The following is a 57,671-nucleotide window of genomic DNA, read 5'->3' on the forward strand; positions in this document are numbered from 1 at the left end:
TTGAAGCGCTTGAAGACCGTATCTCACGTCCATCCAGGGTCTGGAACCGTATTCCCGATGAGATCAGAGCGCAGATTATCGAGATGGCGCTAGACGAGCCAGATTTGTCACCACGAGAGCTCGCAGTCCGCTTCACAGACACAAAAGGCTATTTTGTTTCAGAGGCTTCCGTCTATCGGTTACTGAAAGCGCAGGACCTTATTACCTCACCGGCCTATGTGGTCATCAAGGCCGCTGATGAGTTCAGGGACAAAACCACCGCTCCAAATCAGCAATGGCAAACCGACTTCACCTATTTCAAGATCATAGGCTGGGGATGGTTTTATCTGTCCACCGTACTTGATGATTACTCCCGCTATATCATTGCCTGGAAGCTGTGTACCACAATGAAAGCCAAGGACGCCACCGACACTCTTCAGTTGGCGCTCGATGCCTCAGGCTGTGACCAACCAAAGGTGCAGCATCGTCCACGTCTACTTTCTGACAATGGCAGCTCATACGTCTCGTCGGACTTGGCCGAATGGCTGGAGGAAAAAGATATGAAGCATGTCAGGGGTGCTCCTTATCATCCGCAAACCCAAGGCAAGATCGAACGTTGGCATCAAACCATGAAGAACCGCATCCTGCTCGAGAACTACTACATGCCAGGGGATCTGGAAGCCCAGATTGAAAGGTTTGTCGATTACTATAATCACCACCGCTATCACGAGAGCCTGAGCAACGTGACACCAGCAGATGCATATTTCGGGAGGGATATGGCGATACTACAAAACCGACAGATGATTAAACGCAGAACTCTTCAAAATCGCCGCTTGCGTTACCACGCGCAAGCCGCTTAACATCAACATGCAAACCGGGCCAAACACGCCGCTATTCAGAAGCTAATTCTGTCTAACTTCATTCGACGACGGACACTTATCGATTACATAGGTGGTTATAAGCACACTGACACTCCTCAACTATACATAAGTACAGCAACAATTTTTATTTTTTTAAATCCAAATTGATCCCCAAAATCTGTTTCCACCCAAATATAGAGACGAAGGCCAAAACTACAGGATAATACTAAGTTCAATAAGGAAATCCTGAATTACTTAATTTCGATTATGTAATAATACATCTGCAATAACCAACTCGAATGAAACTGGTTACACATGATACAACACAATTTTCCTTAAAATAAATCTTGAACAAGAGAAAAACAACAGAACCAAATCAACCCTTCGATTATTGCTTGTCTTAGTACAGTGCTTTTTTCAGGCTCCTTTGACCTTGGCTCATCATGGAAACTCTATTATATCGTTTCAAGCAGAACTCGTCTAAGTCGGTGCAACTCTTATTCTGACGAAACAAAACTCCTAGCTTTACAGGCCAAGCGCAAGTGCGATCTATCTGCCACTCATAAACCGGCATTTTGGGCTGTTTTCAGCATAGTAAGAAATTTTTAATTTTCCTTTGTGTAGGTCGATAAAAGGTCAAATTGGGAGTTTTCTCCATCGCAGATTTCGGTACGAATACATGCAGCAAGCATTGCAAAATTTATCAGGGCAAGCTCCTCTCTTCTGCAAGCATCATTCGGCGAGAGTGATTTTCTAAGGTGCAATACTGAGCAATAAAGGACACATGACTATTCGTCATCATCTGCAACTCAAAACCAGTTGACTTTGAAGCCTAGAAAAAATGCAAATCTACTCTTAGTTTGGTTGTACCAACACTGCTCCAAGCTAAATTAAGTATCACTCTTCTTACCATCTTAGTTCATATCCTCCAACAACCGCCCATGTTTCTTCGTCTGCTCGATGACTTCTCCGAAGGTTTTGAAGCCGTGGGAGGATAGGAGGGGGAGGAGTTTGCAGAGGGCTTGGGCGGTGGCTTGGGCGTCGCCGAGGGCTGTGTGGCGCGAAGCTATGGGGATCTCTATGCCAAGGCGGGTGCAAAGGGCGTCGAGAGTGTGCACCTGATCTGCGCCGAAAACGACAGCAGACAAGAGGACTGTATCAAGGATCGGATGGTCCCAGGCATGGCCGGACAAGTGGCCGTATCGATGTAGGAATGCCATGTCGAACGGCGCATTGTGCGCAACAATGACGGAGTCTTTGGCGAAAGCATGAAACTCTGAAATTGCAGTCACCGGGTCTGGAGCATCTGCCACCATGTCATCTGTGATCCGGTGAACTCCGGTTGAGGCAGCCGGAATGGGTCTGCCCGGATTGACCAACTGATCAACTGTTTCACCGGGAATGATACGTCCGTTGACAACCCGCACGGCCCCGATCTGGACAATGTCGTCCTTATTCGGCATGAGGCCGGTTGTTTCTGTATCGAAAACGACGAAGCTGAGATCACGCAGAGAACGCTCCTCAATTTCCTTTTCACAATGGTGCTGAGCCGCCTCAAAGTCATAAATCAGAGGTCGCGGTGCCTCTGGTGCGATGCGCACGGTCGCATCGTCAATCAGGATCATGTAGCCCGACATCCCTCTGAGTTTTTTAAGGCGCAATTGAAAATTGAGGTTGCCACGGGCACCTTTCACATCAACAGCAATTTCTGTTTTTAATTCGATCAGCTGATCATAGGCAGCACGCACCTCTTCCTCAATAAAGTAATCAAAGATGGATGCACTCAAACGTGGAACATGAACCTGCCCAAGAATGTCTGCAGCTTGCCCGTCATAAAGCATGATTTTGTGTGCATGGCTGACGAGCACGATGGCGACGGGGATCTCAGTTAACAGCAAGGCGAGCTGTTCGCGCTCGCTCGCCAGCTGCGCCGTTGCATCAGAAACCAACTCATCTGTTTCTGCACTGTCATTGGTTAAACGCCAGGCAACTGCATGAGCCGCGGGGGCGAGATCTCCCAGATATTTGGCCTCTTCAAGATCAATTGAGGCATCAACGTTGGCATGAGCTGTCGTGCGGATGGCAGCGGAAAGACGCTGCACTGGTTTGGCAACATTTTCGTCAAACAGAAGCCAGATGCTGACCGAGATCGCGAGAAGACCGAAGGTGGATAGTATACCAGCCAACAAGAAACCCGAGGCCGGTGTTGTGTCCGTAATACGGGTGTATCCGAAGTAAAGCGCAGCTCCGACGACAGCACAGCTTGCTGCGGCGACACCCGCGAACAAGAGGAAAATCCGAAATCGCAAGCTGAGGCCTGTCAACATTACCCCTCTCCGCATATTGTTGAGGTGATCCTGTCATTTTCCGGCACCGAAACCCACTGAGCGCCCGAGACGCTTCCGCCCTTCTCAAAAACGATTCCGTCAGCCAGCGCTGCTCGTCGGCTGGTGGTGCAATCGGTGAGTACAGGAAGTTTGTTTATTGGTGACCAGCGGCCAAAGAAATATGCCTGCGCCAGCTTCATGCCCGGCTGCTCCGGGTGGGTCTGGATCGTGGCAGTGTCAATGGCGACAAATCTTTCCGTGAATGGATACAGATAGGTCCATGGACGATAAAAGGCTTTGCTTTCTACTGTTTCAGCAACAACCATGCCTTCAGGCAGGGTTTGTTTGGTGCGTGAATACCAGCTGTATTCGCTTGAAATTGTTGCCAGCAGCATGGCTGCACCGGCAGCGATCGGCACGAGCCAGCGCGGCAAACGCCCGCCAAGAACATGATTGATCAACATCACAAGACCAGCTCCGGCGACGCCTGCAATAAAGGTCCCGATCAATTCAAGAAACATGTTATTCCTCCCAGGTGGCTGTGGTTGTTTTTTATCTACTCACAGCTCTGATTATTATTGGTCTCTAGCGGAGCGAATTCCTCGTTTGATTCTATCCGATCAAACGGAACGCGCTCTAGCTCAACATTCCCCGGCCATGCCCGATTGCTGACTGCATGGTTTTGACGACAACAAACGCATCCCGTACATGGGAGCGTTCAAAATCTGACAGGCTTGAAGGTTGCAGGAAATTGTCTGGCTGTGATCCCTGTTTGACCAGCTCTGCCTGATGCTGAATCCGCATCTCGGCAATCAGGTCATAAGCATCCAGAAGGTCCCCGGCGCCGGATTTGCTCAGCTGGCCGCTCTCGCGAGCCTCTTCCAGACGGGCGCGGGTGTTGACGGCTCCGATCTGCCCTTGCAGTGCATAAATGCGCGCCAGATCAACCACCGGCACCACGCCATTGTGTTTCATGTCCAGCGTGTTTTTGTGCTCACCCGAGCGTATGGTTGCCAACCCGCGCAGCAAGCTGAGCGGCGGCGTATGTTTCAGCGAATTGCTGACCATATGCGCCACGAAAATCGAGTTACGGCTTGAAGCTTCCAGCGTTTGCGCTTGCAGGTCTTCAAAGAGGGAGACCTCGCCGCCGATTGGTCTGAGATCGAACATAACAGAACTAAGCATCTGGGCTTCAGGGTCCGGTTTGTTGATCCAGCCTTCAAAATAGGATTTCCAGACAGATAACGGCTGGCTCCAGCGCGGGTTCGTTGCCATCATGTCGCCGGGGCAATAAATGTAGCCGCTGGTGTTGAGCCCATCACACACAAACTTTGCCAATTCAGCGAAGTAACCCAGCCGCTGCTCATCCGTTACGCCGTCATCCAGAAACAGGCAATTGTCCTGATCGCTGACCCCGGTTTGCTCGCGCCGCCCTTGCGAGCCGCAGGCAAGCCATAGATACGGGACGGGCGGAGGGCCAAACTTTTCTTCCGCCAGCTTCAGCAAGCGACGGGTTGCAGCATCAGCAATATCAGAGATCAACCGTGTGACAATTTCGTGCCGACTGCCACCAGCCACCAGCTGTACCAGCAGGTTGGGTATCCGTGCCGTCACCCGTGCTATGTCATAGGCATCTTTGGCCCTGGCAACTTCGCTGACCAACTCAGCAGAACTGATGGCCTGAAACCGTGTCAAATCCGTTTGCGTCACCATGCCGACGAGGCGCTCACCCTCCACGATTGGGACATGACCAATGCGCCGTTCCATCATCAAATGTAAAAGATCCGACCCGATGGCTGATGGTGCAAGCACAATGGGATTAGCCGTCATGACAGCTTCAACCGGTGTCTCAACTGATAAAGCAGGCGCCAAAACCTTAAAGGAGAGGTCCCGCACCGTAATGATCCCGATCAGCCCACCTTTTGCATCTGTTACACAAAGCGAAGAAACGCGGGCATCCCTCATCTGCTGGGCAGCATGTTGCACTGTGTCGTCAGGACGACAGGTAATCGGGTTGGGCGCCATAAACGATTCAATTGGAATGGCCGCCAGATCATTTTCGCGGGTCCGCGGCTTCTGAGTCCGGTCAAAGAAACGGGCGACGGGTTGATGCGCTGCAATCAATTCTGTCAATAACGCAGGCGGGAGCACCAAAAGGACAGTTGGCTCACCGGCTTTTGCGGATGTAACCGCGCGTCCGTCCAGAAACAGACCACGCTCCCCAAACGAATTGCGAATGCCAAGACGGCTTATGACGGCATCATTCTTATCCCGGATTTCAACGCCGCCCTCGTAGATGAGAAACAGCCCCGGCAGTTGATCTCCAAGCTCATAAATACCAGCACCGTGGACACGCTCCCACACTGTTATCTGGTTGGACAACGCCTCTTGATCTGTTTCTGGAAGAACATCATAGGGATGCACGGATTTCAGAAACTGCAGGACTTGCTCTGATGTAAGAGGCATGGCTCCGCCTTCAGCTGGAAGAAATAAAGTCCTGCCCAGCATAGGCCGGGCAGGACAGGATCGAAAGACAGCGGGGTACTGAGGTTCAGCAACCCGCATGAGTTATCAATGGTCCTGAGCTGCACCGGCTCCACGGGGGATACGTACGCTTTCCACGAGGTCCTTGATCACCTGAGGTGTTTCCTTCGTCATGCCTGCAACAAAGTAAGCAACAGCGAAGTTCACAGCCGCACCAATCGCACCAAACGATGTGGACTTGATCGTACCAAGCAGCGGATCAGCATCTGAGAAGCTGGCTGTGCCTGGAATGAAGAACCAGCCCTTGTGCAGGAAGATGTAAACAAGGGTCACAACCAGACCAGACAACATACCCGCAACAGCACCAGTGTTATTGATGCGGGTTGAGAAGATACCCATCATCAGCGCAGGGAAGATGGATGCCGCTGCAAGACCGAACGCCAGTGCCACCGTTTGTGCCGCAAAGCCCGGAGGATTAAGCCCCAGATAGGTTGCCACGACAATCGCAACCGCCATGGCCACTCGGGCAGACATCAACTCACTCTTTTCTGAGATTGATGGCTTAATTGCCCCCTTGATCAAGTCATGGCTAACCGCTGAGGAGATTGCGAGCAAGAGCCCTGCCGCTGTTGAAAGGGCCGCTGCCAAGCCGCCTGCAGCGACAAGACCAATCACCCAACCTGGCAGGTTTGCAATTTCCGGGTTCGCCAGCACGAGGATGTCACGGTTGAATTTTGTCAGCTCATTTCCAACCCAGCCTTTTTCGCCGGCAAGAGTTTGCATTTTTTCACTCTTGTCGTTGTAGTACTGGATTTTACCGTCGCCGTTCTTGTCTTCCCAAGCCAGAAGTCCTGTCTTTTCCCAGGTGTGCATCCAGTCATATTTTGGGTCGTTCTTAATCTGTGCAACTTCAACAGCACCACCATTAATGCCGCCGTTTGGCCACATCATATCTGTGATGTTGAGACGTGCCATCGCGCCAACTGCAGGAGCGGTGATGTAAAGCAATGCAATAAACACCAGCGCCCAACCTGCGGACCAGCGTGCATCAGCCACTTTAGGCACGGTGAAGAAGCGCATGATCACGTGAGGCAGACCCGCGGTACCGATCATCAGAGACAGCGTGAACAGCACCATATTGAAGGTGTCAGCATTGTTTGAGGTATATGAATTGAAGCCAAGCTCAGTCACCACCTGATCCAGTTTGGTCAGAAGCGGTTCACCACTTGCAACATCATTGCCGAACAGACCAAGACCTGGAATTGGATTTCCTGTCAGTTGCAGCGAGATGAAAACTGCTGGAATGGTGTAAGCGGTAATCAGCACGACATACTGAGCGACCTGCGTATAGGTGACGCCTTTCATGCCGCCAAATACAGCGTAAGCAAACACAACACAGGCACCGATCAACAGGCCTGTTGTGTTGTCAACTTCCAGAAAGCGGCCAAACGCGACGCCAACACCGGTCATCTGACCGATCACGTAGGTGGTTGACGCAACAATCAAGCAAACCACAGCAACAATACGAGCGGTCTGACTGTAGAAGCGATCACCGATAAACTCAGAGACGGTGAACTTGCCGAACTTGCGCAGATACGGAGCAAGAAGCAGTGCCAGCAGCACATAGCCACCGGTCCAGCCCATCAGGAAGGATGAGTTGTCATAGCCGGTAAACGCAATAAGGCCGGCCATGGAAATAAAAGATGCCGCAGACATCCAGTCAGCTGCAGTTGCCATACCGTTGGTGACTGGATGGACGCCGCGACCTGCAGCGTAAAATTCAGATGTGGAACCCGCACGGGCCCAGATCGCGATGCCGATGTAGAGCGCAAAGGAGCTGCCCACAAATAGCAAGTTGATAGTAAACTGATCCATGATCTGAAAAGCCCCTATTCTTCTTCAACGCCGTGTTCACGGTCGAGACGGTTCATACGCCAGGCGTAGAAAAAGATGATCGCCAGGAAGACCAGAATGGAACCCTGTTGTGCGAACCAAAACCCCAGATCAGTGCCGCCGACACGAATTCCGCTCAGCAGCGGGCGCAGCAAAATGCCAAACCCGAACGAGACCAGAGCCCATATAACGAGGCTTATTTTGATGATACGCATATTGGCAGCCCAATACGCGTTGTTGGATGAGTTATCTGACATGCTCTCCTCCCGTTTGGGCCGGATGAAATTCAACCGGACGGCATATGCCCCCAAATCTCAAACTGGATTTGCTGTTGATGACCAGTACCTCCCACTGGTCAGCTGGCTTGGAGAGTATCTGTGGATCTTGTTTGGTCTAACAAACTCCATCAAGGAAAGCCGCTCAGGTGACGTAGAATCCCATCAAAAACATCACCACTTTCGAAGAACTAAGCTTTCCATTTGCTTGGAGTTTCGAGCTCGCAGGCTTACACAGCTAGCCACTTGCTCTCTTAATCCCGCCCCACTTCATCAAGAGAGCGTTGCGTCAGCTCCCCAAAGCCAGAACTGAGCTATCACAAGATCCTATTACTACTCCCACACAGCCACCTTCAACGCCCAGTTTGTGCCCCCCCACCCAACTTGTACACGCCTACTTACGTAGAGAATACTTATGTATTACAACCAAAGACTTTGAAACTACTTGCAGGCTGACGGCCTTTGTAGGGCAAATTTGTATCTAAGGAATGTATTTAATTACTCTGCTGGGCTACAAATAACTATGAAATTATGGAACCATGACATCATCCGATGACCATTGAGTGTCCTACATGACCGTCAATCGCTCCCTCTCCTTGAGCAAAGCCCCAAAATATACAATTTTCTTTCGCCGAAAACTCGTCCTTCGAACATGTTTCGATTCCCACACCACCTATTTTCTGAAGCTGAAGCAGACAATTTCCAGAGCTGATATTCACCTAAAGCAGATACCTGAGCCTCCACATTGTCAGCATAATACGCATCCAGAATACGATATTGAGATAGCTGCTCTCGTAAATAGTAGACACCGCGGTTTGTTACCAACAAACTAAAAGATTGTGTGCTGAGATAATGTGTAGCTTGCGCAAGTGGTGCTATTGTAGGCGTTTGAGATAACAATTGTGACCATAAACCAAGCTGTAGGATTGAAATAGTTAGTAGGAAAAGGGGCATGGGCCTCAGGTTCAAACTTACCAACCAAATCACTAGTAAAATTGCTGGCAGAAGCACATGGCGGAGGTTTTCTGGGTTCTGGGCAAGGAGTGTCCAGAGTACGGCTGTTGTTGCTGCTATGAGCAATGGTGTGAGTTTGGGGCGGGTTGGGACAACAAGGGCAGTCATTAGGGTGAGTAAGATCAAGCTTGCAAATGCGACGGGTTCTTTTGCAAGGGCATCCAGCCAGCTATCTCTTTCAAAAGTTTGTTCAAAGGATGTGTTACCCCAGACGGAGAAATGGCCTTCGGTGAACCGTAGGGCTTCAATTAAATAGGCCTTGCCTTCCAGAAGGAATACGCCTCCGAAGAACACGAGTAGTGTTCCGCTACTTGCGATAAGGAGTTTTAGGCGGGCGTCTTTTTTTAAATACCACTCAAAGAGCAAAGCCAGAGCAACTGGAGCAATAAACGATGGCCTGCAAGCCAGAGCAAAACCCGCAAAGCACCCTGCTCTGGTGTGTTTGCCTCTACCCATAAAAGCTAGGGCTATAAGAAAGAATGCGATGCCAGTTGCATCGCTCATCATGCTCAGACCAACGAGTGGAAGGAACGGCTGTGTCAAAACTGCGAAGAAGGCGAGCAGCGTACTTGTATAAGATGCACCCCACGCTTTTGCCGTCCAAGCTGCAAGCGGTGGTAAGGATAGTGCCGAAAACAAACTTAGATAAAAGACCGCTTGCTTAGCGCTCAAACCCATCAAAACAAGTAGTTTGCTCAGTAAAATAAATCCCGGGTACCCCGGAAAGTGGGGCCTAAATTCAAGCACACTGAAGCGGAGTGTGCCATTAACAAAGAAGTATGCATCATCACTGGGGATGCTTGGGGGGTGGCGGAGCAACCAAATGGATAAAACCGCATAGCAAAAGAGAGAGGCGCCCCAACCAAGTCGCAACATCCTAATTTGCCAACGCCTTCAGAACATCCTCAACAGCTGCGCTATAAGCAGCGGAATCTGCTTCTCGTTTACCAACTCCAAAAACCCCCGGATTTCCGATGGCTTCAAGCGCTTTGCGGAAGCTTTCATCTGCAGCTTGACGTTGCTCGCCCGGCAGCTCCCCGGCTATGGCATCGCAGAAGCGTTTTGATTTAACGACAAGAACCTTAGCGGTCTGATAGTCGTTCAAATTATCAGAACCTGTTTGCAAACGACGGGTAATCTCCGCAATAAAAACTCGTTTGATAGCAGCTGCGATTGTCGCCGTATCTTGAGAGGCTAATGCCTTTTCAAAGGCTTCAGAGAGCCCGCTGTCATAATCTGTCGTTAGATAGGCAAGTTCCTCTGAGATCTCGTTGGCAGCTAACTTCGCAGCTTCAAAGTCTCCAGCGTTTACGGCTTTAAAGATGGCCTCCCGCGCATCAATCAGAGGTTCCTTGCCAGCTGCAGCATAAGAGTAGGCATGAGCCTGACCAGCAACAAGCAAAGACATAAGCAATGCATAAAATATTCTCACCACGACTAACCTCCTAAGCCACACTTTCCGTTTCAATAACGGTTCTTTCACTACGATGTTCATAGATGGTAGTACGCTGATCCTTTTCGCTAATCAGCGCATCAGCAGCCATTTGTCCCATCTCCATCGAGGTGTCTGTGAAGATGTAGCGGAAGGTACCTTGCCGCCCACATTGGATCAGGTTGTCAAACTGATTGAGATGAGCGATTGCGTTTGCGCGGCTCTTCTCATACCCCACTGTCATCAGTGGATAGGCTTGCCGCTGATAAGTTGAGAAATATTCGCCTGTCGCTGCTGAGCTGTCGACACCAAGCTTGTTCAAAACATCACAGACTTTGAGAAACATCTGCTGGTTGTCCATCTCCCACAGCTCGCTCCCCGGATCGCATGGGATCTCCAGCATAGCAGAGGTATGCCCCTTTGGAGCCATGAACGGTGAACGTCGTTTGGGCTCCTGCAAGCGTGTCGCCATGATGTCTGGATCAGATAGATATTGCCATGTGCGGTCCGAGAGATTGTTCATTTCAAGCGGCATATTGAAGAACCGCAGGCCCCTGAATGCTAACCTACTCTTGCCGCCTGTTAACTTTACCATGTAAGGCAAAGAGAGCGTGGAGAGAACAGCATCTGCAGGGTAGGAAGAGCCTCCTGCTTTCACTGTACTAACTCGAGTTGCCGTATAGTCAAAACCCTCAACAGGTGCGTCATAGATGATTGTACCACCAAGAGCTTCAACCTTATGAGCCATACGCTCAAAGATTACACCAAATCCATATTTGGGATAACGATAGCTTCTGGCATAGGTGCGCGGGGTATCTTTACCTATTGGTAGAAGGCGTTTGGCAACATCTTTCAAGTCCAACAGACTTATGCGCTGACCAGCCCAGTCTGCGGACAAGTCGACTGGATCAATGCCCCAAAGTTTGCCTGTGTATCCTTCAAAGAAATTTTTGTAGAGCGTTTTTCCAAATCGGCTAGTAATCCATGTTGCAAAGTTGTCGTCGCATGGTCGTGAAAACGGAAGAACCGCAAGATCTTTTAATACTCCAGCGAGCAGAGAGGCTGGTGCCGTTTTAAGAATGTTGCCCATCGCCAAAGGGTAACTATAAGTACGTCCTTGAAAGCGAATAACGCTCTTGCGTTGGCTGGTCAGCAGATCATCGCCAACCAGCTCTTCAACCAACTGTAACAACTGCGCATTGTGCGTGATGAAACGGTGCCCGCCATAGTCAAAACGATAGGTTCCGTGGCGCCCTTCAAAAGTTGTTGTGCCGCTTTGGCCACCCTCTTTTGAAGCCTTTTCAAGCACGGTGACCTGAATGCCGGCTTCTAGCAAACGGATAGCAGCCGTCAGGCCAGCTGGACCTGCCCCCAACACCAAAACATGATCAGGCTTTCTTAGCATAGCCACGGCTCCAGAAACTCAGGAATAGTCCAAGGTAAAGTGCCCAGCTTGTAAACTGGATCAGCGTTGGAGATGCGTTATAGCCGAACAGTGCCCGCATGAAAGTGCCGAAGGTGCCCTGATCATCCAGAACAAACGAGATGTTAAAAATCTGCTCCACCATGATCGGCACAACATCAATTGCTTGCAGCATGTTGATGGCAGAGGAAAACAATCCGGCGGCAATAATGATGATGAGCAGGCTGGTGTATTTGAAGAACGGAGCAATTGGGACTTCACGGGTGCCCCGCATCATGATCCAGACCAGTAAGATGGATGCAACAAGGCCGATCGTTGCGCCGATCAGGCCGTTTTCCAGTGTAACGCCCTGCCCTGAGTACATGAGCGCTGAGAAAAACAGTACAGTCTCAAACCCTTCACGCAGCACAGCAATGAACGCAAGGAACACCATGCCCCACAGGTTGCCCGAGGAGATGTGGAACTCCAGCTTTCTTTTGACATGGTCGACCTGCGCCTTAGCTTGCTTGTGCATCCAGATCGCCATGTAGCTCAACACCAACGTGGCAAAGAGCAGGATGAAGATCATCAGCAGGTGTTGATAGTGCTCGTTGGAAAACTGATCAATCACCACCTGGAAAATGAAGGCCAAAGCCAATGATACGATCAACCCAAGCACCACACCCAGATAGACGTATTTGTTGAAGTGCCTTACGCCAAGTTTGTGCATGTAAGACAGGATGATACCAACCAGCAGAAAGGCTTCCAGCCCTTCGCGGAATGTGATCAGAAAACTGGCAAACATTATGGCCGCTCCAGTGTTTGAGTAAGTTCAGCCATAACGACAGCTTCCGGGTTGGGTAGATCTGGGTAGGATTGGCGCACCGCATCGGTCACCCACTGCGGATAGATGCGGAACATCATCTTCACATCCACACTGAGCGGATATGCAGCAGTCTCTGGCATCGCAAAGGCTTCATCCCGATAACCATCTGCCGGGATCTTGGTGTCTTTCAGCATTTTCTCATAACGCCAGAACAGCAGACCGACTGGCTTGCCGTCTTTATCGCCAAAGACCTTTTGGAACATGCGTGCGTCAGTTGGCACAACACCCTTTGCGTCCATCTTGCCGTCTTCCAAAATAACTGTGCCATTTGCGTCTTTTACGGTTACATCCAGCCAAAGTTGGCGGAAGTCTGCAACGCCAGTTGGTAAGGCGTGCCCTGCCCCAACGTTTTTGACACGAACGACCAGCTTACCGTTTCCGTCGATGTAGCTTTCCAACTCAGCAGCAGTGCGCAAAAGCTCGATGCTCATTTCTGAAAGCTTTTTGTTGCGCAGGCCGACAAGATGGTGATTGGCGCCAGTGAACTGGTGTGTCACCACATTGTCTTTCACTTTGCCACCATCGGTGGAGATACCCGGAACATTCTCGCCGATTTTCTGCACGTCAGCCATCATGTGGCAACTAATACAAGTACGGTTCTTGGAAGGATCCGCTGGATTGTTATAGGAGGATTTCTCCCACTCACCATAGGTATTCACAATCACGCTGCCTGTGCCTGGAGCTACCTCATTGTGGCAAGTGCTACACAGAGCGGAATCTTTGTAAAATGGTTGAGAATACGACTTTGCATGCACATCAGGCTTAGCGTTGATCTGTCGGTTACCCACCCAGTGCAGCAGCGCATTGTCGTTGTCTTCAAAGATGTACTGTTCTCTGTCTTTCACGTTGACGGTAAAGCTGGCATTGGTACCTGCCGTCTTACCCATGGCCGCTTCAATGCGCGTGATGCGGTGGCAGAACAAACAGCCCGTGCCTTCATCTGAATCCGGCACACCTTTTTCAAGAGCATCAAAGAGACTTGCGCCGCCCTTCTCAAACATATGCGCATCTTGCGGAGCTGCCTTAGGCTCGGTGAACTGTTCTTGAGGCTCATGACAGCCGAGACACCATTTGCCAAACTCTTTGCCTTCGGTCTGTTCGGCAACGGACTTCACGACCATAAAGTATGGGTTGGATTCTCCCATCAGGCGATGGTTTGAATCTGCCCATTGCTCAAACATGTCAGAATGGCAGGACGCACATGCGGCTGAGTTCACCCAATCCTTCTCATGTAGGACCTTCCGATCATCATCAAGGCGTATCCAACTCGCATTCAGGGGTAAGTTTCCACGTGACGTAATGAAAGCTTGCAATGCCTCCATATCGCGCTTGACCGGCTCTGTCGGTTCATCTGGATTGATCTGCAAAGCCCCATCGCGGTCATCATGGCCCATACCACCTTGCGTCTTTTGCATGATGCGCAAGTAATCACCAATGAAGTTACCGGATATCATGTTGTTCAGATTGTCATGGCCGATCGTAGCACGGTCGAACTTCTTGGTTGGCGTAGAGCGATAAAGATAGCCGTTGGTGAAGTTGAAACCATCCACATGGCAACTCTGACAACTCATCCAGAAATCACCAGTGGTTGGCGTCAGCTTTGCATCATCAGTGTTGCCGCTGTTGAAGAGGATCTTGCCACGACGTAGCTTGGCTTCAACCGGATCATTCTGCACCAGTAGAACTGGAGCTTGTTCACTCAGAGTGACGCGGGCAAACGGGCCGTCCCCACCTCTCTTCAGCTTCACCAGATCAAGCGTCATCGCGTTTTGCACAAAGATATCGTGACCAGACACGACAAGCCCACGTGGGTTATCGCCCGGGATATGACGAAAGATCTGCATGGCCTTCGCACCGCCCTGATTCAGCTTGCCTTTCCGACGTGCTCTGCGCTTCTTTTTGCTGATCAGGGCCGTTCTACGGGTTAGATCGAAGACCATCAAATCTTCACTGCCAGCCAACGTCACATAAACTTTTTTACCATCCTCGGAGAATTCGGCATCATGGGGGTTTGAGACAATGCGCGTGCGGTTATTGGTGTCGATAATGTTGATTTGCTTGAAAAGATGCTTGCGGCGCTCTGTAACTTCTTCTTCTCGCCCCTTTTCGAGGCTCAGCAGCGAGACACTTGGGAACACGGTGGATTGAAACTGGAAAGGATGATCAAAGTTCCAAAGAACGTGCGGCAACCAGGCCTCGCTCTCATCCGGGCTCACCGCAATATCATCCAGGATGCGCGGAACGCCTTGAGAAACAGCTTCATCGCTATCTTGTGTTTCAGCCAAACTAATCGTTTTCAGAAGTTTAAGCTTAGCGCCTGCGGTATCCCAAATGGATACTTTGCCAACCATGGCATGTGTTACAATCAGACGACCATCACTAAGCAAAGCGAGACCACGCGGTGTTTCCTCGCTGTCGATGTCCTGAGTGACGCCTCGTTTCGGATCAATCGCAATGATCTTGTGCGCTTCAAACAACGAGACCCAGAACAGGTTATTGGTCTTGTCATAGATGATGCCAAACGGGCGATAGTCGGTCTTGAACTCGGACAGAACTTCATTTGTGTTCAGATCAATGAAAACCACACGGTCACCCGTGTAGTCCGTTACACCCAGGATATTCTGGTTTTCATCCAATGCGATGCGGCGTACCTCACCACCGATCTTGATCTCTTGCAGAACTTTGCTCGAGCCGCGGTCAACAATCGTGACACTACCTGCATCAAAGTTTGCTGAGATGAGTTTTGTGCCCTCATCATTGAGAACAAGGGAGCCACTTTCAACGGCAGCATAGGCTGGTACCATGAGTGCCACCAGTGCCAGAAGAAATGGGAAGATCCAGGCTGCAACTTTAACCATCGAATAGCGTTTGGCGTGGTGGAATACCAATACCGAAACCGGTAATGCTGGAACCAGATGAAGCCAGTATGCCAGCTGCCCCATTACATTGCCGCGATTGCCAAAAAACGCGAGATAAATGCCACTGAGAACCAGCAGTACCAGCGCAATCTCAATCATCTGACCCGTTCTGCGCAGGAACGGACGACCGTTCTTCTTGATCAGATCACGATGAGAAAGCCAGAATGGAAGAACGAACAAGGGAAAAAGAACTAGTGAGACGACGAAGTGTATGGCAAGCGAAGGTTGGATCAGTTGCCAGGGAAGCCCGACAACATCCCACAGCATCAATCCGCTGATCGTGAGGAAGTAAAGCACAAACTCAGCATGCTTGCTCTTGTAACCAAGACGCTTCCAGAACATTTCTATTGCGCTGGGTTGTGCTGGCTTAGGTCCATTGACTGGTACGCTATTCTTGCTTGCATCATCCATGAGTGTGGATCGATTCTTCGTCAGATTATTATGATTGTTGTCTCTATAGCTAAATGCGAATGCCTCGCATTTGACTTAGGTTAACAAGCAGAAGAAGCCGGGATGTTTTACACCCCGGCTGTTTCAAGTTGCGGCAAACTACTTATTTTGCAGCAAACACTTTGACCTTACCGGCCATCACCATAGCTGTGCCTGCTTGCGTGATCTGTGGCACGCCATCTGCATCTGTGTCGAAATCTTCACTGCCAGCAACAACATTCTCACCACTATCGCCCAGCCATTCAGCAAGCTGCATGCCTTCATTTACATTGCGGCCATTAATGACAGTGCGGAACCAGCTTTCATATCGTTGTGTCAGGCTTGCCAGATCCAACAAAGGTTCATTCTCACCTTCACTGTTGCGCAGAATAAGCATCGCACTGCGCAGTCCAGCACTGATTGCAGCAGCGGTATATGGTGTGTGCTCAGTTGGTTGACCTGGCACAGCGGCGTAGGTGCCAATAGCTTTGTCATACATCTTCGCTTCAATAGTCAGGAACAGCTTGCGCGCAGCTTCTTTGTAGCTCTCATCCTTTGTTGCAAGGAATGCCGAGGTCAATCCATGGACAACAGCGAACTGCGTACCAAGGCTTTGCTCCGCGTTTGCCCCCTTACCAATTTCAAACCCATCAACCGCAAGACCGTTCTCAGCAATCAAGTTCTTCAGAATAAAGTCTGCTTGCGCTTTAATCAGCTCAAGCGCCCGTTTGCCGCGTGCAGTTTCCAGACTTTCACCCGCATCAGCAGAGGCATAACCAACAGCCAGCGCATCCTGAGAGCGTTGGAAAATGTTTAGTGCCTGAAGAGCATAGGCTGCGTCATAAGTGGTAACTTTGGTGCCTTGCTTGCCATCATAACGATCAACCAGTGTGCCCGCATCTTTGTTGAAGTGCAGTGCATCAAGGTTCTTGAAAGTAGCGTTTGTCAGCACGCTTGCAGCAGAGAAGACATCATCTGAAACAATGTCATTCATAGGATCTCTGTCTTTGTTCAGATCAGCAGCTGCAGCAAATGGCGCGCCGTCAAACACGGCGGTGAAAGCCGGGTTCTGGTTTGAGTTCACGGTACGTTGGTCGCTATACGCGTAAATTTCAGAAAGTGGCCACAACATCAGCCATGTGTCACGCAGTGTGGATGCCCCATTGATGACTTTTAGAGACCCGATAGCTTTCACAGAGTTTTCTGTTTTTTCGGTCACCGATACTTTATGCGGAAACCAAATTGGACCTTGTGCCGGATCGTAAGACGCTGTCAATTTCGCACCAAGCATCTTTCCGTCATAACCGAACTGATCACGCAGTGTAATCAGACGATCATTGATCATCTCAGTCAGAATAACGCCGTTGAAACCATCCGCCGTAGACACTCCAAGGGCATGCACGCCATCTTGATCCATAACAGAGGTTTCGGCTTCGACTTCCAGATCCTCAGCAATCGTGTGCATACCACCGAGGAAATCCTGCGCCCACATAACATCCTTGAGCATGATGCCTGCTGCTGCACCCGGATTGAAGGACTTGTCCATGCCTTCTTCTTTCCAGGAGAGCGATGCGTAATCACGGAAGTAAGCCGGAATATCGATCTTCACAGTTTTGGAGCTTCCGAGGGCAGTCAGAATATCAGCCGCATCGCTGGAGACGACAGAACTGTCAATTGCCTGACCAATTTCAGGCAGTGCTGATATATATGGGAAGGTGATAGGATACATGTTGAGTGGAACTTCTTCCACTGGGAACGCAACAGACCCAGCCAACTCAATGACACGCTTACCAAGGCTTTCAAGCGAGCCACCACGCATTTTATTAAGCGGACCATTTACGATATGCGGCCCCATCTTGGACTGATAGTTGACCGCATACATGGCTTCTTCAGAGTACTCATAACTCTCGATGCCTGCTGCATAATCGAAGGCGGTTGGCTGGTTGACTAGGTTTGGGTCCAGAACATCCAGGTCCAATCCCAAACCTTCCGCTAAAGGCTCGCCAGAAAGCTCAAATTCAGTATAGGCCAGAAATCCACCTGCTGGATCAAAGATCTTGTCTAAAACCTCGACTTTAACTTCAGGGGAACCAGCAAGAGCTGCGGAGCTGATTGCCACTGCCGATGCGAATGATAAAAGTGCCGTTTTGTTCAACATGCTTAAACTCGGAATCTCTTTTTTTGGGGGATGGCCCAACATAAGCAAACCTCCCCTATCCCCCTCCAACACGCATAGATCACCAGGGCAAAACTGGTAGCTATTCGCAATTGAGAATGATTTGCAATCCGAGAAATAAGAAACTGAACATCTTTCGCAAATGATAAAAGTCAAATATGATTTAAATATTCATGTTTTATAATCATTCAAAAAATCAATATGTTATATGGGTTTATGACTACATTACATATCCCAGCCAACCGTGCATTTCACCATTCCCAATGACAAAACAGTTCGTTAAGCCCCAAAGAGCGCTGCCTATAAATGATGCAGGGCCACGAGTTGATTTTGGGACAAGAAGCCGATCTGTAAGAACTCTCAACCACTTTCGTCACTCATTAGTTCATTTAAGTGAATTAGTTTCACTTCGGCTCTTCAAACCCGGGAAAAGTGCATTAAGTTCGGTGTGCACAATTCAATTGTCCGGGCAATAAAATGAAATTCAATTATCAAAACCCAACTAAACTTCTGTTTGGTCAAGGAAAAATATCGGAAATTCGGGATCAGGTCCCAACTGGAAGTCGTATTCTACTGGCCTATGGTGGTGGATCGATCAAAGCCAACGGTGTTTACGAGCAAGTGTTAAGCGCGCTTGAAGGTTTCGCCGTGGTTGAATTTTCTGGAATCGAAGCCAACCCCCGCTTCGAAACACTCGAAAAAGCAGTCGAGCTTGTTAAAGAACAGAAACTAAACTTCATTCTCGCAGTTGGGGGTGGGTCTGTTGTTGACGGTTGTAAGTTTGTGGCAGCTGCTGCGCACTATGACGGCGACCACTGGGATATTCCAAGTGGCAAACACCGCATTCAAAAGGCAACACCACTTGCATCTGTACTGACTTTGCCAGCAACAGGGTCAGAATCCAACGGTAACTCAGTCATCACGCGTAAGTCCACAGGCGAAAAACTCGCTTTCGGATCTCCGCTTGTTTTCCCTGTGTTCTCGGTTCTCGATCCTGACACCATGAAAAGCTTGCCAGAGCGCCAACTCAAGAATGGTTTGGTCGATGCGTTCGTCCACGTCTGCGAGCAATACTTGACCTTCCCGACCGGTGCATTGGTACAGGATGGATATGCAGAAGCATTGCTAAGAACCCTCGTTCAACTGGGTAAGAGTTATCCGGAACGCGATACTGATGAATGGCGTGCCAATCTAATGTACGCAGCAAACCAAGGCTTGAATGGCCTTATCTCATGCGGTGTGCCGCAAGATTGGGCAACACACCAGATTGGACATGAGCTGACCGCATGTTTCGGTATTGACCACGCCCAAACACTCTCCATCATTCAGCCAAGCCTCTTGCGCAGCCAGATTGAACTGAAGCGCGCAAAACTGGAGCAAATGGGGACCACAGTGTTCGCTCTACCTCCATCTGAAGATCTGGCTGAAAAGACAGTTGATGCGATTGAAGAGTTTTACCAACAACTGGCCATGCCAATTCGTCTGTCCGATGCCAATATTACGGATCAAAACGACATCGACACGCTCATGCACATCATCGAAAGCCGCGACTTTTTGCAAGCAATCGGCGAGCATGGAAAAATCACACCAGGCGTGATCAAAGACATCGTGTACTCAGCTCGCTGAGCCACAAAGAACCAATCAGCCCGCCACTCAACCGGCGGGCTTTTTTGTGCATACAACTTGTTTCCTGTGAAATCTCAAGTGACAAACTCATCCACCTCCCGCTATCCCTGTGAGATATCAGAGCATCCTTTCGCAGATTATGAGGGAGAAACGGGTATGTTGCAGTTGTCCGACACCCAAACCAAAAACGCCCTGCCCTTCCGATCATTGGTCGAGGCCTTGAGAACAATGTTCAAAGAGGGCTGCGAGATGCCTGTTCGGCACCATCATACCATGGGTGTGCCGGATAAAGCAGACGCGACCTTGTTACTCATGCCTGCATGGCAGTCGGGCGCCTATTTTGGCGTAAAACTCGCCAGTGTCTTTCCGAGTAATGCAGATATTGGACTTCCTGCAGTCTCCGCCACTTATCTGCTTTCTGATGGTAAAACAGGCGCACCGCTTGCGTTGGTTGATGGCGGCGAACTTACGGCCCGCCGAACTGCAGCAGCCTCAGCTCTTGCTGCAGACTACCTTGCTCGCAAGAACGCAACGAGCCTGACAATGGTCGGCACGGGCCGTCTCTCAGCAAACCTCATTGAGGCACATTGTTCAATAAGACAGATTGAAACAGTAACCCTCTGGGGCCGCAACTACGAAAAGGCAAAGGATAATGCGCAGGACCTGAGCACAAAACTTGGCGTTAAGGTTGTCGCTGAGCAATCTCTTCCAAAAGCTGTTGAGCAAGCTGATATCGTTTCCGTTGCAACACTGTCCAATGCTCCCCTGATACAGGGTGAATGGCTGTCCGATGGATGTCATCTTGATCTTGTGGGCGGGTTCACCCCTAAAATGCGCGAAGCAGATGATGCTGTTATCTCCCGCTCGCGCATTTTTGTCGACACGCGTGCAGGCGCAATGAAGGAGGCTGGAGACCTGACCATCCCGCTAGCAAACGGTACGTTGAAACCTGAAGATGTTCAGGCTGATCTTTATGACCTCACCAGAGGCGACAACATCGGCAGAGCAAGTGAAAATGAAATCACCTTCTTCAAATCGGTCGGTGCTGCATTGGAGGACTTGGCAGGAGCAATCCTCGCCTATGAGAACTCAAAAGAATTGCTAAACGCGTAGACAAATCTATGCTCAGCACAGTTATCCATTTCTGTGCTGAGCCCAAAACCGTTGCCGCATCTCTGCCGTTCTGAAGTGTGTAAAGTGTAAATCCCGCTGCATAGACACCAATGGCTGATAATGAAGCAGATCGATTTCCTTGGTCGCAACTGGCCTCAAACTATCCAGCACATAACATGCACCTTGAAATTGAACCGTAGTCACAGCGTGTATGACCTTCCGCCTGCTATCCTTCACCACAACAAACCGCAGATCTGGTTCTTCATAGCCCAGCGCTAACAGACTGAAATATTTGGCAATCGCATAGTCCTCACAATCACCTTGAAAACCCAGAAACTGCAAAGGTGCACGCCAGACGTCCGCTTGCCCAGCGGCAATCGCCTGAGGATCATATCCAGCACTTTCATTGATATAAGAATTGAGCAGCGAAAGCTGTCGCAGTGACTTGCTGTGTCCAACACCGCGGATAATGCGTGACCAATAGTCCACGGAACCTGCACACCGCAGATTTCCAGCAAAGCATTCCTTTAAGGAGGCCAATTGTTGGTCACATTCAGGCAGGACGACCTGCCATTTCCTGAATGCCCTGCTATTGCCGCCATTAATTTCAACCGACCCAAATAACCCAAAGCTTTCCCGTTTCTTTGTGGCATTTGGAGCCGTAAACCTCACCAGAGAGAACAGACGACGGCGGCGCACTTTGCTTTGATAGCTAAACCGCAGATTATCGGCTTGCGCACTGGACATACTGGACACAATGCCAGTCAGAAATGCAGCTTTAACCACCATTCCTACAAAGCTTCGTCGCAACAAACCGCGTTTCCTGCGGTGTTTGCCCCGGTATTCCGGAAGAGCCATAACGCATTACCGTTCTCTTAGTGCCTCCTCACGTGCACGATTGACTGGCTTAAGAATGTAAGAAAGCACACTCTTTTCTCCAGTGAGTATATCGACGGAGGCGATCATCCCTGGAAGGATGGGAAGACTCTTGTTGCGACTTTCTAACTCTGTTTGTTTGGTTTTGATAATTACGGAGTAAAATTGCTCACGAGTACTTTCATCGTAAACAGTGTCTGCAGAAATTCCTTCAACTTGCCCGTCCAAGCCCCCATAAATGGAAAAATCGTAAGCGCTGAGCTTAACAAGCGCTTGTTGCCCTTGATGAATAAAAGCAATGTCCTGAGGTTTGACCTTGGCCTCAACGAGCAAAACATCCTCAACGGGCACAATGGTCATAAGCTGCTGAGAAGGCGAAGCCACGCCGCCAATTGTACTCACATCAATCGTGTTGACGATGCCGTCCATGGGTGCGCGAATGTCTGCGCGATCAACCTTGTCACCGGCCCCCTTGGAAGCTTCCGCAATAATGTCCAGTTGCGCTTGCACCTCGCTCAGCTCAGCACGTGCTGCCTGTCGGAACTTGGTGTAAACACCTTCAATCTCCTGTTCGGCCTCCTCAACAGCCGCCTGCAATCGCCCCTCCGTGACCTGAAGCGTGTTGACCTGCCCTTCAAGGTCGCCAATTTCACGCTGAAGCTTAAGCATATCTGTGCGGGGAATAATCTGCTTTTCGGCAAGCGGCGCTTTCAACTCTCGTTCTTCATTTGCAAGGAGCAGTAAATCAAGAACCTTCCGTCTCTGGTTTTCTGAGGCTTCAAGTTCCGCCATACGTTGTGCCACGCGCGAACGATTGATTGCGACTTGGCCCTTCAATCCTTCCAGGTTGGCTTGAAAAAGAGACAGCTCAGAGGCAACAATCTGCTCAGCATTCTCATGATAGTGATCACTATATGCCAGCTCCTCCCCACGCTCAGGCCAAACAGATTGGAACTCTAACCGTTCACGAGCAATTTCCAATGCCAGTTGCTTTGCTACCAGCTCACCCAGATTGGAAGAAAACCCCGTATCATCCAAACGGATCAGAATGTCGCCTTTACTGACAAGATCGCCCGTCTTTACGAGCACCTCTTTGACGATCCCTCCTTCAAGACTTTGAATGACCTGTATCTTTGCAGATGGAATGACACGCCCATCTCCACGTGTCACTTCTTCCAATTGCGCCCAACCGGCCCAGAAGACGAACGAAATCAAAAGCAACCCGATCATCAGGACCAACAAGCGTGCGCGCGCAAACACGGCATTTTCCAATCCAACGGACACCTGAGCAGTACCGCGCGGAAGTCGCTTGGTTTCAGCACCTAGCCTCATCCAATTTGTAACCGGTTCCATCAGATGTAATAGGCGCAAAGATAATCCCCCTAGAAACTCCCCAACAAGTTCCAGAGGCACGCGACCAACCGGAATCAAGCTATCCTTACCAAAGGTAACCCTCCTTGGTTTTTCTGAATACTACGGGGATCTATTGCGGAGAATTGCAGGTTGGAACTGACAAAAACGGCCAAGCCGAAAACAAGAAAAGAAAAGATACCGCCTTCCGTAAAAAAGGAAGACACAACGACGACTGAAGTCCCTTCCTCAAACAAAGGGAGTGATACAGTTGTCGAAGCCACGGTTTCGGTTGCAACGTCAGAAGAAAACCAAAAAGCAAAACAGAAACCTGAAAGCACAACACCTGTTAAGGACACCACATCAGATGTCCGCCCTGCGGACTTAATTGACATCGACCCGTTACGGGGATGTCTCGAAATTTTACTGGTTCAACATAACATGCCAGCAAACTCAGAGAACCTCATTGCAGGCCTACCGCTAGAAAATGGTAAGCTCACCGCAGATTTATTACAAAAAGCCCTCAAACGCGCAGGCTTTTCGACCAAGGCTTTTCACCAGAAAATAACTGGTCTTTCCTCTCTTTTGTTTCCTGCCGTTCTGCTCCTCAAATCCGGTGGAGCATTGGTCATTCTAGAGAAGTACGATGAGAAGTCCTATGCAGTCGCCCTCCCACACGCAGATGGCGGCGCTGTATTGGCTAAACTGGAAGAGCTTCAGGCGCTCTGCAGCGGAGAAATTATTGTTGCAAAGCCCTTCTACAAACCAGAAGGTTCACAGGAGCAAACAACTAAGGAAGATAACTCCCATTGGTTCTTCAGTGGCATTAGAGCTGTTGCACGAGACTACGCCTTCGTTGCACTTGCAGCAGCCTTCATCAACCTGCTCGCACTGGCATCACCGCTCTTCACCATGAACGTTTATGACCGTGTGTTACCCAACTCGGCCTTCCCGACACTCTGGGTTCTTACCCTTGGCGTAGCAGGTGCATTGCTCTTTGACCTTTTATTGAAGTCACTACGCGCCTCCTTAATCTACTTTGCAGGCAAACGAGCTGATTTGATTATTTCCTCCAGACTATTTGATCAGGCGATGCACTTGAAAATGGCTCATCGCCCCGCAAGCACCGCTGGCTTCATCAATGAAATTCGTGAGTTCGAGACCATTCGCGAGTTCATGACATCAGCAACTATCGCTGCCATCACAGACCTTGCCTTCCTTGGCATGTTCCTTGGCTTGATCTGGTATATTGGTGGCCCAATGGTTTATCCGCTCCTTATTGCAATTATGAGCGTAGTCATTATTGGACTGCTAATGCAGTTCCCGCTCAAGAAAGCTGTAGAGGCGACCGTTACTGATGCCACAGTACGCAACGGACTATTGGTAGAGTGTCTCTACGGCTTGGAAACAATCAAACTCCAACGTGCAGAAGGACAGCTTCTGGGCAAATGGGAGAGCGCCACAGCCTCGGCAGCCTCAGCACAAAACAAAGTCAGATCACTTTCTACCTGGGCTTTGAATTTGACTGGCTTTTTGCAGCAACTCACCACAGTCGCTCTTCTGGTCACAGGCGCATATCTGTTCTCAGAAAAGCTTATCTCCATGGGTGGCATTGTGGCCTGTGTGATCTTGGGAGGAAGAGCCGTTGCCCCACTAGCAACACTTTCCAGTTTTCTGGCACGGTTTCAGCAGGTCAAAGCCGCCTATAAAAGACTGGATGCCATCAATCAGTTACCACGAGAATCACCGTGGGCCTCCAGACATCTAAGCAAAGCCATTGATCACGCTCAGATTTCTCTGAAGAACATGAGCTTCACCTATCCGCAGGCCACAGAGCCGACATTGAGAAACCTGAACCTATCCATTTCGGCAGGAGAGCGGATCGCTATACTCGGGCCTGTCGGCTCAGGCAAATCCACTCTGGGCCGAGTATTGAGCGGCCTCTATTTGCCAGAGGCAGGAAGTTATGCCATCGACAATCTGGACCATCAGCAATTTGCGCCCACGGAATTGAGAAGATCCATAAGTTACATCGGACAGGATGCCAGCCTTTTCTCCGGTTCTATCAGGGACAACATCAAGTTAGGGTGCCCTGAGGCCTCTGACGCTGAACTGGTCAAAGCGAGCGAGAATGCCGGAGCATTGGAGTTTATCGATGCCCATCCACATGGGTTTGCCAGATTGATTGAGGAAGGCGGTCGTGATCTCTCTTCTGGACAAAAACAAAAGCTCATCCTCGCCAGAGCATTCATGGGCAAACCCAAACTACTTTATCTGGATGAACCCACGGGCATGATGGATGGCCAAACCGAACAACAGTTCATCAGTTCCCTCTCATCAGTAGTCACCTCACAGCAGACCTTGATTATTGCCACACATCGCACGGCACCACTTTCTCTGGTCGATAGGCTGATCATTCTGGATAAGGGCCGTATTCTCGCTGATGGCCCAAAAGAAAAAGTCATCCATATCCTTTCAAAAGGAACTGGATGACCTGAGAACTTAGTACTCCCTCATGTATTCGCGAAAACAGAGGCAGCGATTGACAGCTTCATCATCCCAGACCGCGTCTTTCATGTAGCCAATGGCAACGCCACACCAGTCTCTTGTTTCAAGCGCCCAATCAAACCGCAACTGTACGATTGAACTTTGCTGCGCGGAGACAACAACGGTATTTGCCTCCTCAAAATAATCACGCACCCGAACAGAAATCTCACTGTGCAGTTCCTCAGGATGTCTCAGATTGAAGTTATAGCACACGCCACCGCGATAATAGTCGGAGGTCGCAACAGCAAGATCCGCACTGACCGCATCCCCTGCCCAAACCGTAAGAGACATGGCAGCCCCCCAAATGAGAAGTGCTGGACCGCTCATGCCCGTCGCAAACTTAAGTTTGCCCATAATACCCTCCCTTACTGTTTCGGTTTAGGCATAGCAACAGGTGTCCCACGCGCCCATTGAGCTGAAACACCCGGCAATACTTTGCCCGGTAACCAACCCTCTGTTTCCTCATCATCCCGAACTTTACGATAGCCCGCATCGGCTTGGGCAGGAGGTTGAACATCAAATGACTCTAGCAAGCCACCCATTGCAGCCAGTAGTCGGTAGTTGGCAAAGGTTTGCGCATAGCGAGCAGATATCTCGGAAACCTCTGTAAAGAAAACGGTGTTTTGTGTATCCAGAACATCCAGCAGAGTTCGCTGCCCAACAGTGAACTGGCCTTCATATGAAATGAGAAGTTGCTGTGACGCTGAAAGCTGTTTTTTGATGATTGCAAGTTGCTTGGAGAGCTCTATCCGCCTGATCCAGGAAGCGCGCGTTTCCCGCTCAACTTCACGAAAAGCACGCGCAGTTCTCATCCGTGCCTCACCAGCCCGCTCAACCTGCTCCGCACGCCTGTTCTTCGTAATATTGCCATTAAAGAGGTTCCAACGCATTACAACCAGCGCTGTGGCCTGATTATTGACGCCGGGAAATCCGTTCAGGTTCTCGCCAACGCGCGAAGAAAGCTCCAGATCCAACCTGGGATAATAATCTGCCTCCGCAATCTTGATCTGCGCATTCGCTGCATCAACATCAGCTTTGCGTAACGCAATCAAAGGATTGTTCCGCCGCGCTACATTCAAAACATCCGGAAGCGTGCCAGGAATACGCCGTGAGACACTGGGAACACCTCCCATGCGTCCCACTGGCTTGCCCACCACCTCAATGAACGTGGCTTCTGCAAGTTCAAGTTCTTCAACAACCTCCTGCAATGCAAGCCTTGCAGCAAACACCCGCTCACTTGCCTGCTGCACATCCGCCACGGAAACAACCCCGCGGGACAACCCCGCCCGCATATCGGAGGCAACTTTGGAATGATAGGCAATATTACGTTGGGCAGACTGTTTCACTTCAAAAAGACGGGAAACTTCCACATAGGCGCGAACTGCACTGAGCCCGATGAACTCTGAACGCTCCCAGACTCTGAAAGAGGTCGCATCCAAACGAGCTCTTTGACGCTCAATCTCGTAGGTCGTCGCAAACCCGTCAAAAAGCTTTTGCCGACCCGTTGCTCTCACTTCATAAGGACCATAAAAAAACTGATCCCGCTGACGTGTAAAACTGCGATCTGCCCATTCCGCCCCTCCGCGAAATTCAAGATCAAGACGCGGCAGCCATTCGCCTTTGGCTTGTTTCAGCTCAAAGCCAATCGCGTTGCGGTCAAAAACCGCTTCACCAATTTCGGGATTGCTATAGACGGTAAGATTCACTGCGTCTCTGAGAGACATCGCGTGGCCTGCTCCGCTCAACAAGCCTACGGCAGCAACGCCAAGAATAAGTGGCGCAAACAACTTCATACACACGCCCTCTACGCAATACTTGAGACAACCGGGCAACTGAAGCTTTAATTTACTTTATTTTAATATAATGTCATTCCTCACGCAATTAAGTGTAATAAATATCAATAACTCAAAAAGTAATAGCAACTTCAACTCAGAAGGCGCCACCTTTAATATTGTCAGTTATGCGTATTGTATAATGTATATATAAATTTGAACTCCATTTGATTTAGAATTCGGTAGCACAGTTTCAGAGAGAGATGCCTTCTCATTCAGAAAAAGCGCGCTAACGTCCTGTTCCAGTTTGCAAAGGGAGCCTTGCATGCCGAATACCAGTACCGGTGAACCTCAAGCGCTTCCAACCAATCAAACAACGCCTGAACAGGCCCCAGACTTGGAAAATGGATCTCAACAAGAGGCCAGTTCAACAGCACCAAACATCAGCCAGCTTATTATCCAACTCCCGGATAACATTGAAACAACGTCAGAAACGCTGTTAGATGGTCAACCACGTGGCATGAACCTGCTTCTCAATGAGGTTGAATGGGATCCTGTTAGAGAAATTCTGCTGTTGCCATCAGGTTTGGAACTTGCAGATATCCAGACCGCCAATGGCACCACCGAAATCACTCTGGCAGATGGCACACGCCTGATCATTGAGGGTCACAGCAGCAATCCACCTTCCATTGAAATTGAAAATCAACTCCTCACCGCGCAGGAAATTCAAACAGCATTTGCAGCTGCGCGAAACGCCGAACCAAGTGCTGGTCCAGAGACCTCATCAGGTGCACCAAGCGCTTCTGAGCCCTCAAGCGGCAACAATGAGCCTCAGTCTCCGTTACCTGCCAACGATGAACTCATTGGCAGCGGAAATGACTTCGAGCCAATCTCAATCGTCGTCCAGCCGGCTTTCCCAATCACACCGCTTCTATTGCCCTCAGAGCGCAATGAAGAGGTTCTCGAACGTGAATTTGGAGATGGCACATTCGAACCTGACCAGCAAACCACATCCACGCCAGACCTATCCAATCCGCGAGTGACACCTGCCTTTTTCGCAGGCAACACTGATGATGTGTACGAGTCCGGCCTCGCGTCTGGCACTGCAGCAGGACAGGCCGCCACTCAAACTGCTGGGCCGATGAACATCCAAAGCGGTTCCTCCCCGCTCCAAACGCTCGAAGTTTGCGATCCCATTCAAAATATCTGGGTAGATGTCACCAGTGGCGGTCAGATCATTACGCCCCACGGCACCTACACTATTACAGCGAATCCAGATGGAACCTACAACTGGACCTACACTCTCAGCACCTCAGGTGATCACAGCAACAGTGCGCAGCAAGACCTCATGAAAGTCCGCGTGACCAATGAAGAAGGCAATCAGGCAATTGGTGACATCACCATCAATATCCTCGATGACACTCCTCTGATTGATATTGCGGACGAACCAGCCACCATTGCAGAGGGCAACACTTTAAACAGCACTTGGTCCCTTGCCCCTGGAGCAGATGGCGTCACCCATGTCACTATCTCAGTGCCCGGAGAAGGCAACCAGACCATCTCCCTTGCCGGTAACACCCCTGCCACGTTCACGCTGCCCAAGGGGACACTCACCGTCAATCCAGACGGCACTTACTCCTTTGAAGCTGCTACCAATCTAGACAATGACGACCCACAAGAACAAAGCTTCACCATCACCGCAACAGATGCTGATGGAGACACCAGGTCAGACACACAGACAATCACCATCACCGACGGCACATCACCAACACCGCCAGACAATCTGCCCGGCAAAGCAGTAGATCTGATCTTCACGGTCAATGAAGCAGCTCTTGATACAACACAGGATCAAAATGATCTGGCAGCAGGCAACATCACCGGTTCAGATCCAGCCAATACTGCCGAGACAGATGTCTCAAGTGCCCTCACCTTCACGGCTGGTTCTGATGACCTAACCGCATTCTCATTTGGTGACCCTTCAGGCATTACAATCACCAATGGAGACGCAACCCTCAATATCAGTTGGACAGTCTCAAATGGCCAGCTTATCGGCTCAATAAACGGCACCCCTGCTATCATTTTGGCATTGGATGCTTCAGATATCCCGGCAGGTCAACAAGGCTCGATACAGGTCACAGCAACGCTGACAGATGCATTTCCCCATGATGCGAACGAAAATCCCATCAAGATCAACGGCATCACCATAAACGCGTCAGATCATGACGGAGACATGGTAACAGCTGACATTCAGGTCAACATCATTGACGACACACCGCAATTGGACATTGCAGACACACCAGCCTCAGTCGCAGAAGGCGACACACTCAACGGCACGTGGTCACTCACCCCTGGGGCTGATGGTGTTACTGACGTCACCGTTTCCGTTTCTGGTGAGATCGACCAGACCATCTCCCTTTCCGGCAACACCTCTGCCACGTTTACGCTGCCCAAAGGCATACTCACCGTCAACCCGGATGGCACTTACTCCTTTGAAGCCGCTACCAATCTGGACAACGACAATCCACAAGAACAAAGCTTCACCATCACCGCAACAGATGCTGATGGAGACACCACATCAGACACACAGACCATCAAGATTACCGATGGAACATCACCAACACCACCAGACAATCTGCCCGGCAAAGCAGTAGATCTGATCTTCACGGTCAATGAAGCAGCTCTTGATACAACACAGGATCAAAATGATCTGGCAGCAGGCAACATCACCGGTTCAGATCCAGCCAATACTGCCGAGACAGATGTCTCAAGTGCCCTCACCTTCACGGCTGGTTCTGATGACCTAACCGCATTCTCATTTGGTGACCCTTCAGGCATTACAATCACCAATGGAGACGCAACCCTCAATATCAGTTGGACAGTCTCAAATGGCCAGCTTATCGGCTCAATAAACGGCACCCCTGCTATCATTTTGGCATTGGATGCTTCAGATATCCCGGCAGGTCAACAAGGCTCGATACAGGTCACAGCAACGCTGACAGATGCATTTCCCCATGATGCGAACGAAAATCCCATCAAGATCAACGGCATCACCATAAACGCGTCAGATCATGACGGAGACATGGTAACAGCTGACATTCAGGTCAACATCATTGACGACACACCGCAATTGGACATTGCAGACACACCAGCCTCAGTCGCAGAAGGCGACACACTCAACGGCACGTGGTCACTCACCCCTGGGGCTGATGGTGTTACTGACGTCACCGTTTCCGTTTCTGGTGAGATCGACCAGACCATCTCCCTTTCCGGCAACACCTCTGCCACGTTTACGCTGCCCAAAGGCATACTCACCGTCAACCCGGATGGCACTTACTCCTTTGAAGCCGCTACCAATCTGGACAACGACAATCCACAAGAACAAAGCTTCACCATCACCGCAACAGATGCTGATGGAGACACCACATCAGACACACAGACCATCAAGATTACCGATGGAACATCACCAACACCACCAGACAATTTGCCCGGTGAAGCAGTAGATCTGATCCTCACGGTCAATGAAGCAGCCCTTGATACAACGCAGGATCAAAATGATCTGGCAGCAGGCAACATCACCGGCTCTGATCCAACCAGCACTGCCGAGACAGATGTCTCAAGTACCCTCACCTTCACGGCGGGTTCTGATGATTTGTCTACGTTTGCTTTTGGAGATCCTTCTGGCATCACCATCACCAATGGAGACGCAACCCTCAATGTTAGCTGGGCAATCTCAAATGGCCAGCTTATCGGCTCAATCAACGACACCCCTGCAATCATATTGGAGCTGGATGCTTCAGCCATCCCAGCAGGTCAACAAGGCACAATACAAGTCACAGCCACGCTGACAAATGCCTTTCCTCATGATGTGAGCGGAGATCCTATCAACATTAACGGCATCACCATAGATGCCTCAGACCATGACAGAGACACGGTCACAGCTGACATTCAGGTCAACATCATTAACGATGCTCCACAGCTGGACATCGCAGACACGCCAGCCTCAGTCGCAGAAGGCAACACACTCAACGGTACCTGGTCGCTCACTTCCGGAGCAGATGGCGTCACCCATGTCACTATCTCAGTACCCGGAGAAGCCAACCAGACCGTCTCTCTATCTGGTAACACCCCTGCCACGTTCACGCTGCCCAAAGGCATACTCACCGTCAACCCGGATGGCACTTACTCCTTTGAAGCTGCTACCAATCTGGACAACAACGGTCCGCAAGAGCAAACTTTCACCATCACCGCAACAGATGCTGATGGAGACACCACAACTGACACCCAGACCATAACCATCACCGATGGCATATCACCAACACCACCAGACAACCTACCTGGTGAAGCAGTGGGCTTGATCCTCACCGTCAACGAAACAGCCCTTGATACAACGCAGGATCAAAATGATCTGGCAGCGGCTAATATCACCGGCTCTGATCCAACCAGCACTACCGAGACAGATGTCTCAAATACACCCACCTTCACGGCTGGTTCTGATGACCTAACTGCATTCTCATTTGGTGATCCTTCAGGCATTACAATCACCAATGGAGATGCGGCCCTCAATATCAGTTGGGCAATCTCGAATGGCCAGCTTATTGGCTCAATAAACGGCACCCCTGCTATCATTTTGGCATTGGATGCTTCAGCCATCACAGCAGGTCAACAAGGCTTGGTACGGGTCACAGCAACGCTGACTGGTGCCTTTCCCCATGATACAAGCGGAGATCCCATCAAGATCAACAGCATCACCATAAACGCTTCAGATCATGACGGAGACACGGTCACAGCTGACATTCAGGTCAACATCATTAACGATGCACCACAGCTGGACATCGCAGACACACCAGCCTCAGTCGCTGAGGGCGACACACTCAACGGCACATGGTCACTCAATCCCGGTGCTGATGGAGTTACAGACGTCACCGTTTCCGTTTCTGGTGAGATCAACCAGACTGTCTCTTTATCTGGTAACACCCCTGCCATCTTTGACATGCCTAAGGGTACGCTCACCGTCAATCCAGACGGCACTTACTCCTTTGAAGCTACTACCAATCTAGACAACAATGATCCGCAAGAGCAAACCTTCACCATCACCGCAACGGATGCTGATGGAGACACCACGTCAGACACCCAGACTATCAAGATCACCGATGGCACAAATCCGTTCGGTGGCGACATTATCGCCTTAAGTCTTGATGAGAGTGCTTTGGGAGATCAGGTCGGTAACAATGAGCCGACAGGAGATGTAATTGGATCAAACCCAGCTAGTACAGCAGAAACACAAAGCGATACGCTGAGTTTCACAGCTGGTTCTGATAATATCATAAGCTTCACGATTGGGGACACATCCAGTATCGAGGTCCGTGATGACAGCGGCGCTGTTGTTACCTCCATCAACTGGGCACTTTCAGCCGATAAACAGACACTCACAGGCTCAATTAATGGCCAAAACACTATTCAGTTGGCCCTGACAGGCTCATCCATTGCAGCTGGATCTACGGGTTCAGTTCAAGTAACTGCCACATTGCTTGCAGATTTTCCGCATGTGACCAACGGAACCAGCGATTTCACAATATTAGGTGTCCCGGTTGTCGCAACGGATACAGATGGCAGCACTGCTCTGGGCATCACCAACATCTCAATCAAAGATGACAATCCAGACATCGACATCTCAGACACACAGAACGTCGTAACTGAGGGAGAGACAATCAGCGATACCTTCTCACTCAGCTCTGGTGCTGATGGATACGCGCAAGTGACTGTCTACACGGACGTAAACGACCAACACATCGTCAATCTGGCTCCTAACACACAAACCACGCTGTACACGCAGCAAGGTGAACTTACCATCCATTCAGATGGCACATGGGAGTTTACAGCCGACACGGGGCTGGACTTTCCCCAAAACCAGACACTGCAGTTTTTCATTTCAGTCGAAGATGGTGATGGCGATACAGATACGGATAGCCACCTCATTTCCATCAAGCAGGCAGCACCGCCCATACTTGGCACATCTGGGGATGATGTGCTGACAGGGACACAAACCAGCGAGCTGATCAAAGGCCTCGACGGTGACGATCACATCTCCGGCATGGAAGGGCGAGACAAGATTGCAGGAATGGGCGGCAGGGACACACTTGAAGGTGGAGCCAACAGCGATACATTTGTGCTCGATCTCTCCAATCTCACAATTGCAGATCTCATCACTGACTACGATTCATCTGGAGATGACGCCGATCGGCTGGATGTGACAGAGTTGATTGGATCCGAGCAAGTCACACAGCAAAATGTGGGAGACTACTTCCAACTGTCAGGAGGCGTTCTGAGTTTTGATCAGGATGGAGCTGGAACGAACCACCACATGGTACAGGTCATGGAGTTTTCGTCGCCTCCAGCTCAATTGGAGCTCATCGTGGATGAAAATCAGGCACCACTCATTGTCACTGCATAACTCACTAGGCTCAGCACAAAGAAAAACCCCGAAAGCGATAGCCTCGGGGTTTAAACAGGATCAGCTGCAGATCAAGGCAACACCGGCCATTCGTTCTGGCTCAATCACCCAGAAATCACCGGATTTGCGTCCACCAAGTGCTTCAGCATATGTTCCAAAGCTCTCCAGGTTCGCAGCAGAAAAGCCAAGGGCCGCCAGTTTAAGGCCTGCCCTTTTAGCTGGAGCTTTAACCCCATAAAGGCTCTCATAGGCGCTTGGAGAAAGAACTTTGACTGTCCCGCGCGACGTTTCAATTTCAACACCAAGGCTGGAGAGCCGCGCAGTACGTTCACCAATAAACGCCTTCAGGAATTCATGATGATCGGCAGGGTCGTCAGCAACAAAGATGACTTCGCTCAGATCACACACAGTGTTCGGATGGGATCGATACTCTGCCTTCCAGAAGTTTTCTGGAAACTTGTTATGGCAAGTAAAAAAGCCAAGCTCCCCGCTGAGCGGATCTGCCGTGAACGTCAAATCAAAAGCAACCTGACGTTCTTCGCCCTCAGGAGAAACAGCAATCCGCTCAAAGGAGAATGGCGCATACTCAGGAAGACCGGCAGCAGTGTATGCTTCACGGTCGTCCACCGCGCTCGTGCTGTCCATCACGAACATGGAAGCACCTTCTCCCTTCAGCAGGAAATCACGATTGAACGCGCCAAAAGAGAAAACACCTTCACTTGGTTCTGTCAGTTCAGCGTTTTCGCCAATCGCCAAAACCTCAAGAAAACTGCCATTCAGCTGAACGAGGCGGTTCTCAGTACCCCAAGGATGACGTGCAGTTGGCGTCACCTTAAATCCGAGCTGTTCCCAGAGCCCTGCTGCATCCCGCAAAGAGTTTACAGCAAGAACAATGTGGTCAATTCCCTTAGTCAAAGTGTTTCCCCCCAAAACGTCCGATTAAACCAGACGGCTATTATCGCGCGCAGCACCTACAAAGGAGGAGAACAGCGGATGCGGTTCAAACGGGCGTGATTTCAGTTCTGGATGGTACTGAACACCAATGAACCAAGGATGGTCATCGATCTCTACCGTTTCAGGCAGAACACCATCTGGAGACGTACCGGCGAAAATCAGACCAGCTTCTTCAAGCTTCTCACGATACCCGATGTTCACTTCATAACGGTGACGGTGACGCTCGGAGATCTCTGTGGAATCGTAGATCGCAGCAATCTTACTGTCAGCTTTCAGGACTGCATCATAAGCACCAAGACGCATGGTACCGCCCAGATCACCTTCTGCCTGACGCTGTTCTTTCTCGTTACCGCGTGTCCATTCAGTCATCAAACCAACAACTGGCTCTTTGGCTGGACCAAACTCGGTAGAGCTCGCATCAGCAATACCTGCAAGGTTACGCGCGGCTTCAACAACAGCCATCTGCATACCAAAACAAATACCGAAGTAAGGAATGTTGTTCACACGCGCATAGTGTGCAGCAGCAATCTTGCCTTCAGAGCCGCGCTCACCAAAACCACCAGGAACAAGAATACCGTTCACGTTAGCAAGGAACTCGCTTGGGTCTTCCTTCTCAAATGTTTCAGATTCAATCCACTCAAGATTGACCTTCACGCCATTTGAGATTCCGCCATGCACAAGCGCTTCAATCAAAGACTTATAAGCGTCTTTGAGAACGGTGTACTTACCAACAATCGCAATGGTGACTTCACCCTCTGGATTGAACAGAGAGTTTACAATGCTTTCCCAACGGGAAAGATCTGGAGCCGGAGCACCCGTGATGCCAAATGCATCCAGAACCTGCTCATCCAGACCTTCCTTGTGGTAGGCAAGCGGCACTTCATAAATGCTCTTCGCATCATATGCCGGAATAACAGCTTCTTCGCGCACATTACAGAACTGGGAAAGCTTACGGCGTTCATTCTCTGGGATCTGACGATCACAACGCACCATAAGAATGTCTGGCTGAATACCGATAGAACGCAGCTCTTTAACAGAGTGCTGTGTCGGCTTGGTTTTCATTTCACCAGCACTTGCAATGTAAGGCAGCAGTGTCAGGTGGATGTAAACAGCCTGTCCGCGTGGCAAATCATTGCCCAGCTGACGAATAGCTTCGAAAAACGGAAGACCTTCAATATCACCAACGGTACCGCCAATCTCACAAAGCACGAAGTCGTAGCCTTCGTTGCCATCCAACACGAAGTTTTTGATCGCATCAGTCACATGAGGAATCACCTGCACGGTACCGCCAAGGTAATCACCACGGCGTTCCTTTGCGATAATGTCCTGATAAATGCGACCAGTGGTAATGTTGTCCTGTTTGTTTGCTGGACGACCCGTGAAACGCTCGTAGTGGCCAAGATCCAGATCGGTCTCTGCGCCATCATCCGTCACATAACACTCACCATGCTGGTAAGGGCTCATGGTACCCGGATCAACGTTCAAATAAGGATCGAGCTTACGAAGTCGAACCTTATATCCGCGCGCCTGTAAAGCCGCACCAAGAGCTGCGGAGGCAAGTCCCTTCCCAAGAGAAGAAACAACACCACCGGTGATGAATATGTACCGTGCCATGGATCGCTACCACGTTTGAAAGGGCGGAACTTATCAGAAGGGAAGCACGCCGAGGTGGGTGCCTGATAATCCAATACCCTGGATAATTGAGTTATGTCTGAACGCACGAATGACGGACACTGCACAAGTGTGCGGTGCCGTCAGACGTATATTTCAACTGTTTCTGCTTTACAGCAGATTACTGAGCAGGTGGAACCTGCGGGCCAGTTGGCTGACTTTGCTGCTGAAGCTGGTCAAGAAGACCATTGCCAGCGCCCCCTTCTGTACCCTGTGTTGCTGATCCGGCAGGAACCTGATCAAGCAAAGAGCCTGGACGCTCATCATAACGAGCCAACAGAGAAAGAGCGAGTGAAGTAGCAAAGAAGCAGACAGCAAGAATCGCAGTACCGCGAGTCAGCACATTAGCTGTGCCGCGGCTGCTCATCACACCACCGCCGCCACCGCCGCCAATACCCAATGCGCCGCCTTCAGAGCGCTGCAGTAGAACCAGTGCTACCAGCGCCACGACGACCATCAGGTGGATAACAATCAGAACGGTTTCCATAGGTATCCGTAGGTTTAATGAATTCGTTAGTCGGCCTTCTAACCGAATTTGCTGCGCCTTTCTACCCTAAAGGCGCAGCAAATTGGTGGACTGCTAAGAATATTATAAAAAACCGGCTATTATTAGCCGCGATAAGCTTCGGCAATTCCAAGGAAATCCGTAGCTTTCAGGCTTGCACCGCCAACCAGAGCACCATCAACGTTTTCAACCGCAAGCAGCTCTTTTGCATTGGTAGGCTTAACAGAGCCACCATAAAGCACGCGCATTTTGCCGCCAACATCACCACCAAACTGCTTGATGAGAGTCGCGCGAATAGAAGCGTGAACCTCAGCAACGTCTGCTGGAGTCGGTGTCAATCCAGTGCCAATCGCCCAAACAGGCTCATAAGCAATTACAGTATTCTCGGCAGTTGCGCCCGCTGGTACAGAACCCAGAACCTGCTTAGTAACCACGTCAAGCGTTGTACCCGCCCGGCGCTCGCTCTCGACTTCACCAACACAAACAATAGCAATAAGGTCAGCGCGGTAAGCAGCTTCAGCCTTCTCACAAACGTCTGCATCAGATTCGCCATGATCCTCACGGCGCTCAGAATGACCAACAATCACAAACTTGCCGCCAGCATCGCGGATCATTTCCGCAGAAATATCGCCAGTATGCGCACCGCTTTCTTTAGCGTGGCAGTTTTGTGCACCAATCGCAATTTTGTCTTGGGAAGCCAACTGCGCAACCAGCAATGCAGGTGGGCAAATCAGAAGCTCTACATTTTCGGCAAGTGCTGAGTCGTATCCCGCGCCCATAGCTTCCAGCTCTGCAGCTGAAGCCTTGGTACCATTCATTTTCCAGTTACCAGCAACAAGTGGCCGATTAGTCATATGATCCGTTCCCCAAATATGAATTCCAAATTCCCAAATGGAATGTGTGCTCACTAGCAGAAAAAACACTTAAGTCCCATAGCGGATTACCGCTAGTACGATGAACTTCGTATCTCCTGTCGAATCTCACAGCCTTTATGGCGTGTAAACTTGCCCCAGGGCGAAAGGAACACTATTATCCGGCGGCCTTGCATGTGTGCGCGAGGAGACTGTCCCTCGCCTTCAACAAGAGAACGGATAAAATTATGCTCGACGCGCTGCGTAATAGCGTAGGTTCCTGGTTTGCAAAGATCCTGATCGGCCTGTTGGTCCTCAGCTTTGCAGTTTGGGGGATCGCTGACGTCTTTACTGGAATCGGCTCCACATCTGTTGCCTCAGTTGGCGACAAAGAAATTTCGGCTCAGGATTTCCAACGAGCTTATTCACGCGAGCTCGACCAGCTGTCACGCCGCGTCGGCCAGCCTGTCACTCAGGAACAGGCCGCTGCATTTGGCGTACCCGCTCAGGTTCTGGGCCGCCTCATCGCCGAAGCTGCGCTTGATTATGAAGCATCTCAGCTGCGCATCGGTGTATCTGATGAAGCTATTGTCAAAACCATTCAGGAAACACCTGCATTTCAGGGTGTAAACGGCTACGATCGTAACCGCCTGAGCCAGGTACTTTATAATCTGGGCATAAGCGAAGACGAATTCGTGATGCAGCAGCAGTTCGTCGCAGAGCGTCAGCAGCTTGCAGAAGCAGTCATTGGCGGCATCGTTGTGCCTAAGGCAATGCTCGAAGCTTTCGACAAATACGCAATGGAAGAGCGCATTGTTGAGTACCTCGTACTGCCACAGAGCTCTCTGACAAATGTTCCAGCTCCGACTGACGAAGAACTCGCTACGTTCTTTGAAGAGAACAAAGGCAACTACAAAGCACCTGAATACCGCAGTGCCACTTTGATCGAGCTGACAGCAGACAAGACTGCAAAGCCGGAAAATGTGACGGAAGCGGAACTCGCTCAGGAATATGAGCGCACCAAAAACCGCTATCAGTCTCAGGAACAGCGCCGCATCTTCCAGATTTCCTTCCCAACCAAACAGGAAGCAGAAGCTGCTGTTGTTGAGATGGAGTCCGGCAAGACTTTTGAAGACCTCATGAATGAACGCGATCTGACTGAAAAAGACGTCGATCTCGGCCTCATGAACAAATCCGGCTTCCTTGACCAGAAAATTGCAGATGCAGCTTTTGCTCTCAAAGAAGGTCAGGCAAGCAGCGTGGTCGAAGGTCAGTTCACCAACGCGATTCTCTTTGCCAAAGAGGTTAAGGCAGCTGCAGTACAGCCTCTGGAAGACGTTAAAGACGAACTACGCGGTGTCGTTGCTCAGGCAAACGCAGCCGATGAAGTAGAAGACCTCTTCAACGAAGTCGAAGACGCACGCGCAGGCGGCAGCACCTTTGAAGAAATCGCTGAGCGCTTTGATCTGGCTCTGATCAACACACCTTCATTTGACGCTTCCGGCAAAAACGAAGCGGGCGAAACTGTCGATCTTCCACAAGCAAACGCGCTGACCACAGCAGTCTTTTCAACCGATGTTGGCGTTGAAAATGATCCGCTGGAAATCGGCCGTACAGGTCACCTTTGGTACGAAGTGAAAAATGTCACCCCTGCCCGCGACAGAGAACTCTCTGAAGTGAAAGAAGCCGTGACTGCTGACTGGACTGCCAACCGCACAGCGGAATTGCTGGAAGAGAAAGCTCAAGCTCTGATCGCAGAAGTCGAAGCAGGAAAGCCTCTTTCCGAAGTCGCAACGGCCGAAGGTCTGACAACAGCCACATCTGCTCCGTTCACCCGCAACGGCGGCATCGCGGAGCTTTCCGGCTCTGCTGTGACAGCAGCATTTTCCGGACCAAAAGGCACCGCCTCTCAGATTCCTGGCAACAACGAAGACCGCATTCTTCTTGTCCTCACCGACACGACGTCTCCAGCCTTCATGACAGAATCTGAAAACGTGCAGCGCATTGACACTCAGCTAACAGGCGCACTGGAAAGTTCCTTGCTCAACCAGTTCATCTCTCAGCTGGAGCAAACAGAAGGTGTCCGAGTAAATCAGGCAGTCTTCAACCAGCTGACCGGACTGGATCGCCAGTAGACAAATCCTTGTCGAAAACAAGCCCGCCACACTTATAAGTGTGGCGGGCTTTTGTTTATCTCCTAGACAGCCCTCCGAAAGCTATCTAATAGTTAGCCCTTGTGTATGCTAAGGAATTACCTGAGAGATTGAGGGGGTTTTCGCCGTGAGCAATTTGAAAAATCTCATTGGAATTGTCGCTGACGGAAACACGTTGGACCGATCTCAGGCCCGTGAGGCCTTCGAGATCATCATGTCAGGCGCTGCAACTCCTGCACAGATCGGCGGCTTCCTCATGGCCTTGCGCTTGCGCGGCGAAACCATCGACGAAATTTCCGCAGCTGTAGAAACCATGCGCGCCAAAATGATCCCGGTGAAAGCACCAGATCACGCCATCGACATTGTCGGCACAGGTGGCGACGCATCCGGCTCCTATAACATCTCAACATGTACAGCCATTGTTGTGGCAGGCTGTGGCGTGACCGTTGCAAAACATGGCAATCGGTCCCTGTCCTCCAAATCCGGCTCAGCAGAAGCACTTGCCGAGCTTGGCATCAACCTGGACCTGGATGCAAACGGCATCAGCCATTGCATTCATGAGGCCGGTATCGGCTTCATGTTTGCACCAAACCACCACAAGGCCATGCGCCATGTCGGCCCGGCCCGCATTGAGCTGGGCACCAGAACAATCTTCAACCTGCTAGGTCCGCTCGCCAATCCGGCAGGAGCAAAGCGCCAGATGACAGGCGTATTCGCACAGCAATGGGTTGAACCACTCGCTAACACTCTTCAGGAAATGGGCACCGAAAAAGCCTGGATCGTCAACGGCTCCGATGGAATGGACGAAATCACCACCACCGGAACCACCTTTGTCGCCGAACTGAAGAACGGAAACATCAACACCTTCACAGTGTCTCCTGAACAGGCGGGCCTGCCGCTTGCAAAGACAGAAGATCTGAAAGGTGGCGATCCGAAAGAAAACGCTCAAGCACTACGCGAAGTGCTGCAAGGAGCAAAAAACGCCTACAGGGATATCGTCCTGCTCAACTCAGCTGCCTCCCTTATCGTCGCAGATAAGGTCTCCACCCTCACTGAGGGTGCCCAGATGGCTGCGCAGGCGATTGACCAAGGTGCCGCCCTTTCCCGACTTGACAAACTTGTTGAAGCCTCCGACGCCGCAACAGCTGCCAATATGAAACTCTAAGACCACGGATCCCATGTCAGATATCCTTAAGAAAATCGAAGCTTACAAACGTGAAGAAATTGCTGCTGCCAAAGCGCAAACTTCATTGGCTGATCTGAATGAGGCGATTAAAGCAGCAACACCAACACGCGGCTTTGCAGATGCCTTGAAAGCCAAGCATGCGAACGGTGAATACGCCCTGATCGCAGAGGTTAAAAAAGCAAGTCCATCCAAAGGATTGATCCGCGCTGACTTCAACCCGCCCGCACTCGCCAAAGCATATGAAAACGGTGGTGCAGCATGTTTGTCCGTATTGACAGACACACCATCCTTTCAGGGCAAACCAGAGTACCTTGTAGCAGCCCGCGCTGAAGTCTCCCTGCCTGTTCTACGCAAGGACTTCCTATATGACACCTATCAGGTTCAGGAAGCACGAGCATGGGGCGCTGACTGCATTCTGATCATTATGGCCGCTGTTGACGACCAACTGGCCAAAGAGCTGGAAGACACCGCGTTTGAACTGGGCATGGATGCACTTATTGAGGTGCATGACGAAGCTGAGCTGGAACGCGCGCTGATACTCTCGTCTCCGCTTGTTGGCATCAACAATCGCAATCTAAAAACCTTCGAGACATCTCTGGAAACCAGCGAGCGGCTCGCACCACTGATCCCGCAAGATCGGATCATCGTTGGCGAGAGCGGCCTGTTCACTCCGGAAGACCTCTCCCGAATGGAAAACTCCGGCATATCCACCTTCCTCATCGGCGAAAGCCTGATGCGTCAGGAGGATGTAGAAACCGCAACTAAAGCTTTGCTTAAACGCTAAAAATCAACTGCTTGGCAAAAGCAGACACTTGAACAAACTGTGTCCAGAGGCAAGAAAATGTCAGAACTTTCTCCAAAACTCACTCACTTAGATGACAGCGGTGCGGCTCATATGGTCGACATTTCGGAGAAAGAGGTTACCTCACGCATTGCCCGTGCAGGCGGTCAGGTAAAAATGCAGCCTGAAACTCTGGACATGATCCTTTCAGGCAACACCAAGAAAGGCGACGTACTTGCAACAGCGCGCATCGCTGGCATCATGGCTGCAAAGCGCACACACGAGCTGATCCCTCTCTGTCATCCTCTGGCGCTTTCTAAGGTTCAGGTGGACTTCACACCCAATCCTGAACTGCCGGGAATTGAGATCGAAGTCTTCGCAAAGGTATCCGGCCAGACCGGCATCGAGATGGAAGCACTTACAGCTGCTTCCGTTGCCTGCCTGACAATTTACGACATGGCAAAAGCCGTTGACCGTTCTATGGAGATCGGTGAAATCCGGCTGCTGGAGAAGAAGGGCGGCAAGTCCGGTCACTATCTGGCTGAGGAGGATAACTCCCAATGAGCTTGATCAGTATTGAAGACGCGCTGGACCGCCTCCTGAGAGATGTGAAACCGACCGGAACTGAGCACCCTCCATTGCTTGAAAGCGGAGAACGCATTCTCGCAGAAGACGTTGCCGCAACACGAACGCAGCCTCCATTTTCCGCCTCAGCAATGGATGGATATGCTGTCAAAGCCGCTGATACGGTCGAGCCAGAGGCAGCTCTGAGGGTCATAGGCGAAGTCGCAGCCGGGCATAACTTTGATGGCACGCTGCAAGCCGGAGAAGCCCTGCGTATTTTTACAGGAGCACCTGTCCCTGCTGGCGCTGACGCGATCTTGATCCAGGAAAACGCTCGCCGTGACGGGGATAACCTGTTTTGCGAAGAAGCTGTTTCTGTTGGTAAGTTCATCCGTCCGGCTGGCCTCGACTTCAAAGAAGGTCAGGTCCTCCTGAAGGCAGGCGCCCCACTCGGCTTCCGCGAACTGTCTCTTGCAGGCGCCATGAACCACGCATCCCTCCCGGTACGCAAAAAGCCAGTCGTTGCGGTCCTCGCAAATGGTGACGAACTCGTCGAGCCGGGTCAGGTACCTGGTCCGAATCAAATCATAGCCTCTAATCAGGTCGGCATAGCAGAATTCGTCAAAAACTGCGGCGGAACACCGATGATGCTCGGCATCGCCCCAGACCAGCCTGAGGAAATCGCAGCACGCGTGAAGCAGGCCATCCAAGCAAAAGCCGATGTACTGGTGACACTCGGCGGCGCCTCTGTTGGCGACCACGATCTCATTCAGGACGTACTGGGAGCTGAAGGCATGGAGCTTGGCTTCTGGCGCATCGCCATGCGCCCGGGCAAACCCCTCATGGCGGGCGCCCTTGGCCCAATGAAAGTCCTCGGCCTTCCTGGCAACCCAGTCTCAAGTCTTGTATGTGCACTCCTCTTCCTTGGTCCACTTCTGGACAAGATGCTGGGCCGTACAGTCTCTGTGACAAATCAAAGCGTTACAAAAGCAACGTTAACAGCTGATTTGCCAGCCAATGACATACGTCAGGACTACCTGCGCGCCAGCCTGGGCACTGATGAAGCAGGCAATCTCATCACAGAGCCGTTCTCCAAACAAGACTCCTCCATGCTTGCCTTACTGACAAAAGCAGACGCCCTGATCATTCGTCCACCACACGCATCAGCTGCAAAGACAGGTGAAAAAGTGGACCTGCTCAAGCTACGCTAAATCCTAGCGTCAGGAGTGGGCAACCCCTGTCCACTCACCCACCAGAAACCAAATCCCCCAGTTCTAGCAGGGCTTAACCTGAACAAACCCATTGCAGAACACAATGAGAACAGGTAGAGTACGTTCGTGTTTTGTCCTTCCAATCGCAGAAGTTGAAGTCTTTCAGCTTCTTGGAATTACAAAACCGCGATTGGTCAGGAATGACCGCTCACTTTCAATCAGCGCCTTAGGAGCGAACGGGGATAAAAGATGCTTACACAGAAGCAACACGAGCTTTTGATGTTCATCCATCAACGCTTGAAGGAAGCCGGTGTTCCGCCCTCCTTCGATGAGATGAAGGACGCGCTGGACCTCCGTTCCAAATCCGGCATTCACCGGCTGATCACAGCTTTGGAAGAGCGCGGCTTCATTCGCCGCCTGCCAAACAGAGCGCGTGCGCTGGAAATCCTCAAATTGCCTGACTCAATTTCTCCGGGCCTGAAGCCTGCTGCAAAGGAAAAAGGCTTTGCACCTGAGGTAATTGAAGGCTCCCTGAGTAAAAAGGTTGCAGCTCCGCCACCACGCGCCACATCACCAGATGAAGTGCCAACGCTGGAAATCCCGGTCATGGGCCGCATTGCTGCTGGTGTTCCAATCGAAGCAATCCAGACTCAAAGCCATTCCATCGCCATGCCTGCTGATTTGATGGGGCGCGGTGAGCATTATGCGCTGGAAGTCAAAGGTGACTCCATGATTGATGCGGGTATTTTCGATGGGGATACAGTGCTGATCAAGCGTGGCGACGCTGCTGATAACGGCGAGATCGTTGTGGCCTTGATCGATGATGAAGAAGCGACCTTGAAGCGCCTGCGCAAAAAAGGGGCCTCAGTCGCGCTGGAAGCGGCCAACCCCGCCTACGAAACTCGCATCTTCGGCCCGGGCCGCGTCCGCGTTCAGGGCAAGATGATTGCGCTCTTCCGCCGCTATTAAATCATTGGTTGCCTGAGGCAATTTCGGATTCCAAGGTCTGCGCTGAGCATGATATGCCCAGCGCACTTTTTTTATTCTTTCCCCGCCCTCAAAACCTGCAGAAAGCCAGACATAAGCAGAGCCACGTTCGCCGAACATCTTCTGATCAATCACCAGCTCAGCACGGCAAGCAGGAGGCGCCTGCGCCTGTGTGATGACGATGGTCGCAAGACGGCAATCTACCTCCAAAACATCAGCCACCTTGGACTGCGCCAACAAGACAGGCTCTGAACTTATCCTCCCCCCCTCTGAAGACAACTGCGGGAATATCTCAATCACACAGCCGCGATCATCGCAGGACCGATCCGAAGCCCTCACCTTGTGCTGCTTGAACGCCCCTGCCGAAATCCCTCCTGCACGCAACAGACTGTCAGCGGCAAACGACATGCGCGAAGATGTCAGCCGAAACCGGCCATCCGCCCCGTAGTAAGCAATGTGCTTGCCCGCATCCGCAATCATCAGGTCTGGTGCACTTCCACCCGCAAACATCAGGACACTCACCGCAAATGCCGGGAGTGAAAGCCATTTCAAGCGCAGCGGCATCACACACAGCACCACAATAGCAAAGATCATGAGCAGATAACCGGGTGCACTGGCAACACCCAGACTGGTCAGCCCTTCACTCAGAGAACTCACCCAGTAGGCAGCCTTTAATACCAGCGCCAACCCAGCCTCCATCCCCTGCAGGAAGAACGCATCCGCACCCAACGGGATCGCCAGCAGGCTCAACAGCCCAAGGGGCATAACCACAAAGGTCACCAATGGCATGGCAAGGATATTCCCGAGCACACCATAGGGCGCAACCTGCTCAAAATGCATCGCCGCAACAGGTCCCGTAGCCGCACCTGCAATCAGCGAGGTCAGTGCACACGCTAGCACCCACTTCGACCCTTTACGACTAACCCTATGAAACCATGAGACATTCCGCCTTCGAGGTCTATTGCGGTTACCAACGAACCAGTCCTTCCCAAGTGTGTAGGCTGAGAGCAAGGCGAGAACTGCGATGAAGGACATCTGAAACCCGGGAGCCAGAAGCTCCTCCGGCCTCAGGCTCAAAAGCACAAGACAGGCCAGAGCCAGACCACGCAGACTAAAGGCTCGCCGCCCAATCAGCCCCGCGCATAAAATCATTGCCGCCATTAGAAAAGCTCGCTGCGTTGCGACAGAAGCACCTGACAAACCGAGATAAACAGTTGCCGCAATCAGCGCCGCCGCGCTGGCGTAAACGTGAATATGTCCTTTCAGCGCAAGCGACTGACTGAGGGATAAGATCAGGCGGGCACCGAGGAAGACCAGAGAGGTCACAAGACCCATATGCATGCCGGATATAGCAAGCACATGAGCAAGCCCTGCATTGCGCAAGGCATCCTTGTCAGCGGCGGCAAGATAGTCCCGCTTGCCCACCAGAAGCGCAACAGCGAACGCACTTTCCGGGCTGTTATCCAACACCCGCCGAATGCGCTGCGCTATCCCACTGCGTACGCCTTCGACCTCTTGCAGAAAACTTGTCCCCTCCAGACGCGCCACAACAACCGGTTTAGAAAGCGCATAGCCAACCGCACCAATCCCGCTGAAAAACGCTGTTCGGGCAAAGTCATACCCACCGGGGCGCACCGCACCTCCCGGCGGCAATAGCCGAGCTTTCAGCTGCATCCTGTTCCCCATCACTGGCGGCTCTTTCATCCCCTTGATGCTGAGGCGGATACGATAAGAAAGAGGAGTTGTGCCCTTCTGGGAAAGTGCGTTCACATCTGCAAGAATGACCGAATAAGCCCCTTTTCCAGAATGCTTCACACCCGTAACAACACCTTCCACTTTGCGTGTAACAGGGCGCTCCAGCGGGTCACCGCGCGCATGCTCCACGCGCAAATCGGCAAGAAAAAACCCGGCTGCGAAGAACAAAATCGCAGTCAGGCCAACCGTCAGCCGCCCAGAACTCCAACGTCGAAAAGCGAACAGAAGCAATAAGATAAAAGGAATTCCGCTTAAAACACTATAAGGTTCAGCAGGAAGTGAGAAGTAAACCAACACCCCAGCCAGATGACACAGCGCATACCAGAGGAGACCCTGCCCACGGTTCCAATCCTGCACAAGGGCTGAACGGGCATAAGTCATGACCGCAGGCCAATCTGGTCTCAGCATAAAACGCAGCAGTCTAAGCAACCCCAACTTAACCTCAAGAAACTCAACGCGCTGTTTTTCCTCCGTAAAATTCGTGTTTGCGTTGCTATGTGTGTTTTTTGCGTTGGTTTGCGTTTTTGTGCGTTGCTGTGTCACGCACTCCTGCAGCCCTGCATCCGCCTCAAACCGCGCAGCAGAAAACTTATCCTCCTCAAGGCAAAGTTCTCCTATTCTGGAAGCACAGCCACCAGATTGCGTCTTGTCTGAGGATGATTGCCCCTCGCGCACCCTTAAGTCCCTTTCTGCCACTTGGGAACTTTTCAATGCTATGGTACACAGCCCGCAGAGGTACGGCGCCCCGCCGTAATTACCCCAAACTATTCGAAGTAACTTGAAACTTTTCCGGAACACCTATGACTAAACCTGTTGTGACGCGCTTTGCGCCTTCTCCTACCGGCTACCTGCATATTGGCGGCGCCCGTACAGCCCTGTTCAACTGGCTTCTGGCAAAACACAGCGGCGGTAAAATGCTGCTGCGTATCGAAGACACCGATCGCTCCCGCTCCACTGAGGAAGCTGTAGACGCGCTGCTGGACGGCCTGTCCTGGCTGGGCATGGACTGGGACGGTGAGCCGATTTCCCAGTATGGCCGCGTTGACCGCCACCGTGAAGTTGCTGAGCAGATGGTCAAGGACGGCACTGCCTATTACTGCTACTGCACCCCGGAAGAAGTGAACGAGATGCGTGAGAAGGCCCGCGCAGAAGGCCGCCCGCCGCGTTATGACGGCACCTGGCGTGACCGTGCCCCTTCTGAAGCACCGGAAGGCATCGCTCCTGCTATTCGCCTGAAAGCTCCGCTGGAAGGTGACACCATCGTCGAAGATCAGGTTCAGGGCACAGTCAAGTTCGCAAACGAGAATCTGGACGACCTGATCCTCGTACGCTCTGACGGAAACCCAACCTATATGCTGGCCGTTGTCATCGACGATCACGACATGGGCGTAACCCATATCGTTCGCGGAGATGACCACCTGACCAACGCCGCACGTCAGTCCCTCATCTACAAAGCCCTGAACTGGGATGTCCCGGTCATGGCGCACATTCCGCTGATCTACGGACCAGATGGCGCAAAGCTCTCCAAGCGCCACGGCGCAGTTGGCGCAGAAGCCTACCGGGCTATGGGTTACCTGCCATCCGCAATGCGCAACTATCTGGCACGCCTCGGCTGGTCCCACGGCGATGACGAGATCTTCTCTACCGATCAGATGATCGAGTGGTTTGGTCTGGACGCTGTTGGCAAGTCCCCATCCCGTTTCGACTTCAAGAAACTGGAGAACCTGAACGCCCACTACATGCGCTCCGAAAGCGATGAGGAACTGCTCGGCCACTTCCTCACCTATCTGATGGACGTGGAAGGCGGCGCAGACGTCATGGCTTGGATTGCTGGTGATGGCAACCAGGACAAACTGGTTGAAGCACTGCCTGGCCTCAAAGAGCGTGCAAAGACCCTTGTAGAACTGCAGGAATCTGCACGTTACCTCTGGGTTCAGCGTCCGCTCGATCTGGATGCCAAAGCTGAAAAGATCCTGTCTGACGAGGCACGCGCTGTTCTTGGCAAGGTTCTGGTTGCTCTGGAAGCACTGGACGAGTGGACCGTAGAAAGCACTGAAAATGCCGTTAAGGCAGTTGCGGAAGCCGAAGAGCTAAAACTCGGCAAAGTTGCTCAGCCATTGCGCGCTGCACTCACTGGTCGTGGCACATCCCCAGGCATCTTTGATGTGCTCAAAGTGCTCGGAAAAGACGAATCTTGCGCACGCATTCGTGATCTTTCAGCTTAATCCGCTGAATTCTAAAAGAAACTACCGCTGCAAATACTAGTCATTCGTAGCGGTAGTTACACTTATAGCTAAAAGCATTGGTTGCGGGCGCTTGCCCCATCGCGGCAAATGATATAGGCAGTTCCACGACAACACTCTCCTCCGGGCGGAAACGTCAGATCATGCAGTGTATTCATTTGTACACAAATGAAGCAAGTCGCATGAGGAGATACAAAATGGGGGTTGCCTGATATGAGCGACAAAACAGCGAAACTGACTATTGGAGACAACAGCTGGGACTTTAACGTCCACTCTGGCTCCATGGGCCCTGATGTTCTGGACATCGGTTCGCTTTATAAGCAAACTGACCACTTCACACTGGACCCTGGTTTCACATCAACTGCCTCATGCGAATCCAAGATCACTTACATCGACGGTGACGCAGGCGTTCTGCTTTACCGCGGTTACCCGATTGAACAGCTCGCCGAACACGGCGACTTTTTGGAAAGCTGCTATCTGCTGCTGTACGGCGAACTGCCAACACGCGCAGAGAAGGACGATTTTGTTCATCGTGTAACCTACCACACCATGATCCATGATCAGATGAGCTCTTTCTTCAAGGGTTATCGTCGTGACGCCCACCCAATGGCAGTCATGACCGGTACCGTTGGAGCTCTCTCTTCCTTCTATCATGACAGCACCGACATCTCTGATCCACACCTGCGCATGGTTGCATCCCTGCGCATGATCGCAAAGATGCCGACCATTGCTGCAATGGCCTACAAATATCACGTTGGTCAGCCATTCGTTTACCCAAGAAACGATCTGGACTACGCATCCAACTTCCTGCACATGTGCTTCGCAGTTCCATGTGAGGAATATAAAGTAAATCCGGTTCTGGCACGCGCTATGGACCGTATCTTCATCCTGCACGCTGACCACGAGCAGAATGCTTCCACGTCCACCGTACGTCTTGCTGGTTCTTCAGGCGCAAACCCATTTGCATGTATTGCAGCTGGTATTGCATGTCTGTGGGGTCCATCTCATGGCGGTGCGAACGAAGCAGCTCTGAACATGCTCTCCGAGATCGGTTCTGTTGACCGCATCCCTGAGTATGTCGCACGTGCAAAAGACAAGAATGATCCGTTCCGCCTCATGGGCTTCGGTCACCGCGTCTACAAAAACTACGACCCACGCGCACGCATCATGCAGAAAACCTGTCATGAAGTGCTTGCAGAGCTGGGCCACCAGGACGATCCGCTTCTTGAAGTGGCAATGGAACTGGAAAAAGTTGCTCTCACCGATCCTTACTTCGTTGAGAAGAAGCTCTATCCAAACATTGACTTCTACTCCGGCATCACCCTGCGTGCTCTGGGCTTCCCAACCACCATGTTCACCGTGCTCTTCGCACTGGCTCGTACAGTAGGTTGGATCGCACAGTGGAAGGAAATGATTGAAGATCCTTCCCAGCGTATCGGTCGTCCACGCCAGCTGTACACCGGCTATTCCGAGCGTGACTATCAGCCAATCGACCAGCGTCGTTAAAAACATTTCCCCGAAAGCGGACACCGCTGTTTGGGAAATGCAGCGAAGCTGTTTGAGCTGAGAAGCTAGACTTCAGAAAAAGGAGGCATTTTGCCTCCTTTTTTATTTGAAAAGCACCCTTTGCTTTCAGCACGCACAAACCATGAGGCCGCATAATCCTGTTCATGCCTCACCACATCCCTATCTTTGATGCTTGAGTTCAGCCACCGGCATCAGAAAAGGATGTATTGATGCGCCTTGTTCCCCTCCCAGTTTTTGCAGCGTTCGCGCTCCTCTCTGCTGGCCTGGCAACCACTTCCTCCGCTAATACAGATACAGAAACCCCACAAGCCTCCCGGGACGTCGTCTTCTCAAACCTGAGCATGCAGGACGGCACGTCAGACAACTCCATCTGCGTTGAGCGCTATGGCGACGGTTACACGGTCTCTCCCTCTAAGGAGGCCCCAAAACGCACCTACATCAGCGATAAAGGGCATACAGTCACACTGGTCGACAGAAGCGAAATTCTGGGACAAGGCATTTTTGCAGAGCACGACCGCTTCGTGATGACATTCCCCGGCAATGGAGAGGAAGAGATTGAGGTCACTCAGTTTGTCACAGGCCTGATCGGCGGCGAAAGCTACAGCGGCGTGTTCACAGACGGCACCTGTACAGGTAAGGTCTCAGTTGGCCCTCTGGAGTACAAATAAAAACCCGCCAAACAGCTGCACTGGCAGGAGAGATCAGGCACAACAGGTCTGAAACAGGAGCATACATGCACCTTCCAAAACTGACGCGGTTTGGACTAGCCCTCATCCTCACCCTTGGAATACTCGGACCAGCCAGCAGCCAAGTCATCCTCCGCGAGAACAGAGCCAATCCGTTTACCGACATGAAACGCGTGTCTCCATCCCGACACGTTCAAATCGACAATATTACAGTCCTGACAGAGTCCGTGGGTATTGAATTTTGCAAGGAACGCTATGGCAACGAGACTACACTTTACCCCGACCCAGACGGACGACACGGGCAGTTTATCAGCAAAGAGAACGACAAGCTCGCCCTCTATGACCGCAGTGAGCTGCGTCAGGAAGGCATTTATACAGAGCATGCAAAACTGTTCATCACCTTCCAGAACGATCCTGACGTGGAAGTCGAAGTCACCATCTTCATAACCGGCTTCGTGAATTCCAAGATGTTCAGTGGCGTCTTTTCAGATGGCATCTGCTCAGGGCATTTCTCCGTTGCAGACGCGAAGTAAGACCTTAACACTAATTCTTTTATATCAGAGACTTACGAGAGATATGTTATAAATTAGTTAAACTCGAACAACCGTTCAAAACACAGTCTTCATCCTAAAGAAAATCAAATTAAACGCCGAACATTTACATTAACACCGCAGGGCTATTCTTTGCGGACATGAGGCCTGAAAGGTAACGAGTAGTGGCATCCCGTGAAGACGTTTCTCTGTGCAGCTCCAAACCCCGGAACCATAGCCAACAGGTCCGAGATGAAGGGTCTGGCACAGCTGGTTTGAAATGGGAGTGTACATGCACCTTACAAAACTGAAGCGATCCGGTGTAGCTCTCATCCTCACCTTTGGAATGCTGGGGCCAGCAAGCAGTCAGATTACCCATCGCGACAACAGAGGCAATCCCTTCACTGACCTGAAACGCCTGGCAGCAGTGCGGCAAATTTCCGTTCAAGATCTAACAGTCCTGACAGACGCTGTGGGGATCGAATTCTGCAAGGAACGCTATGGCAATGGATATAAGGTGTATCCTGATCCAAACGGACGTCGTGGGCAATTTCTCAGCGACAAAGGGCACACATTCTCCCTTTACGCCCGCAGTGAATTGCGCGGTGATGGCATTTACGCAGAACACTCCCAAGTGCTCATCACATTCCCCAATGATCCGGATGTTGAAGTCGAAACAACCCAGTTCATAACCGGCTTCGTGAATTCCAAAATGTTCAGCGGCGTCTTCTCAGATGGCGTCTGTTCCGGAAAATTCTCCGTCGTAGACGCCAAATGACCAATCATGGATCAAACGCAGATCACGCAGTCAGTTCAAGACATTTACTGACGGAGTTCTCACTTGTTTTGTAGGTGCGAAAGCCAATCGCCTCGTAATAACCAAGCCCCTCTGGGTTAGAGGCACCAATCGTCGCATCAATCTTCACAAGCCTCGCCCTCTGCGCAGCCTCCAGCGTAGCAGCAAACAAGGCGCGCCCCACACCACGGCGCCCAGCATTTGGGCGCACATGAGTGCCGATAATGCCCCAACCCGGCGTCACACCATAAGCGTTGCCTTCCGATGCCCGCTTCAGAATCTGCAGTCCAAGCAGCGCGCCATCCACATCCTCAACCACAGAACAGCGGATGTTATCGGCATGAGCAATGTAGTGAGAACCCACATACGCCGCATCACTCGGCAGGCTCCGCTTTCCCAGTGCCGCAAGCTCCTGCAAGAACCCACTGATCTCCTCGGCATCACCCAAAACTGCTTCTCTGACTTTCATGAAAACCCTCAAAATGTGTAGTCGGCCTGCACACCATGAGCTCAACAATCAAGGCAGGCAAAAAAAGAAAGCGACATCAGCGCGACTTAGACCATAACCTATCATAAGCCTTTGAAGTTCCAGCCCCCGCACTCCGCAAGTCTCCAGTTTTCACAGATGTTTATACTTAGTGCATTAGAAACTGGCTAAATCCAGAAGCCCTCCTAAAACCTATTCTTCATCCTAATGAAAATCGAAGATCAGCAAGACCCTTCACGTTAACGGAACAGGACTACTCTTTGCGCGGCTTTAAGCCTGAAAAAGTAACAAGTGGTGGCACCCCATGAAAAAACTCCTCTGTGCAGCAGCAAGCCTTGGCGCAATCGCATTTATCAGCAGCATGGCTCTGGCTGACGATCACAGCCTGGGCAGCGACAACGAGACTGTCACATTCTCCGACCTGACATTGGCAGATGGAACGCCAGACGACGGCACCTGCGCAAAACGCTACGGGACAGGCTACAAAACCGCAGACCATCCCGATACATCCTCCCCAAATGCTCAGAAAACGACAAATGAAGGCCACGATATCATCATCTCCTCCACCGGAGGCACCATTGGTGATGGCATATTGTCCATTGAAAATGAATACGAAATCATCTTCCCCAATGATGAACACAAGGAAACCATTGAAGTGAAGATGTTCGCAACCGGTCTGATCGGCAGTGGAACAGCATCAGGTGTATTCTCAGACGGCTCCTGCCGCGGCAAGGTCACCATTCAATCCTCACAGCAATAGGCCCCCAGTCCGATGCATGTCGCCCTTTGTACAGCGATATCCCTGACAGCTCTGACGCTCACCAGCATCAGTGCGGATGCGCTGAGCCTGAGGATGGGCCACGGCGACAAGCCAACCACATTTTCCAACCTTTCACTAATTAACGGAAACCCGGATAACGGGATCTGTGCAAAGCGCTATGGCAAGGGCTTCACTGTAAAGGCTCACCCCGGCTCCCTCCCAGAACAGCGCAAGTTCATCACCTACGAGGGGCACGAAATCACAATGACCCATGTAGGTGGCAATCTGGGAGACGGCGTTTATTCACTTGAGAACGAGTATGCCTTCACCTTTCCCGGGGACACACACAGCAAACCAGTCAAATTTCAGCTGATCGCAACAGGCCTTATCGGTGATGGACAAGCCTCAGTGGTATTCTCAGATGAAACATGCCGCGGCTCAGTTCTGATCACACTCGTTCAAGGTACTGCGGCACAATGATACAACATCGCGTCATACCACCCAACGATACGGGATGGATAACACAATGAAAACATCGCTCTTGATCCCCTTCAGTGTTCTAGCGCTGGCCAGCACAAGCACATCAGCACTAGCTATTGCAGAAAGATTCTGCCCTAACGAGAAAACAATCACTTTCAATAAGTTATCTAGGATAGATGGTAGTTTGGGCGAAGGAACCTGCAAGCAACGCTACAACAAAGAACTTGTAACTAAGATCCCATCCGATTCCGTCAATAATCCACTCAAACGCTGCACGTATAAGGGACACGACATACTAGTTATTTCAATTGACGATAGCGTTAGCGATGGCATTTTCATTATCAGAAATACATACGAGGTCATCTTCCCTTGGGACAAAACCAAAACGCCAGTTAAAATCAAAGTAATTGCAACTGGATTAGTCGGGTCTCGGGAAGCTTCTGGTGTCTTCTCAGATGACACTTGCCGCGGCACTATAAAAATCAGGCAGGCAACGAAAACAATACCCTAAGGATACAACACCGCGTCATAGCACCCAACGATACGGGACGGATAAAACAATGAAAACATTGCTCCTGACTACCCTCAGCGTTCTGGCGCTGGCAATCACCAGCACCGCCGCATTGGCTGTCGCTCAAAGGTTGGGTCCCGGCGACAAGACAATCACCTTCTCCAATCTTTCCATGACAGATGGCAGCCCCGATGACGGAACGTGCCAAAAGCGTTACGGCGAAGGTTTTACAACAAAGAACCACCCGGACTCCACCAATGACACCCTCAAACGCGGCACAGACAAAGGCCACGACATTCTGGTCATCGTCATTGGTGGTAGCGTCAGCGCAGGCATTTTCTCAATCGAGAACGAGTATGAGATTATCTTCCCGGGAGACGAAAGCAAAACACCCATTGATGTGGAACTTGCGGCAACAGGCTTGGTCGGAACAATGGAGGCTTCCGGCGTTTTCTCGGACGGCACCTGCCGCGGAACGCTCCATATCAAGGTAGAAGATCAATGAGACTGCCCAGTGCCTTAATATCCCAATCATACACAAAGGATAGGTTCTTGAGGCCAGCTCTAGCGATCACCCTGAGTGTTCTGGCACTCACAATAACCAGCACATCTGCTATGGCAATTATTGAGAAGTTGCATTTCGGTGATCACATAATCACCTTTTCCAACCTCTCTCTCATTGATGCCAGAACACAAAAAACTGATCTTTGCCAAAAACGATATGGCGCCAGCTTCACGACAAGAAATGCCCCTGCCACCACCGGTTTTTCAGTCAAACGCACGACGGAAAAGGGGCATGATATTACAGTGATCTCGCGAAATGTTGACGTGACCAATGGCATCTTTTCCATCGAAAGCCAATATGAGGTTATCTTCCCTGATGATGCGAGCAAGACACCTGTCAATCTGAATATATCTATCACTGGATTAATTGGAGCTTCAGATGCATCAGGACTATTCTCGGATGGCACATGCAGAGGAGCCATTTACGTCCAGAACAAGCAAACTAACTAAAGTACATTATCAGTTGGCACATGCTCTGGAAAATACTAACTCAGGCACAAAGTAGCCAACTTACCTCGCAGCCCTGCTTAAAGCACCACTTTAAGTTACACTCAAAATGACTCTGAGTTTTCAAAGCGCTACATCTATTTAATGAATCACTTTGAAAAGCATTTAAACTGAGTACTCTGCCGTCTCAAGGATGATCCTCGCAGCTTTTCCGGCCTGACTTTCGCCCTCAGGCAAACGCATCTTTTCATCGATACGAGAGAACGCGTCCAACTGCGCCCGCCGCTCTGGACTGTCAGACAGCAGCGCAAGTACGGCCTGACTGAGCACTTCAGGGTCCGCTTCGTCCTCAATATATTCCTTGATGCTGTGATCTCCAAGCACAAGGTTGGGCAGCACAATGGTGTCCACCGCAACAATCTTGACGAACCGGTTGATCTGCTTCAAACGGCGGAAGAACCAGTCCAGCTTGTAAGCTATAACCATAGGCACACCAGCAATCGCCAGCTCTAAAGACACAGTACCGCTGGCCGCAAGCGCTGCATTTGCCTGTCGCAAAGCCGCAAACTTTTCAGCTTCACCCGTCACAATACGCGGCTGCACCTTCCAGGAAGCCACACCATCGCGAATGCACTGCTCCTGATGAGGCACTGCTGGAATGATCACATCCACATTCGGGTCTTGCGCGCAAATCAAAGCGACTGCTTCACCAAACGGCTCCAGCAACCGCGAAACCTCGCTGGTTCGGGAGCCCGGAAGCACCACTAACTGCTTTCTGCCTGTCCCGAGCTCTGCACGCTCCCCCGGAGCAGGACGCAAATCCGCAAGCCGTTCAATCAACGGATGTCCCACATAATCACAGGGCGGTCCACCAAGGCGTTTGTGAGCCTCAGGCTCAAACGGCAACAGGGCAAGCAGCTGATCCACATAAGCGGCCATCTTCTTCGCACGTCCCGGACGCCACGCCCACACAGACGGGCTTACATAGTCCACCACTCGGATATGAGGCGCTTTTTTGCGCACGCGCTTTGCCACATTGTGAGTGAAATCCGGAGAGTCGATGATCAGCAGTAAATCAGGTTGCTCGGCAATAACCGCATCAACAGTTTGATGTACACGGCGAATAATCGTCGGCAAACGTTCCAACACCGCCGTAATGCCCATCACAGCAATATCATGCAGCGGAAAGATCGACTGCACGCCTTGAGCCGCCATACGCTCACCACCCAGACCACAGACCTGTAGACGATCACCAATCGAAGCCCGCAGGGCTTTTATGACTTCCGCGCCGAGCTGATCACCAGACTCTTCACCAACAACAAAGAAAACCTTGAAGGGTTTGACAGCTTCCAATTCGCTCATACCTTAGCGCTCACCAGCTTCAAAGTCTTCATCACGTGCGCAGCCATAAAGGAAAACACCCAGCTCATCACAAAGGCGCTCAACCTCATCACGATGAGCAACCAGCACACGCCCAGCCTCAACACACACACCTTTTAACTGCGCGTCAGAAGCTTTCTGTATGGTTTCCGGTCCAACGGTCGGCATATCAAGACGAAGATCCTGCTGAGGCTTAGAGCACTTAACAAGCACACCTGCAGCCCCTTTGGACCGGACACGGCCATTAGCACGCAACCCAGCTACACGCTCAAGCATGGCATCCGTGCCTTCAGCCCCCTCAACAGCCACAACACGCGCGCCAACAGCAACAGCACCCTGCCCGATATCCAATCGGCCCACAGCATCCACCGCCTCAATGGCAAGCTTCATATCACTCAGAGCCTTGGCATCCGGCTTCGGCCCTGCCACGTGGCCTGGGCTGGCGACCAGCCCCGGAGCAACTTCATGAGCACCAACCACGTGTAAACCCTCTCGTTCAAATATCCCGGCTACTTTCACCAGCAAATGATCATCGCCACCAACAACAGCCTTGATGATACGCGGCAAACGCCAAATCGTTCCAAAATCACCAAGGATCGATGTGAAGTCAGGCCGCTTCCGCACAGCGCCGATCAACACCACATCCTGAACACCATTAGATTTAAGCGTTGAGAACAGTTTGCCGATCTGCCCCCAGCCAAGCTCTACCGGATTAAACGCAGAAAGGGAGGCATCTGCCTCCCCCTTAATTGCGATGGTCACCACATCGCGACCTTGTGCCATAGCGGACCGGATGACCAGACCGGGCAGATCACCGCCACCAGCAATCACA

Annotated in this window: 44 protein-coding genes (1 of these 44 running past the window's edge); 21 read left to right on the forward strand and 23 right to left on the reverse strand. The window is 51.1% G+C overall.

The features are described 5' to 3' along the window. Positions 1 to 839: IS3 family transposase (locus tag PsAD26_RS17180; protein WP_063311438.1), on the forward strand; the 839-nt coding region annotated here is incomplete at its 5' end. Between the two features lie 914 nt (positions 840 to 1,753). Here PsAD26_RS17180 and PsAD26_RS17185 read toward each other — a convergent pair. From PsAD26_RS17185 to PsAD26_RS17235, 11 genes are all read right to left on the reverse strand, one after another. Next, positions 1,754 to 3,166, reverse strand: a complete 1,413-nt coding sequence (locus PsAD26_RS17185) for an exonuclease domain-containing protein (protein WP_063311439.1) — start codon at positions 3,164 to 3,166, stop codon at positions 1,754 to 1,756. After that, on the reverse strand, positions 3,166 to 3,687 hold the full coding sequence (locus tag PsAD26_RS17190) for a hypothetical protein (RefSeq protein ID WP_063311440.1): 522 nt from the start codon (positions 3,685 to 3,687) through the stop codon (positions 3,166 to 3,168). The genes PsAD26_RS17185 and PsAD26_RS17190 overlap by 1 nt, the downstream gene beginning before the upstream one ends. Before the next feature lie 115 nt (positions 3,688 to 3,802). Then, on the reverse strand, positions 3,803 to 5,632 hold the full coding sequence (locus PsAD26_RS17195; RefSeq protein ID WP_063311441.1) for a DUF294 nucleotidyltransferase-like domain-containing protein: 1,830 nt from the start codon (positions 5,630 to 5,632) through the stop codon (positions 3,803 to 3,805). Positions 5,633 to 5,737: 105 nt separating this feature from the next. Beyond that, a complete protein-coding gene (locus tag PsAD26_RS17200) occupies positions 5,738 to 7,525 on the reverse strand; it encodes a sodium:solute symporter family protein (protein ID WP_063296079.1) in 1,788 nt (595 codons plus the stop codon). A 14-nt stretch (positions 7,526 to 7,539) separates the two neighbouring features. Continuing rightward, positions 7,540 to 7,800, reverse strand: a complete 261-nt coding sequence (locus tag PsAD26_RS17205) for a DUF4212 domain-containing protein (RefSeq protein ID WP_057462081.1) — start codon at positions 7,798 to 7,800, stop codon at positions 7,540 to 7,542. 597 nt (positions 7,801 to 8,397) lie between these two features. Next, complete coding sequence (locus PsAD26_RS17210) at positions 8,398 to 9,708, reverse strand: hypothetical protein (protein ID WP_063311442.1); 1,311 nt, start codon at positions 9,706 to 9,708, stop codon at positions 8,398 to 8,400. Between the two features lies 1 nt (position 9,709). Further along, positions 9,710 to 10,267, reverse strand: a complete 558-nt coding sequence (locus PsAD26_RS17215; RefSeq protein WP_063311443.1) for a hypothetical protein — start codon at positions 10,265 to 10,267, stop codon at positions 9,710 to 9,712. A gap of 10 nt (positions 10,268 to 10,277) precedes the next feature. After that, positions 10,278 to 11,669 (reverse strand): FAD-dependent oxidoreductase, encoded by a 1,392-nt coding sequence (locus PsAD26_RS17220; RefSeq protein ID WP_063311444.1) that lies wholly within the window; start codon positions 11,667 to 11,669, stop codon positions 10,278 to 10,280. After that, positions 11,653 to 12,471, reverse strand: a complete 819-nt coding sequence (locus PsAD26_RS17225) for an FTR1 family protein (protein WP_063311445.1) — start codon at positions 12,469 to 12,471, stop codon at positions 11,653 to 11,655. Before PsAD26_RS17225 ends, PsAD26_RS17220 begins: the two co-directional genes overlap by 17 nt. After that, a complete protein-coding gene (locus PsAD26_RS17230) occupies positions 12,471 to 15,881 on the reverse strand; it encodes a multiheme c-type cytochrome (RefSeq protein WP_084403726.1) in 3,411 nt (1,136 codons plus the stop codon). Before PsAD26_RS17230 ends, PsAD26_RS17225 begins: the two co-directional genes overlap by 1 nt. A gap of 142 nt (positions 15,882 to 16,023) precedes the next feature. Then, positions 16,024 to 18,057 carry a hypothetical protein gene (locus PsAD26_RS17235; RefSeq protein WP_063311750.1) on the reverse strand — a complete coding sequence of 678 codons (2,034 nt, stop codon included), beginning with the start codon at positions 18,055 to 18,057 and terminating at the stop codon, positions 16,024 to 16,026. 495 nt (positions 18,058 to 18,552) lie between these two features. Here PsAD26_RS17235 and PsAD26_RS17240 point away from each other — a divergent pair, with 495 nt between their 5' ends. Next, positions 18,553 to 19,701: an iron-containing alcohol dehydrogenase gene (locus tag PsAD26_RS17240; protein ID WP_063311446.1), complete on the forward strand. Its 1,149-nt coding sequence runs from the start codon at positions 18,553 to 18,555 to the stop codon at positions 19,699 to 19,701. A gap of 156 nt (positions 19,702 to 19,857) precedes the next feature. Further along, positions 19,858 to 20,814 (forward strand): ornithine cyclodeaminase family protein, encoded by a 957-nt coding sequence (locus PsAD26_RS17245; RefSeq protein ID WP_063311447.1) that lies wholly within the window; start codon positions 19,858 to 19,860, stop codon positions 20,812 to 20,814. A 21-nt stretch (positions 20,815 to 20,835) separates the two neighbouring features. On the opposite strand, the gene PsAD26_RS17250 is transcribed toward PsAD26_RS17245, so the two are convergent. Both PsAD26_RS17250 and PsAD26_RS17255 read right to left on the reverse strand, forming a co-directional pair. Beyond that, a complete protein-coding gene (locus PsAD26_RS17250; RefSeq protein WP_208985739.1) occupies positions 20,836 to 21,627 on the reverse strand; it encodes a transglutaminase-like cysteine peptidase in 792 nt (263 codons plus the stop codon). Positions 21,628 to 21,678: 51 nt separating this feature from the next. Then, a complete protein-coding gene (locus PsAD26_RS17255) occupies positions 21,679 to 23,061 on the reverse strand; it encodes an HlyD family type I secretion periplasmic adaptor subunit (RefSeq protein WP_208985740.1) in 1,383 nt (460 codons plus the stop codon). Between the two features lie 132 nt (positions 23,062 to 23,193). On the opposite strand from PsAD26_RS17255, the gene PsAD26_RS17260 reads away from it, so the two are divergent. After that, on the forward strand, positions 23,194 to 25,533 hold the full coding sequence (locus tag PsAD26_RS17260) for a type I secretion system permease/ATPase (protein ID WP_063311450.1): 2,340 nt from the start codon (positions 23,194 to 23,196) through the stop codon (positions 25,531 to 25,533). A 9-nt stretch (positions 25,534 to 25,542) separates the two neighbouring features. Here the strand turns inward: PsAD26_RS17260 and PsAD26_RS17265 are convergent, their stop codons facing one another. Together PsAD26_RS17265 and PsAD26_RS17270 are read right to left on the reverse strand one after the other, a co-directional pair. Further along, positions 25,543 to 25,941: a hypothetical protein gene (locus tag PsAD26_RS17265; RefSeq protein WP_063311451.1), complete on the reverse strand. Its 399-nt coding sequence runs from the start codon at positions 25,939 to 25,941 to the stop codon at positions 25,543 to 25,545. Positions 25,942 to 25,952: 11 nt separating this feature from the next. Then, positions 25,953 to 27,380, reverse strand: a complete 1,428-nt coding sequence (locus PsAD26_RS17270; RefSeq protein WP_063311452.1) for a TolC family outer membrane protein — start codon at positions 27,378 to 27,380, stop codon at positions 25,953 to 25,955. Positions 27,381 to 27,684: 304 nt separating this feature from the next. Here PsAD26_RS17270 and PsAD26_RS17275 point away from each other — a divergent pair, with 304 nt between their 5' ends. After that, positions 27,685 to 33,810: a type I secretion protein gene (locus PsAD26_RS17275; protein ID WP_193758307.1), complete on the forward strand. Its 6,126-nt coding sequence runs from the start codon at positions 27,685 to 27,687 to the stop codon at positions 33,808 to 33,810. A 60-nt stretch (positions 33,811 to 33,870) separates the two neighbouring features. On the opposite strand, the gene PsAD26_RS17280 is transcribed toward PsAD26_RS17275, so the two are convergent. From PsAD26_RS17280 to tpiA, 4 genes are all read right to left on the reverse strand, one after another. Then, positions 33,871 to 34,725 carry a VOC family protein gene (locus tag PsAD26_RS17280; RefSeq protein ID WP_208985741.1) on the reverse strand — a complete coding sequence of 285 codons (855 nt, stop codon included), beginning with the start codon at positions 34,723 to 34,725 and terminating at the stop codon, positions 33,871 to 33,873. A gap of 24 nt (positions 34,726 to 34,749) precedes the next feature. After that, on the reverse strand, positions 34,750 to 36,378 hold the full coding sequence (locus PsAD26_RS17285) for a CTP synthase (RefSeq protein ID WP_063311453.1): 1,629 nt from the start codon (positions 36,376 to 36,378) through the stop codon (positions 34,750 to 34,752). A gap of 178 nt (positions 36,379 to 36,556) precedes the next feature. Then, complete coding sequence (secG, locus tag PsAD26_RS17290) at positions 36,557 to 36,922, reverse strand: preprotein translocase subunit SecG (protein WP_063288990.1); 366 nt, start codon at positions 36,920 to 36,922, stop codon at positions 36,557 to 36,559. Positions 36,923 to 37,044: 122 nt separating this feature from the next. Beyond that, positions 37,045 to 37,794 carry a triose-phosphate isomerase gene (gene tpiA / locus PsAD26_RS17295; protein WP_063311454.1) on the reverse strand — a complete coding sequence of 250 codons (750 nt, stop codon included), beginning with the start codon at positions 37,792 to 37,794 and terminating at the stop codon, positions 37,045 to 37,047. Between the two features lie 245 nt (positions 37,795 to 38,039). Here tpiA and PsAD26_RS17300 point away from each other — a divergent pair, with 245 nt between their 5' ends. The 6 genes from PsAD26_RS17300 (at position 38,040) to lexA (ending at position 44,655) form a co-directional block, all read left to right on the forward strand. Beyond that, positions 38,040 to 39,926, forward strand: a complete 1,887-nt coding sequence (locus tag PsAD26_RS17300; RefSeq protein ID WP_063311455.1) for a SurA N-terminal domain-containing protein — start codon at positions 38,040 to 38,042, stop codon at positions 39,924 to 39,926. A gap of 145 nt (positions 39,927 to 40,071) precedes the next feature. Beyond that, positions 40,072 to 41,109 carry an anthranilate phosphoribosyltransferase gene (gene trpD, locus PsAD26_RS17305; RefSeq protein ID WP_063311456.1) on the forward strand — a complete coding sequence of 346 codons (1,038 nt, stop codon included), beginning with the start codon at positions 40,072 to 40,074 and terminating at the stop codon, positions 41,107 to 41,109. Between the two features lie 13 nt (positions 41,110 to 41,122). After that, complete coding sequence (trpC, locus tag PsAD26_RS17310) at positions 41,123 to 41,914, forward strand: indole-3-glycerol phosphate synthase TrpC (RefSeq protein WP_063311457.1); 792 nt, start codon at positions 41,123 to 41,125, stop codon at positions 41,912 to 41,914. Between the two features lie 57 nt (positions 41,915 to 41,971). Beyond that, positions 41,972 to 42,475, forward strand: a complete 504-nt coding sequence (gene moaC / locus PsAD26_RS17315) for a cyclic pyranopterin monophosphate synthase MoaC (protein ID WP_063311458.1) — start codon at positions 41,972 to 41,974, stop codon at positions 42,473 to 42,475. Continuing rightward, positions 42,472 to 43,686 carry a gephyrin-like molybdotransferase Glp gene (glp, locus tag PsAD26_RS17320; RefSeq protein WP_063311459.1) on the forward strand — a complete coding sequence of 405 codons (1,215 nt, stop codon included), beginning with the start codon at positions 42,472 to 42,474 and terminating at the stop codon, positions 43,684 to 43,686. The genes moaC and glp overlap by 4 nt, the downstream gene beginning before the upstream one ends. A gap of 249 nt (positions 43,687 to 43,935) precedes the next feature. Beyond that, positions 43,936 to 44,655, forward strand: coding sequence for a transcriptional repressor LexA (gene lexA, locus PsAD26_RS17325; RefSeq protein WP_063311460.1), 720 nt, complete (start codon positions 43,936 to 43,938; stop codon positions 44,653 to 44,655). Here the strand turns inward: lexA and PsAD26_RS17330 are convergent. After that, positions 44,551 to 47,103: a ComEC/Rec2 family competence protein gene (locus PsAD26_RS17330; protein WP_063311461.1), complete on the reverse strand. Its 2,553-nt coding sequence runs from the start codon at positions 47,101 to 47,103 to the stop codon at positions 44,551 to 44,553. The genes lexA and PsAD26_RS17330 overlap by 105 nt on opposite strands. Before the next feature lie 125 nt (positions 47,104 to 47,228). Between PsAD26_RS17330 and gltX the strand changes: the two genes are divergently transcribed. The 5 genes from gltX to PsAD26_RS17355 all read left to right on the forward strand — a co-directional run bounded on the left by gltX (position 47,229) and on the right by PsAD26_RS17355 (position 52,192). Next, positions 47,229 to 48,653, forward strand: coding sequence for a glutamate--tRNA ligase (gene gltX, locus PsAD26_RS17335; RefSeq protein ID WP_063311462.1), 1,425 nt, complete (start codon positions 47,229 to 47,231; stop codon positions 48,651 to 48,653). A 231-nt stretch (positions 48,654 to 48,884) separates the two neighbouring features. Then, positions 48,885 to 50,177, forward strand: coding sequence for a citrate synthase (gene gltA / locus PsAD26_RS17340; protein WP_057465514.1), 1,293 nt, complete (start codon positions 48,885 to 48,887; stop codon positions 50,175 to 50,177). Between the two features lie 230 nt (positions 50,178 to 50,407). Next, positions 50,408 to 50,866 carry a hypothetical protein gene (locus PsAD26_RS17345; RefSeq protein ID WP_063311463.1) on the forward strand — a complete coding sequence of 153 codons (459 nt, stop codon included), beginning with the start codon at positions 50,408 to 50,410 and terminating at the stop codon, positions 50,864 to 50,866. A gap of 65 nt (positions 50,867 to 50,931) precedes the next feature. Beyond that, complete coding sequence (locus tag PsAD26_RS17350) at positions 50,932 to 51,417, forward strand: hypothetical protein (RefSeq protein WP_063311464.1); 486 nt, start codon at positions 50,932 to 50,934, stop codon at positions 51,415 to 51,417. Between the two features lie 289 nt (positions 51,418 to 51,706). Beyond that, complete coding sequence (locus PsAD26_RS17355; protein ID WP_063311465.1) at positions 51,707 to 52,192, forward strand: hypothetical protein; 486 nt, start codon at positions 51,707 to 51,709, stop codon at positions 52,190 to 52,192. Between the two features lie 22 nt (positions 52,193 to 52,214). On the opposite strand, the gene PsAD26_RS17360 is transcribed toward PsAD26_RS17355, so the two are convergent. Continuing rightward, a complete protein-coding gene (locus tag PsAD26_RS17360; protein WP_063311466.1) occupies positions 52,215 to 52,679 on the reverse strand; it encodes a GNAT family N-acetyltransferase in 465 nt (154 codons plus the stop codon). Between the two features lie 322 nt (positions 52,680 to 53,001). Between PsAD26_RS17360 and PsAD26_RS17365 the strand changes: the two genes are divergently transcribed. The 5 genes from PsAD26_RS17365 to PsAD26_RS17385 all read left to right on the forward strand — a co-directional run bounded on the left by PsAD26_RS17365 (position 53,002) and on the right by PsAD26_RS17385 (position 55,462). Next, entirely contained in the window at positions 53,002 to 53,457 is a 456-nt protein-coding gene (locus tag PsAD26_RS17365; protein ID WP_063311467.1) for a hypothetical protein, read from the forward strand. Between the two features lie 12 nt (positions 53,458 to 53,469). Continuing rightward, positions 53,470 to 53,937, forward strand: a complete 468-nt coding sequence (locus tag PsAD26_RS17370; protein ID WP_063311468.1) for a hypothetical protein — start codon at positions 53,470 to 53,472, stop codon at positions 53,935 to 53,937. 46 nt (positions 53,938 to 53,983) lie between these two features. Then, complete coding sequence (locus tag PsAD26_RS17375) at positions 53,984 to 54,448, forward strand: hypothetical protein (RefSeq protein WP_063311469.1); 465 nt, start codon at positions 53,984 to 53,986, stop codon at positions 54,446 to 54,448. Between the two features lie 49 nt (positions 54,449 to 54,497). Further along, positions 54,498 to 54,953 (forward strand): hypothetical protein, encoded by a 456-nt coding sequence (locus PsAD26_RS17380; RefSeq protein WP_063311470.1) that lies wholly within the window; start codon positions 54,498 to 54,500, stop codon positions 54,951 to 54,953. A gap of 110 nt (positions 54,954 to 55,063) precedes the next feature. After that, a complete protein-coding gene (locus PsAD26_RS17385) occupies positions 55,064 to 55,462 on the forward strand; it encodes a hypothetical protein (RefSeq protein WP_208985742.1) in 399 nt (132 codons plus the stop codon). Positions 55,463 to 55,624: 162 nt separating this feature from the next. Here the strand turns inward: PsAD26_RS17385 and lpxB are convergent, their stop codons facing one another. Both lpxB and lpxI read right to left on the reverse strand, forming a co-directional pair. Beyond that, positions 55,625 to 56,821 (reverse strand): lipid-A-disaccharide synthase, encoded by a 1,197-nt coding sequence (gene lpxB / locus PsAD26_RS17390; RefSeq protein WP_063311472.1) that lies wholly within the window; start codon positions 56,819 to 56,821, stop codon positions 55,625 to 55,627. Positions 56,822 to 56,824: 3 nt separating this feature from the next. Continuing rightward, positions 56,825 to 57,671 carry the 3' portion of a UDP-2,3-diacylglucosamine diphosphatase LpxI gene (lpxI, locus tag PsAD26_RS17395; RefSeq protein WP_063311473.1) on the reverse strand. The gene runs 23 nt beyond the window's last position, so 847 of the gene's 870 nt are visible here — the last part of the coding sequence; the start codon falls outside the window, past its right edge; its stop codon occupies positions 56,825 to 56,827.

The sequence above is a fragment of the Pseudovibrio sp. Ad26 genome (genome assembly GCF_001623285.1).
GTDB lineage: Bacteria > Pseudomonadota > Alphaproteobacteria > Rhizobiales > Stappiaceae > Pseudovibrio > Pseudovibrio ascidiaceicola.

Excerpts from the sequence above, each read along its gene's own strand:
- PsAD26_RS17185 (WP_063311439.1), bottom strand. The coding sequence starts at position 3,166 with ATGTTGACAGGCCTCAGCTTGCGATTTCGGATTTTCCTCTTGTTCGCG.
- PsAD26_RS17190 (WP_063311440.1), bottom strand. The coding sequence starts at position 3,687 with ATGTTTCTTGAATTGATCGGGACCTTTATTGCAGGCGTCGCCGGAGCT.
- PsAD26_RS17195 (WP_063311441.1), bottom strand. The coding sequence starts at position 5,632 with ATGCCTCTTACATCAGAGCAAGTCCTGCAGTTTCTGAAATCCGTGCAT.
- PsAD26_RS17200 (WP_063296079.1), bottom strand. The coding sequence starts at position 7,525 with ATGGATCAGTTTACTATCAACTTGCTATTTGTGGGCAGCTCCTTTGCG.
- PsAD26_RS17205 (WP_057462081.1), bottom strand. The coding sequence starts at position 7,800 with ATGTCAGATAACTCATCCAACAACGCGTATTGGGCTGCCAATATGCGT.
- PsAD26_RS17210 (WP_063311442.1), bottom strand. The coding sequence starts at position 9,708 with ATGTTGCGACTTGGTTGGGGCGCCTCTCTCTTTTGCTATGCGGTTTTA.
- PsAD26_RS17220 (WP_063311444.1), bottom strand. The coding sequence starts at position 11,669 with ATGCTAAGAAAGCCTGATCATGTTTTGGTGTTGGGGGCAGGTCCAGCT.
- PsAD26_RS17225 (WP_063311445.1), bottom strand. The coding sequence starts at position 12,471 with ATGTTTGCCAGTTTTCTGATCACATTCCGCGAAGGGCTGGAAGCCTTT.
- PsAD26_RS17230 (WP_084403726.1), bottom strand. The coding sequence starts at position 15,881 with ATGGATGATGCAAGCAAGAATAGCGTACCAGTCAATGGACCTAAGCCA.
- PsAD26_RS17235 (WP_063311750.1), bottom strand. The coding sequence starts at position 18,057 with ATGTTGAACAAAACGGCACTTTTATCATTCGCATCGGCAGTGGCAATC.
- PsAD26_RS17240 (WP_063311446.1), top strand. The coding sequence starts at position 18,553 with ATGAAATTCAATTATCAAAACCCAACTAAACTTCTGTTTGGTCAAGGA.
- PsAD26_RS17245 (WP_063311447.1), top strand. The coding sequence starts at position 19,858 with ATGTTGCAGTTGTCCGACACCCAAACCAAAAACGCCCTGCCCTTCCGA.
- PsAD26_RS17265 (WP_063311451.1), bottom strand. The coding sequence starts at position 25,941 with ATGGGCAAACTTAAGTTTGCGACGGGCATGAGCGGTCCAGCACTTCTC.
- PsAD26_RS17270 (WP_063311452.1), bottom strand. The coding sequence starts at position 27,380 with ATGAAGTTGTTTGCGCCACTTATTCTTGGCGTTGCTGCCGTAGGCTTG.
- PsAD26_RS17275 (WP_193758307.1), top strand. The coding sequence starts at position 27,685 with ATGCCGAATACCAGTACCGGTGAACCTCAAGCGCTTCCAACCAATCAA.
- PsAD26_RS17285 (WP_063311453.1), bottom strand. The coding sequence starts at position 36,378 with ATGGCACGGTACATATTCATCACCGGTGGTGTTGTTTCTTCTCTTGGG.
- secG (WP_063288990.1), bottom strand. The coding sequence starts at position 36,922 with ATGGAAACCGTTCTGATTGTTATCCACCTGATGGTCGTCGTGGCGCTG.
- tpiA (WP_063311454.1), bottom strand. The coding sequence starts at position 37,794 with ATGACTAATCGGCCACTTGTTGCTGGTAACTGGAAAATGAATGGTACC.
- PsAD26_RS17300 (WP_063311455.1), top strand. The coding sequence starts at position 38,040 with ATGCTCGACGCGCTGCGTAATAGCGTAGGTTCCTGGTTTGCAAAGATC.
- trpC (WP_063311457.1), top strand. The coding sequence starts at position 41,123 with ATGTCAGATATCCTTAAGAAAATCGAAGCTTACAAACGTGAAGAAATT.
- moaC (WP_063311458.1), top strand. The coding sequence starts at position 41,972 with ATGTCAGAACTTTCTCCAAAACTCACTCACTTAGATGACAGCGGTGCG.
- glp (WP_063311459.1), top strand. The coding sequence starts at position 42,472 with ATGAGCTTGATCAGTATTGAAGACGCGCTGGACCGCCTCCTGAGAGAT.
- lexA (WP_063311460.1), top strand. The coding sequence starts at position 43,936 with ATGCTTACACAGAAGCAACACGAGCTTTTGATGTTCATCCATCAACGC.
- gltX (WP_063311462.1), top strand. The coding sequence starts at position 47,229 with ATGACTAAACCTGTTGTGACGCGCTTTGCGCCTTCTCCTACCGGCTAC.
- gltA (WP_057465514.1), top strand. The coding sequence starts at position 48,885 with ATGAGCGACAAAACAGCGAAACTGACTATTGGAGACAACAGCTGGGAC.
- PsAD26_RS17345 (WP_063311463.1), top strand. The coding sequence starts at position 50,408 with ATGCGCCTTGTTCCCCTCCCAGTTTTTGCAGCGTTCGCGCTCCTCTCT.
- PsAD26_RS17350 (WP_063311464.1), top strand. The coding sequence starts at position 50,932 with ATGCACCTTCCAAAACTGACGCGGTTTGGACTAGCCCTCATCCTCACC.
- PsAD26_RS17355 (WP_063311465.1), top strand. The coding sequence starts at position 51,707 with ATGCACCTTACAAAACTGAAGCGATCCGGTGTAGCTCTCATCCTCACC.
- PsAD26_RS17360 (WP_063311466.1), bottom strand. The coding sequence starts at position 52,679 with ATGAAAGTCAGAGAAGCAGTTTTGGGTGATGCCGAGGAGATCAGTGGG.
- PsAD26_RS17365 (WP_063311467.1), top strand. The coding sequence starts at position 53,002 with ATGAAAAAACTCCTCTGTGCAGCAGCAAGCCTTGGCGCAATCGCATTT.
- PsAD26_RS17370 (WP_063311468.1), top strand. The coding sequence starts at position 53,470 with ATGCATGTCGCCCTTTGTACAGCGATATCCCTGACAGCTCTGACGCTC.
- PsAD26_RS17375 (WP_063311469.1), top strand. The coding sequence starts at position 53,984 with ATGAAAACATCGCTCTTGATCCCCTTCAGTGTTCTAGCGCTGGCCAGC.
- PsAD26_RS17380 (WP_063311470.1), top strand. The coding sequence starts at position 54,498 with ATGAAAACATTGCTCCTGACTACCCTCAGCGTTCTGGCGCTGGCAATC.
- PsAD26_RS17385 (WP_208985742.1), top strand. The coding sequence starts at position 55,064 with ATGGCAATTATTGAGAAGTTGCATTTCGGTGATCACATAATCACCTTT.
- lpxB (WP_063311472.1), bottom strand. The coding sequence starts at position 56,821 with ATGAGCGAATTGGAAGCTGTCAAACCCTTCAAGGTTTTCTTTGTTGTT.